The organism is Mesorhizobium sp. WSM4807 (genome assembly GCF_055811615.1).
The window spans coordinates 1-57,671 of sequence record NZ_JBVVQY010000018.1; the positions used below are offsets into that span (position 1 = coordinate 1).

The following is a 57,671-nucleotide window of genomic DNA, read 5'->3' on the forward strand; positions in this document are numbered from 1 at the left end:
TGCTTCCGGCTGGAGCATCTTGCCGGGTGGGACTTGCACCCACTGGAAAGCGCCGCCTTGTCACGGCGCACGCCATTTCTTGACATTCCCGGCGATACTCCGAAGCGGACCTTCACGTAAGGGCTCGAGTCGACCCGTGACGGAAGTCGAGGTAGCCGCTCGCCCGCATTGACAGCACTCAGTCGATCCCTCAGCCCAATGCTTCTGCGCAGGTCAGCTATTGTCCGGCAATCGCAAGCCGCCGCCCATCTCCACGCCGCGTTTCCGGCGTTCGAGAAGCGAGCACCATGCCGAGCACGATCGCCTTTGCCAGTATCAACATCGCCGTATTTTCGTCCCTCATCGTCGAGCTGTCCAAGTGGCTGATGGCGACGTAGGTTAGCTTTCGTTTTCTGGCCGATGCCTGGTCTGTATGAACGGTCCGGTTGGCAGTCCAACTTGCGTCAGCAGCGCCTGAAAACGCGGATGGTCGTAGACATTCTTGAAATCGCTGTCGATCAGCCAGCGAGCGGTTGCTTGGGGCGCGTTGACGGCCCAGCGCTGGAGCAAGTCGAGGGCCTGCTCGCTTTCGCCCAACAGCGAATAGTCGCATGCGGCGTTGAATTGCGTCAGCGGATCGTCCGGGGCGATGGTTAAGGCGCGAGACACCCATTCGAGCGCGCGCGCTCTCTCGCCGAGTCGGACCAGCGCACCGGCCCCAAGACTGGCCGCCAGCGGGATGTCGGGATGTGCGGCGAGCGCGCGTTCGGCTCGCTCAACGCCAATCAGTGCGGTCCGTCTGGCTTCTTCGTCACGCCCAAGGTCAGCATAAGTCTGCGAAAGGATGAGCCACTCCTTGTAATCATCGGGCGAGAGCGCAACACAGTGTTCGTCCATCCGTGCCGATGTCTCAAGGTCGCCCCGATCGCGCGCGGCAAAGCAGTAGAAATAGTAAGCTTCATAGAGGCTTGGGGCCAGTTCGATCGCCCGCTCGAATTCGGCGACGGCTTCGGGGTAGCGATCCTTGTAGTGGAGCGCCATCCCGTAGGAGGTGTGCGCTTCCGCCAGATTGGGATCCAGCTCAAGCGCCTTCAGGCTCGCCACGTGAATATCGTTCACAGTCGTGTCTTCATGCTGGTTGATATAGAGAAACCAGGCGCAATCGGCGAGGCCGGCATAGGCGCGCGCATAGCTCGGGTCCAGCTCCGCCGCCTTCCTGAACATGCGTTGTGCAAGCAACACATGCTGCTGTGTATGTAGATGATAGAGATGGCGACCCCGGAGATAGTAGTTATAGGCGTCGATGTTTTGCGTCTGTGCCGTCTCGATCGCCTTCTTTTCATGCGGCAGCAGGTTGACCTTCAGCTGCTTGACGATCTTCTTCGTGATCTCGTCCTGCATGGAGAAGATTTCCGTCAGGTCGCGGTCGTGGCGATCGGCCCAGAGGTGCGTGCCGTCCTTCGCGTCGATGAGCTGTGCATTGATGCGCACGCGCTGGCCAGCCTTTCGAACGCTGCCTTCGAGAATGTAGGCGACGTTGAAGCGCCTACCCACCTCCTGCACGTCGGCGTGCTTGCCCTTGTAGGTGAACACCGAGTTGCGCGCGATGACGGATAGCGCCGAGACCTTCGACAGATCGGTGATGATGTCCTCGGTGATGCCGTCGACAAAGTATTCCTGTTCAGGATCGCCGCTCATGTTGGCGAACGGAAGCACCGCGATCGAGAGCTTCGCCTTTGCGAAGGTCGCGGAACTCGAGGAGAGTGTGGCGATCCGCCTGCTGGTCGGTAGATCGAGCATTACGTCGAAGACACGAACCGGGGGATCGATGTTCTTCAGGGTCTGCTCGCCCCTATCCTCGAATGCGAGGTCGAGCTTGTTGCCGATGTGGTCACGGACAGTGCCCGAGACAGCAACGCCACCCGGCTTGGCAATGCCCTCGATACGCGCCGCAACGTTCACGCCGTCGCCGTAGATGTCGTTTTCCTCGACGATAATGTCACCGAGATTGACGCCGATGCGGAACTCGATCCGCTGGTCCTGTGGCACGTCGACGTTGCGCTCGCGCATCTTACGCTGGATGTCTGTCGCGCACGCGACCGCGTTCACCACGCTCGGGAATTCCACCAGGATGCCGTCGCCGGTCAGCTTGACGATGCGCCCTCGGTGCTCGGCAATCTTCGCTTCGACAAGCTCTTCCCGATGAGCCTTCAACGCCGTAAGTGTGCCGGCCTCATTGGCGCCCATGAGGCGGCTGTAGCCGACCACGTCCGCAGCGAGGATAGCAGCCAAACGGCGTTCCATGCTTCTCCGCCTTGAGGCTCAAACAGCACGCACCTTACCACGCGGCGGCCGCTTGTGGAGCAGCGACCTAGGGGAACGCACTCCATTTAGCTTGCGATCACGAACGTCCGAGTTGGGTCCACCAGCACTGGTTGCCGCGAATGTCGGCTATTGGGTAGCAAAATGGGTTGATGAAGGTCGGCTTGGGGTCACGCCACGACGATAGTCGAACCGACCTGAAGGTCCGCTATTAAAGATCTGAGGTCTGAAGCTGCCAGTCCGCTAACGGCCCCACACCGGTCATCCAGAGCGTGCGCCCGAATGACCGCTACTGGCCACACGGTCCGACCTCTACGACGACAAAGTCTGGCATACTCCATCACAGGTTAGGGTGATCGGCCGCAAAGCCTGTTGGTGCTGGCGTCTTGCCGGCGCCGGACCGGTCGCGGGGAGCGTCGGGGGAGCGGCCGCGCTTTTTTTCAGCGGCCATGCCCCCTCCCGGTCAAAAAAACCCGGGGTGGGGTCAGGGTGACCCCCTGGACGCGGCAATCGCGACGAGATGGATGCCAGTCCGCCCATCGGATGTCATGGCATTTTTCAGGCGAGGGCCAGCGCCTGGGTGATATCGGCAACAAGGTCGTCGGGGTGCTCGACGCCGATCGACAGCCTTATTGTCGACTCAAGAACGCCGATCCGTTCCCGGACCTCTTTCGGCACACCCGAATGGGTCATAGCGGCAGGATGGCTAGCCAGCGATTCCGTGCCGCCAAGGCTGACGGCAAGTTTCAATATCTGAAGGGCGTTGAGGAACGCGAACGCCGCGGCCTGACCGCCGCGAATGTCGAACGAGAACGTCGATCCGGCGCCCGTGCATTGCGTCTTGAATACGCCTGCGGCCGCAGTGTCGTCGCCGAGGAATGGCAGATAGGCCACCCTTTCGACCTTCGGGTGGTCAGCCATGAATTCGGCGACGATGCGGGCGTTGGCGTCGGCTTTCTCCATGCGAATGCTCAGCGTTTCCAGCGAGCGGCCGAGCATCCAGCACGAGTGCGGATCGAGCTGCGTGCCGATCGCCCCCCTAAGCGCCTTGATCGATTTGGTGACGGCCTTGCTGCCAAGTGCCGCGCCAGCGATCAGATCGGAATGACCACCGACATATTTGGTCAGGGAATAGACGGAAACGTCAACGCCGTGGTCAAGCGGACGCTGAAACACCGGTCCAAGCAAAGTATTGTCGCACACAACGACCGGGCGCTCGCCCTGTTTGGCGGCGATCTCGTCGGCGATGCGGCCGACAGCCATGAAATCGACCAGCGAGTTGGTCGGGTTGGAAGGCGTTTCGATGAAGATGACCGATACGCGTCCTTTCTTGCAACCTTCATCGGCCGCCGTGCGAATGGCTGACTCATCGACACCATCGGCGAAACCCACCGCGCCGACGCCAAAATTGGCCAAGGTCTTGGCTAACAAAGTTTCGGTGCCGCCATAAAGCGGTTGCGAATGCACGATGACGTCACCCGGACGGGCGAAGGCAAGCAGGGTGGTGGCGATGGCCGACATGCCGGACGAGAACAGGATGCAGGCCTCGGCCCCTTCGTAGATTGCCAGGCGATCCTCGACGATTTCGCTGTTGGGATGATTGAAACGGGAATAGACCAGCCCGGCTCCGGTTCCGCTCGGCGGTTCCTTGCGGCCGGATACGAAATCGAAGAAATCGCGCCCCTCTTCGGCAGATCGGAACACGAAGGTCGAGGTGAGGAACACCGGCGGCTTCACCGCACCTTCCGACAGCTGAGGGTCGAAGCCGTAGCTCAGCATCAACGTTTCCGGATGCAGCCGATGATTTCCGATATGCGTCTTGGACGGACGTGGGGCGGTCATGACGATCCTCCGATCAGGTTGTTCAGACCAAAATTAGAGGAAGAACCAACCCCAGTCTCTTGCTAATCCACACGGTTCCATTGGTCATCAGACGGATCGATCCGGCATGCGATGGTACGCTTGCGCCCGAGGATGCTGTCTTTTTTTTGACTCGAAAACGGTCCGGTCGGTCCGATCTCTTTCTAATTCTAAGCGCGAACAGCAGCCAAGGACCGATAGTGGCGCAGGTAGTAGGAGAATAGGAAACCGGACCGACCGGACCGAAATGGTTGAGCCGAGGGCCTGGGCGCCAAGCCGGAAGACGTAGTGCACGGTCCGCGAGGCGCGCAGTTGCTGCAACATCCGACACAGCAAGAGATCAGGAGGAATGAAGGCCGGCCTTCAGCGAGCTCACGCGGCGCGCGGAGGCCGGCCCGGGGCCGCGCATATAGTAGAGCTCTGGCCGGTAGCGCGGTGCAACGAATTCGCGAAAGGCTGATGCCAACCGAGTGATCAAAGCCCAACGTTCCATGACCCAATCTCTCCCTGGGCGCACTCTTAGCCGATTCCTATAACCGCAAGACTCCGCCGCGGGAGGCTGTTCGTTTCCGATTTTTGTCTGCGCTACGACGCCTTTTCCGCCGACCGCGGACGTACCGGCGGCGGCCGCATCTTTCAGGAATGCTATGCGCGACCACATCCACAGTCTCGCGGCCATCGAGGCGCTCCCTATGACCTTGTGACGGCCGGCGGACATGGAGGCAAAGTCCGCGACGCCGACGCCGATACGGTCTCGGGTGATGGACCACTTGAACAAAAGACCGAACCGGATTGGGACGCAGTCAGAAATTCCCATGAGGTCTCGGACGACAAGAGAGCCAGCCCTAGGGCCGCGGCCAAGAACACTGCGGGAAGGCCGAACAGAAGCTTACGCGACATCATTGTCCCAACATTGTCCCAACCTCACACACCGGTATCGATGTGGAACAGCGTCTTTGCGCCCGGCATGTCTGAAACTGTGGGAGCAAGAACCGTGCCACGCGATTCGCTAGGCCGGGCTTCCGGAATCAGCGGAGGCAAGAACAAGACGGTTCCGCGCCACTGCCGGCCTGGCCAGCATACTCCTGCAAGAGTTAGGTGAGCGACCGCAAAGCCTTGTGGCGCCGCCGCTGGTGGGGAGTGTCGTGGGCGTGCAGCATCCGATCGTTGCACTTGGCAATGCGGCAACCAGCGACGGCCGGCGCAGCCTTGCCCTTGACGGAAGCGAGCACGCCGGCAGTCTCATAGCGCTTCGGAGTGACGGTCCATGCGTCAGCCTGTTCGGCATCTCTAACTGCGGATCCGTCATGCACATTCAGAAAAACATAACGTTGGAACTTTCTGAGGAAAGCGAGGCTGGCATGAGCGCGGCCCTACTGATGCGCTAGCCGGTTTCCGAGCGTTGTTTCGGCCAACCTAGCCAGCGCTTGCTCGACTTTTTGAGCCGACGCGTCCGTGCGCTTGATGTGCCGCAGCATTTCCTGCCTCAGCAGCGCGAGCCTTGCGGCGCGATATACTTCGCCGTGTTTCGCAGTTTCAAGGTGAAGAGTCGCTAGCTTCATGGGCGACGATTCCAACTTGCAGTAGAATTCGCGGATCCGAATTTCGTTCCGATGTCCGACCTTACGCTTGTCGCAAAGGGGCGCGCTTCCTCCAAACAGAGGCACAGTTAGCAACATTTTTTCGTCCTGCCTGTTGGGCGCTATCGGCCTGTTTGACTGTCTAAACCGGCTATCGGCCGGGAGCGCAAGGCGAGAGACATCACCCCGACCTTGTCCCAATACCTTGCCGCTGTAGGTATTCCGCCTCGGTCTCGTGCTCGAAGAATGGTGACGCCAGCGGCGCGCCATAGCGACGCTCGCCAGCATAGGGCAGCGCATACTTCCACCAATTCGAACGACGCGTGCCGCCCGTGTTGGTCTTTCAGCCATCCGCGAAATGCGCGCTCACCATCCTGGCGCCAGAACTCCCGCAACTCTTCATCGCTAGGTCGGATCGTTCCGACGCTCCTTCGCGTTGGGTGAGAACCCACAAGGAGCAACGATCATGTCAGACGACAAACACGAACGCATTAGGCGCCGCGCTTATGAGATATGGGAACGAGAAGGCCAGACGCACGGCTTGCATGAGCGCCATTGGAATCAGGCAACCCTAGAGATCGAGACCGAAGACCGCTCGCTCGGTGCTCGTCCACCGGCAATAGCTGGTGCCGATGTACCAGGTCCCGCGCAGACCCCAAGCCGAGAGAAGAAAGGCAAGCGCGCTGCTGGTCAATCGGATGTTGAGGCGGCGGAAGCACTGGCGATGAGAACGGGCATCACCGGCGATCAAGCTCAAGAGCTTATCGACCGCCTCGGTGACGATCCGCCGGCGCTCGATGAGGCGGCGCGGAGCCTTAGGGCGTCCGAACGGTAACCGCCGGCTTTCTCAGGCAGCCCATCGCTGTAACTCGACAGATCGCCGCAGATTTTCAATCTCCGTCCCCCGCCAGCGGACCGCCGCATCGGCCGAACAAATGAAAGCCCGCGCCTCTGGCGGAGAGAGCGGGCCGCTCGGATCGCGGTCTGAGTTTCATGACGTTGGACCGAGATCGCGGTTTCGCCTTCGACGCTCGATGATGCGAGCGTTTCGACGAGCGACTCTGAGTTCGGTAAGCGTCGGCCGCCACCAGCCCCGGGCGTGCTCCATCGGTCCGGCCTCACGGCGAGCCGGCCATGTCCTGATGAGTTCCGTCAGCGTCGCCAAGCGCCACGTTCCCCACACGTAGTCGAAGTCCCCCCGCAATGCGTGTGGGTACAAAGCAGTCAATACTGACGGCTCGACAAGTTCACCTGACACATCGGTAAAGACGACAATGCCGTACTGCTCTGTTGCGACAGCGCGGCCCATCGGAGGCAAGTCTTCAGCAGGCAACGGATAGCGATGGCGGCGGCGTTCCGCATATCGCAACCGCGTGGTTCTTTGAGCTTCCGAGTCCCTCTCCGCCTCGCGTCGTCGCTTCCTTTCCTCGGGTTCGCTACGTCTGGCAGCCTCTTCGATTGTCGGCCATCGGCGCCGCAGTTCCTCATAGGATCGAAACGGCACGCGCCACGCCCGGAGCTCATCGTCCCAACTTGCCCAGGGAATTTCGTGTAGTTCCCGAAGGACGGTCTTCGAATAGGGTGTCCGAATGCGCAGGTCGTCGGCAACCTCGAGATAGGGACTGGAGATCGGATCGAAAGCGAACGCGTCGCGCCCCTTGCTGTCGGTGTGGATCGCCAGCAACTCGGCCTCACGCGCCAGCCAGCGGTCAACCCGGCGGGCCGCCGTCTTGCCTGGTACAAACCAGCTCCTGCGCTCATCGCTCCACCTCGCTCGCGGAAATGCCGCCCGAAATCGTTCGACAGTCATTCGGTCATAAGGAAAGTTCGCCAAGGCACCAGGCGTGCCTTGTTTCTCCAGCGCATGCTGATGCTTTGGTTCCTCCACGGTCATGCCGTCAATTGTGTTGGATTCGCAGAGAAACGTGCCGCCGGCCCTAATGGTTCACACGCGAACCAGAACGTGAGTGCCCTTCGCAAGGGACGCCGCCAATCACGACGGACGCCCCCGAGCGCGTCACGCTAGAGGCTGAGCATAACGCCTTTGAGGGATTGCCCGAGAAGAGAACGACGCTGCGCTCCTTTCAGCTCTGCTTGCAGCTCTAATGTGCAGTGTTCGCCATGCGCACCTTGCGGGGGCGAAGCTTGCGCGCCATGCTGATCGCATGAGGGGTCTTACAATTGCGCTGACGACTATGCTGGTCGGGATCGTACCGGCCAGCGCTGACGTCGCGTTTGATACCTGCGTCAAGCAACTCTGCACATCGACCAAACAGACCGATTGTTGGGTTCAGGCAGGTGCCGCGCTATGCGATCGCGATCAGATCCAGTGCAAGGAGCTTCCCGACCACGCGCCGGCGGCGGTGAAGGATAAAGTCGCTCGGCGGTGGGAAGTACGGACCGCCTACGGCAATGGCTGGGTGAGCGACCGAATGATAACGATCTACGGTTCAAAATGCGGGTATTGACGCGACCGCAGGCTGGGAAACTGGCCAGTCTGATCTTGCTGATTTCGACGGCTCCTGGCGTAGCTGCGGAATGCCGCTCCGTGGGCGGGCATCTGTTGGGTGAGCCGGTGACAGCTACACGCCGCCAACGCTGAGCGGAGATCGGCTGACGTTGACCGGGATGTTCGGGACGGTTCGCTCGCCGAAACGCGTCCTGCGATGCACGCCCCTTCACTCGGGCGTGTGGTGCGAAAGGGTGTTCGGCCCGCTCCTCATCACAGTGATGACAAACGGAAAGAAACTTACCGAGACGGTTACGGATCGTCAGACTGGCCGCGAGCAGGCCGGCATTGCGTATGTCTGTGATCGGGCCATCAAGTTCTGACGTTGGATTAGGCCCTGCGAGAAACCAGGTCCAATCTATTACTGCCTATCCGGCACCTGCCTGGGCGGCGATGTCGTCACCCGTCATGCTTTCCACCGGTGGGCTTGGCGAGGCTCAGACTTCCGTAGTCTCGAAGAGCAAAAGCTCCACTCCGCCGTCCGCAAAATTGCCAAGATCGGCCGCCGTGGCCTGACCCTCGGGAGATGAAAGGGCCGCTTGAATGTCCGCAACGGAATCGAAGTGGAGCGTAGCTACAAGATGGTAACCTGAGGCCCCGCCCGGCGAATGGACGCCGCCATCGCTAATTTCGTATTTCCTCAAGCCGGGAATCGTTTTGGCGAGCGGAATGTGGGTCGAAACATAGTAACGATCGAATGCGGTCAGGTCTTTCGGCGTCTTGTAGAGTGCGACAAGTCTGGCCATGCGCCCCCCCTTTTCAACCGACACTCACCGCCGGCTACTTGCGCAAAAGAATACTCCTCAGCAAGGGCGCTGGCAAATGAGGTGACCCTCCCTCCGCAGACCAAGATGAGCTGGAGATCAAAGCTCTTCGTGGTGACCTTATGGATATATTCGGAACAATGGTCGCCCCGCAAAGTGCGGCCTAAGCGCAATTTCGCTCTCCTTTGCCGGGTAGCACTTCGCCCAATTGCCGGGCCGAGCGAGCGCGACGATCAGGCTGGCAGCGGCTCGCGCGGATTTGCAATCCGATAGGCCCACGCCTCCTCGTCGTCGACGTTCGGCGTGTCGGGTCGAAAAACGATGAGGAATTCGGCCTTGCCGTCCTCGTCGTTGGCAACCTGATACCCGCCATCGAAATCGAGGCGGGCAATGTCGGCGGCGTCCGCCTTGCGATCAAGGCGGACGTGCGCGGCGAGCCACGCAGTGCCATCGGCGTGCAACTCTGCCTGCGTCACATACACGAACTTGCGCCGATCGCCTTTCAGGGTGACAGGGCCGGTCGGATAGCGCCTCGGCTCGCTGCGCAGAAACTCGACGAGTTTCCGCTGCCCGAATTGTTGAATGTCGTTCATGCTCCTTCTCCTATGTTGCCGGCCGCCTTGATTGACGCCGGGATTGGCTCGCCTGTTCCTTGTTGCGATCATGACGCACCGCCGCCGTCGTCGTCAGGGACGTCTTCATTATCAAGCGTTATATTGGCGTCACGTAACGCCGCCCGTTGACGTTCCCGAAATCGGCGCTGCCGCAATGCGTTCGGGGTGATTAATTGCTCGACGATCGGCGGCTCGCTTTCGCCGGCAAGTTCGCGGTAAGAGAGCGCCGGCATGAGGCTATCAATCGTGGGCAGGCTCGCGACGAAGGCAAGCGCCGCTTCCGAGGTCAGTCCGGCGACCGCAATCTGCGTCTGAGCTTCGACCGAGGCTTGTTCAATTTTCACAATCGCCTGCTGCTCAAGCGTAGCGACCTGTGCCTGTGCAGCCTTCCGAAGCTCGTTGCGGCGTTCGGCAAGGGCATTGCCGTAGCCTCGGTGATGCCAGATGAGGCTCAGGCCCGGCGCGAACTGTTTGGGAATTCCCATTTTCTGACAACGGACCGCAACTCGTTCTTGCGCCTTCTTGACTTCCACCTTGGCGGCCTTGGCGGCAGCGGCCCAAATCTCGTCATCGTCAAATCGATATTCCGCCGCCATCTGGCTTTCGAAGTCAGCGAGAAGCTCGATCGAGCGCGCCTTTGCGGCCGATTTCTGAACCTTCTCGCGCTGCCGGATCAGGCGATGCAGGTCCTCGCGTTCGCCCTTTGTCATGCTGTCAGTCATGGTCATTTTCCTCTTCTTTTTTGGAAGTTCGAAACCGCCGCAACGCATACGCACCTACGAAACGGGGTGAAACCTCCCCCGAAGGGGGGAGGTTTTCATCCCCTAAAGTTTCGGTTGATAGGTGCTGCGGCCGGTGCGTTGCGCCCGTGTCTTTCAGGAAAGGTTTCGGCGAGGTTTCGCGGGTTTCGTTCAATGCGGCAGCCATATCCATTCCTCCCACTGCCTGATCCAGCCGTTGGCGTTCAGATGGCTGAGTTCCTTGCTGATCAAGGCGCGCTGGCCGTCCGGATTGTCGGGATTGCCGACACCCCGCGACATGGCGTTTTGCCTGACGTACTTGCGGTTCACGCCCTTGCCGCGCGGTAGGTCATCGCAGATGGGCATAATCTCGCCATTGGTGCCGAGCGCATCATGGACGGCATCCAAAACCAGCTTCCTGACACCGCTCGGCTGGCGTCGCGCCGCTTCGGCTTCGACAGGTTTCGGCGAGGTTTCGGCAACGACGACGCAGGTGGAACGGCGGCGTTTTCCGGAGTTTCCCGAAACCTGCCGCTTTTCGAGCCGGAACGACCATGCCAGGCCGTCCTCCCCATCCTTCATCTTATGCAACATAACGGTGCGGATGCCCTCACCCGATATCTGCCACTCGCAGTCGGTCGCGCCGTTCAGGTTCGACGATCCGCGCATACCGCGCTCGGCATCCTTACCGCTATGGTGGACGACCACGACAACGCAATTGAAGGCGACTGCGATGGCGGCAGCGTTGTCGACGAAGGCGCCCATGTCGGCGGCGGAATTCTCGTCGCCGCTCCTCAACGTCCGCGCTAGCGTGTCAACGACGACGAGCCGGATCGGCGCAACGTAGGGCCATTGCGCCTTGATATCGGCGATCAGCGCGGCGGCCTCGCTTTTCTTTGGGCCAAGATTGGGTGCCAGCGCGATCATGGCGAACGGCGCTGCTTCCGGTATCGCCTTTTCGGCGCGGGCGGCAATGACGCGCTTTCTCAGCCCGGCGCCGGCCTCGGCGGCGATGTAGACGACGCCGCCCTGGCTCACTGCCTTGCCGAAGAACGGCAGGCCGCCGGCGACGCATAGGGCGAGATCGAGGGCGAGAAATGTCTTGGCTGATCCGGGCGGACCATAGATCGTCGCCAGTCCGCGCAACGGCAGAAGATCCTCGACCAGAAATTCCGGGTCGGCGTCGTCGACAATGATCTCGGAAAGCAGGGTGAGCGGGAATTTCGACCGCTTGCGCTGTTGCTCCCGATCATAATCCTCCTCGGGTGTTGTTTCGAATGCGGGAGCCGCGCCGCTCATGCCGTCGCCTCCCGTCGCTGGCGCAGCACGAAAAGCTTAGGCAGGCGCGGCGGCTGCAATTGAAGCTTCAGTTTTGGCAGCAGGCGTTCGGCGACGGCGATACGCGGGGCATCCTGTAGCCGCGACCAGCAACGCGACCAGTCGATAATCACGCAGCCGTCACGGGCAGCCCGTAGCCAATCCAGCGGGTTCTCAAAGAGGTTGAGATTGCCGTCGAAGGCATAGGTGCCGGGGTTGACGATTGCATCCTCGCCGAGCGCGAAGGCGCGGCCGTTCCATCTCGCCAACTCGCCCGATTTCGGCTGCCAGAAAACGCAATCCTCGGCCTCAGGGAAAACCAGCCAGGCCGGCCCTGACGCATCCTCATCGAAGATGTTGTCGGTCGCCCTCACCCACGCGCAAGCCGCACAGGCTCGGGTCGGATTAACGCCATCAGCGGCACACCAGCGCCGAGCAGCCAATCAAGATGTGCTTGCGTCGGGCTGCCGAAGGCATCGATATTGGGATAGGGCATGATCATGGCGGCGATCCATCATGGACGCCGCGCGGCAACTTGTGCGATCAGGTCGTGAAAGATATGCTTGCCTCGCCCACAGACAGAAATCTTTGCACCCCGGCCTGATCGCGCGCCACCACGCGGTCGGGCCGTTTATTCTGCGGCTACCGTTTCCGTTTCGATGCCAAGAGCATGGAGAACACGCGGCACTTCGGTTTCCGGAATTCTCTTAACGCCGCCCAAGGTCACGGAGGCAATTTCCCCCGCCGAGACGGCCCGCTCGACACGCCGATAAGGCAGGCCGGTCGCCCGCGCGAACGCCGCAATCGAAAATCCAGGGCCTATCCGCTTCAGTTGCTTCTGTTGGGCACGGATCATGAAAACCTCCTATTTTCTCAGCGCGCCTAGCCCCTTTGCCGCAACACCTTTCGTTGTTTCGTCAAAATATGCCAAAGAGGCATCATAAGCGCAATAAGTATCTTTCCTGCGCCAAATTTCATTGCTATACGTTGCGATATGCCGCGCAATGAAGCGAAGCGAGGACATGAAATGGCGCTCGGAGAACTAATCTGGACTGGCCGCGCATGGCCTGCGGCGGAGATCGTTGGCCGAACCGGCGACGACGTCGCCTTCAAGGCCAGCGGCAAAGGTCGACCTGTCGAACTCGTAGGACCAGCCGCTTGGTGGCGCAATTTCTCAGAGATCGATCTCGACGATCCTGATGCGGTCCTATCGATCGTGCGCCGCCGCGGCGATCCGTTCGGCCAATTGTCACAGGCGACGCAAGGAAACACGGCCGGGTGGGCATATGTCCTGAGCTTGCTGAAACTCGCCGCTTCATGTTGGACGCGAGACAGGACGCGGGCGAGCCTCTGCTCCGTTTGGGACAACGGCTATGTCATAGACGCGCTGCTCGCCTCGCCGCTGTTTGTCGAGTCCGTTGCCTTCGTGCCGCATGTTGGCGAGGTCGGGAAAGGGGCGACCGCGCGTCGTGGCCTGACAATGCGCATCATCCCTAAAAACCTCGCGGCCTATATGATGACGAGCGCAATCCTTCATCTTGAGAGCCATGACGACATGGCGCTTTGCCAGCACTGCGGCGACTGGTTCGTCGAGCGTCGGCGCGGCACACAATTCTGCTCGGCTTCATGCCGGGCGGCATCCAGCACATCAAAAAAGGAGAGAAAGTGATGGCCTCAGTTCGGCGGCAGGTAAGCACGACCGGCAAAGTCTTTTTTCAGGCGACGTGGAGTCTCTACGACAAGAGTGGCGAGCGCCGACGGCAGACCAAATCATTTGATCGGCAAAGCGACGCTAAAAGCCCATGCGGCGAGAATGGAGGCCGAATGCGAAAAGCGCGGGATCGGCGATGCCGAAAAGCAGACCTTCGCCGCATTCACAGAACGGCTCCTCGCCCACTGGCAAACGCGCGGCGAATTGGCCGAAACCAGCCTGATCGGTTATAGACGCAACCTCGGCCTGCTATCGCGCGAGATCGGCCACATCCAGCTTGGCAAGCTTTCGCCTTTGCATCTCGATGAAGCGCTCGCCGCGCTCAAGGCGAACGGCGGCGCGGCCCGAAAGCCGGCGAAAGAAGGTCAGCCGCGAGGGACGAGGCCGCTCGCCGACCGGACGCTTTTGCACCTTTATCGGATAGGCTCGACGGCTATGGAGCAGGCGCGGCGCTGGAAGCTGGTCGCGGCCAATCCGTTCAAGGACGTGAAGGCGCCCTCGCCCGGCAAGTCGAGAATCAAGATCATGAGCGAGGCGCAAGCCGTTCGCGTCTATCAGGCAGCGGTGCGCGCCGACGATAGCGGCAAGCATCCCGGCATGGCGCTGCTGGTTGCATTGCTGATGGTCTGCGGCATGCGCCGCTCGGAAATCGTCGGCCTTGCCTTCGACGCCATCGACCTCGACGCGGGGACGATCAGCATTTTCCGCACCGTGGTTGCGGGCGAAAAAGGCGAGCCGATCCTGCGCGATGAGCGGGCAAAGTCGGAAACCTCGATCAGGACGATCAACATCCCGCCCGAGTTCCTGTCTCTGATCCGAAAGCATCGCACCGTAATCAACGAAATGATCCTTGCATGGGGCAAGGGCTATCAGCGCGAGCCGCTGCTGCTCTTTCCGACGTTCGGCGGCGCGCCATTGCCGCCGGGCGTTCTGACGACCCGGTTGAGACAATTGCACAGGCAGGCAGGCGTCCAAGGCGTCGCGCCGACGCACGGATTTAGGCATGGCATGGCGTCCGAAATGATCGCCAATGGCATCGATATCAAGACCGTTAGCGAAAGGCTCGGGCACGCGACAACGGCATTCACATTGGCCACGTACGTCCACGCCGTTGATGGCCGTGACAAGGCCGCTGCGGATGCGCTTGGCGCGCGATTTTCAGCGCGGAAGAGCAACGCCGAAAAGGCGTAATCTTTGCGCCAATTTTGCGCCCGGCCCGTTTGAAAATGGCACAAAGCGCCGCAGAACGACGAAACATCACGTCGACAAACGCGGAAACTTGCTGATAAATATCAAAGCGTTACGCCAAGAAACGCAACGAAAGGCGAAACGACGAAAGGCCGGTTCCCTATCTTGAAAACCGGCGTGGGTGCAAGCCCACCGTGGGTTCGAATCCCACTCCCTCCGCCAGATATTAAGCTATGTGTCTGATTTAAGTTACCTTTTCCATTTTTATCAAGGCTAGTTCCTAACTCCGTTCCTGACGTCCACAAACGATGAAGGCCCAAATCAACACCGTGCTTGGCCTTTGATGGTCCGCATTGTCGCAATTTGCGCTGCACCGCCACTGATCATTCGGCCCTCTGAATGACCCGCCTGTCTTTTGCGGGAGAGCTTGAAAGCGCCGCCGACCGCAACGCAGCTATGTCGCGGGCGGATCTGCAGATCATTCTGCGCCGTGCCGCATTGATGCTCAGAAACGTTGCCGGCGTGCCGCTGGAGCCCGCGACGGAGGCGCTCTAAACTCCATCGCGGCTGAAATGAAAATTGGCCGGTCGGACCTCATTCAGATCATGCCGCGCGAGTGGCTGGAAACCAACGCCTATCTGCCAGTCCGAACGATCGATGAGGAAAGCGAGACGGCAGCGCGTAGGCTGGGACGCGACCTCTATGCAGAAGACCCGCCGCTACATTTGCGAAGCGACGGGCCTCCGCCCCATTTCCCCCATACCTGACCAAGCAACTGCCGTGCCAGACTTATTGACCCATTGCGGGGCACCTTATGGCTTCTGCGCAGCGGAATTACCGACACGTACTTCGTTCGCATGTTTCGATTGCATTAGCTTTAACTCACGTATTCACCAGCCACGTGAGCACGCCCCCCGAAGGCTCGCTGGTCAGGCCCAGCGGCCTCCCCCCGCAACCAAAGCCGCTGGGCCGCCCCCGCTCCGCTAGTCTAGACTAGAGGTTCCCTTTGAACCGATCTCCATCCATGGGGCTGGGCAGCTACATCATAGGCGAACGAATCCTATAAGCGGTAGATGATCGGAGGCGACCCGCGAAAGCGGCGTGTCATGGGCTTCGACGGTTGAGATCATTCCGTGTCGATTTGCCATGATCCGGTCAAGCGACAGCAGCGGCAGACTCGACGGAAAGGTGGGGACCGCCGGCGGCGCGGGACCGAAAGTCGTGTGCAGCGTGTTCAGCGCGGAACGGTTTCCGAGTCGCCATTCGTTCAAATCGCCGAGCAGCAGTGTTGGTTTTTCGTCCGGTCTGTTCATGATTTCGAGCACGACACGGGCCTGTTCGGAACGCGATCGGCGCAGCAAGCCGAGATGGGCTGCGATAATGCGCAGAGTTCGTTTCTCGTCCAGATCGATTTCGGCAACCAGGGCTCCGCGCGGCTCCAGCCCCGGGAGCTTTATCTGATGGACATTGCGAACGATGCCCCGTTTGAAAAGCAGAACGTTGCCGTGCCAGCCGTGCCCTTTGCCGTTTCCGGACACCGGCACCGGCACCAGGCCCGTTTCCAATTCGAGACGCAGCAGATCCAGAAGGCCGGCACGATCTCCAAAGCGATTGTCCGCTTCCTGCAACGCAATGACATCCGGGGCGATTTCCCGGATGACGCGACCGATTCGTTCGGGATCGAACTTTCTGTCGACGCCCACGCATTTGTGAACGTTGTAAGATGCGACCAGAGTCCCCGCGGGGCGTGTCCCTTCGGACGGCGCAGCCATCGCCTTCTGCTTTTTTCTGTCGCGAATGGATTTGAGCACACTTGCAGGAAAGCTATGTCCAGTTCTTTGCATGAGTCTGCTGCTCGTCCTCACTACCTTCAAGACTTAGCTTTGTCTCACTCATATAGGATCTGCAATCGCTGCTTCCCTGCCCTGACGAGATGCGGCTCCTAAAAGGAGTGATGGCTGCGTCACCCGAATTCCCCCCGGCAGAACGAGAAAGCCTCTAAAGGTAGGGCGATCCCAGCCACAACACTCGGTCGAACAGGCGGACGATAAATGGCCGGGCTCTCAAGGTTTCGATCGTTACAGACGCGGCGGAGGCGATTGCCGATCCGATCCGCGCTTCAATCTCCGCGGCAAAGCCTGCATCAAGAACCTCTATATCAATCTCAAAATTCAGCCGCAGAGACCGGGCATCAAGATTGGAGGATCCTATATAAGCCCAAACTCCATCGACCGACAGCAGCTTCGAATGATCGAACGAGCCCTCCGTGCGCCATACGCGGCAATAGTGCTTCAGGACCTGATCGAATTGCGCCGTCATCGCCCGGTCGACAAGGAAGAGATTGTTCACCGCCGGTACCACGATATCGATCTCGACGCCTCGCCTGGCCGCGGTCGTCAGCGCGCTGATCAGTTCCCGATCCGGCAGGAAATAGGGCGACATGATGCGGATCGATTTGCGGGCGACGGAAAATGCCCCGATCAGCAAGTTGTGGTTCGTTTCGATGCTGGCATCCGGCCCGGATGCAACCGCACGCGCCAGCATCGGTTGACCGGGAGCCGCGGGAAGCGTGGCCACTTGCCAGGTGTCGCCTTTCAGGAGCTCGCCGCTCACGAAGCGCCAATCTTCGGCGGCAACCGAAAGAAGGTCGGCTACGACCGGCCCGGTGACCTGAAAATGCGTGTCCCTCGCGCTGGAGGAGCCGGCGAACTCGGCTGAGAATCCCTTTCGGATGTTCATCCCTCCGGTGAACGCAATCGTGCCATCGACGACCAGGATCTTCCGGTGCGTTCTGAGGTTGGCGTAGGGAAGACGCAGGCCCATGACAATGTTGCCGTTGAAGAGGTCTGCTGTGATTCCTGCCTCTCGCAGACGCCCAAGAATGCTGGGGACGGAGTAACGCGCCCCGACGGCATCGATCAGCACGCGAACGCTGACACCCCGCTGGACGGCTCTGGAGAGAGATTCCACGAAAAGCCGCCCGACATCGTCATTGTCGAAGATGTAGGTCTCGAGAAGGATAGTGCGTTGAGCGCCATCAATCGCTCGGCACATTGCGGCATAGGCCCCGTCACCTGTCTCCAATATCGCAATCGCGTTTCCCGAGGTCAGGGCACGCCGGGCCACCCTGTCGCCCAATGTCTTCAGGCCGGTGAAGCGTTGGCCGTACCGCTCGGCAATCAATTCCTCGGCGGCAATGTTGCGCTCATGTTTTGCGGAAGCTGCCTCGCTGGAAAGGGGCCGCATGGCGCTGATCGTTGCACGCCGGATGCGGTTGATGCCGGCAACGGCGTAGATGATCGCGCCAAGGAATGGCGACAGGAACATCACGCCGACCCAACCTGTGGCGGCGCGGACGTCTTCCTTCGTCATTATGGCGTGGACGATGCCGATGGCCGCCATCACCACGGGAATGATCGCGAGGATCTGGGGCCAATGAGTCATAAAGGTCTGCAACATCGCCAGGACTATCCAGCGAGCGGTTGCAGAACGCAATGCAGCTCATTCCCGGCGTTGATACTCAACAGACCCAGAGCGAAGAGCGCTGTCTCGCATACTAGCACCTCTTGACTAAGTTTTGGCCGTATTCGCCGCTGTGCGGTTGATAGCGATGCCAGGCGCGAGTTCAGTCGAACAGAAATCGGATCGCGTAAGGCCCGCGGTAAAGCCCGAGCAAGCTGCACTCTGGCCCGCAATGGTAGCATTCTCTATTTCGGGAGAAGGGGCGTGGGCAAAGGCCACCGATATCAGGGAGCCGATCAGGCTAACCGGTGGCGAAGGCGCGCCGCCATTAGAATGCCGTCACGGCGGCTGCCGCGACCGCTCTTGGGGCTGATCTCCCTCGGCGTCGCCACGCTTGCCGCCGCAGTTACCCAATTCGTAATACAGAGCACCGCAAGCGTCCACACCACGGTAACAAACTGGACAGAGCCGCTGCCTGGCTCGATGGAACGGCCCCCCGTCGCTGGAGACCAAGAGCCACGAGCGGGCACTACAGGCCCAACTTCTCCCGGAGTGCATCAATGCGTTTAGAGGCTTCCGCCTTGCTGAGGCCGTCAGCATAGGCGTCAGGGTCGTCGGCCTGTTCGGCCAAAGTTTTCAAATAGGAGGCTTGTGCGGGGGTCATGGGGTCATCTCCGCTGATCCAATCTTCCGGGTCCTTTTTGACATTTGCCGGTGCCTCGATTTTTGGGTTGTGCCGGTCGCCCATGATCAATCTCCCTTGATGATCGCCATAATGAGAATGAATCATGATTTGTTCCGCCAGATTGTGTCGCGTCCGCCCCCCAGGCCGGTTACGCGCAAGCGGAGCGAATCTCTTCTTGGCTATTTCATAGCGTGGATACCTATGGTTGTAATCTTGCACGATCCTCAAATCGGTGAGGACGCCCCTTGAGCAGCGATCAGGGCCATTGGAGCCGTACCTGGCTCAACTCGGGAGGCGGCTTCTTCGAATTATTTGGCCTTCAGCCATGTGTTCGATAGTCCGCTCCTGTAGCGGCTGTCGGCGCGCTTCGAGATAATTCCATTGAGCCCGATCTTCTCGACGGTGCGGAAGAGCGCCAGCGCACTGCCCTCGAAGTGCTCACTGTATTGGATCTTGCCGAGGCCAGGCTCAACCAGTTGCCATAGCGCCTGCTTGCGCTGCAGCAGCGGCAAGGAGCCTAGATCGCGGCCGTCGAGATGGAGGATATCGAAAGTGACGAACACCAGCCGGCTCGGCTCGTTCCAGATCGCGGCTTCCAGCGCAGGGCAATCGGAAGCGCCCTGCTCGCCGGGAACAATGACCTCGCCGTCGAGAATGGCAGTCTGGCATCGCAGATCGACGGCTAGTGCGATGGGCCAGTATTTCGTGGTCCAGTCACGGCCGTTTTTGCTGTAAAGACGCACGCCGCCATTATCGATGATGATCTGGGTTCGATAGCCGTCGAGATTGGCCTCGTGGACCCAGCCCTCATCTTCAGGCGGCCGCTCGACCCGAGTCGGGATCTGCGGCGGAAGAAACTCCAGCCGGCCGCCATTGACCTTGGCACGCTTACTCAATGACGCCACCTTTGACCGCGCAGCGGCGGCTAAACGGCACAGGCAGCACGACATCACCCCAACAGGATGCCTGCCACCTGTGCCGAGCCCCCGCCAAGCCATTGCAAGCATCTACGCACGAGGCCGATCTGTCGTTAGCTTTGCATCCTAATACTTATCCTGGCGTACATATCTTGCTCGGCGCGGCGCTCTTGCACCGTTCCCGACCGGCTTATTGCTGTCCGGGATTGCCGCCAGCCTACGCAGCCCTTGGCTAGAGCGGTTCGTCATTTCACGGAACCGCAGAACCGCTCTATCTCTTTATTTTTTGACTGCAATTCCGGACGGAAAACCGTTCGCACTTTTTCCTGGAATTGCTCCGATTGCGGACTACCTTGGTCAGTCCATCAAAAGCACCACAGCGGGATGCAGCTTCTTCAGATTCGGCAATGATTTCGACTGCCAGGGTATGTCGGGCGTTCCACGCACGACGAGTCGAACATCGGGATGCTTGCGCACCTCAATGGTAAATTTCGCCAGCAGGTTGATGCCGGAAGAGTTGAGAAAGTGAAGGTCCTTCAGATTGAGCGTAATGGAAGCGGGATTCGAGGCAAGAACACGGGTCGCCAACGCCGTGATAGGCGCACCGTCGTCGGAACTGGCAAGCCGCATTGCACCGTCGAAGAAAATTTCGCTTCCTTCAGTCCACACGCGGTAATCGTCTGTCTTGATTTCCATAGCCTGGCTTCGTTTTATCTAGTTGTGAATTTGCGAGATCGGAATGGAGGCATATGTCTCCACGCAAATCCGATCGCTTTCGTCTGCGGCGCTGAATATCCAAGCCAGGCGTGCGCCGTAGTCGCTCATCAACGTCAGCAATCCAAGTCCGGAGCCTCCTACGCCGGCGTTGGCGGCATTGGCTTCAATTCGCTGTATCAGCAGGTCCATGGGGTCGCCAACCGTGATGTCCGCCAGGAGACTTTGGAACTCAGACGCATCTTCACCATCGACTTCATTCGACACTTTGAGCTTGAAGCACTCCGAATCCATCGACGCCTCGATCACGATCTCACCCGGTGCGCGAAACTTGACGGCATTTTCGATGAGTTCGTTGACCAGATATCCGATGCTGTGCCGCACTTCCATGTAGTCATTGCGGGACGACCGGAAGCGCAACGCGAAAAGATCGGCGATGAAGTCCGAGGTGGTGGCACAATGACGCCAACTCAAGTCGAGAGGTCCGTCGAACAGCCGCACGCGACTGACGCTCTCCTTCATCCCGATCGCAATATCAGGGGTACCGAACAGCGTTGTCATTGCTATGTGTGCCTTATGATCACGAGGGTGATGTCATCGTGGATCTTCTGGATCCCGATATGGGCCATCAGATCGTCGATGATCCCAGTCTTGATGTCCTCGGCGCTGCTGCCGTGACGTCTTTGTACGCTCTGGCTGAGGCGCTCGAACCCGAACAACTTTCTTTCGTGGTTTTCCGCCTCGGTCACACCGTCGGTGTGCAGCACGATCACGTCGCCGCTTCCGAACAGGATGTCACGCGTGGCAATGAACTTCGAGATGTCATTCTCCAGGCCAACCGGCAGGCCCAGATCAATCGTATCGATACGTTCGACTTCCCCATCCGCACGCACGACAAGAACGTCCTCATGCTGGCCGGATAGCGTTACCCGCTCATCTTCGAAGTCAAGAAAGGCCAGCGAGAGATGCTTGTCGGCGTTCGTCCGCTCGATGTTCTTGTAGATCGCTCTGTTCAGCCGATCAAGAAACTGGTGCGGATTCGCTTCGTCGGTCTCCTGCAGCGCGCGTGCAACGGATTGGACCATCAGCATCAGCACGCCGCTCTCAAGACCATGACCGGTCACGTCGCCGATGCCGATCTTGACCCGTGATCCGTTCTGCAGGACGTCATAGTAGTCGCCGCCAACCTCGTCAGCCGGACGCATGTAGGCTGCGATCTCCAGCCCAGGAATCGCTTCGAGTTCGAATTGTTTCGGCAGGACCATCATCTGGATCTGCCTGGCAACCGCGAGCTCGGCACCGAGGCGGACGTTCTCGTCTCGCAGCTTTTCGTTGAGTGCCGAAATCTCCTGGTTGGCGTCCCCGAGCTCCCTGGTTCGTTCGTCGACGAGCTGCTCGAGGTTTTCCGTGTGAAAGCTGATCTGCTCAGCCATCCGGTTGAAAGCGACCCCCACCGCTCCAACCTCGTCGCGCGTCGGAATGCTTACCCGGACTGAATAGTCTTTCGCCTGCAACCGCTTGGCGGCCCCGGCAAGCGCACTGAGGCCTGCAGTGATCCGCTTTGAAATTCCGAAGACAGCCGCAAAGACGATCAGGAGCGAAACGATAACTGCGATGACCTGGGTTATCAGGATCCGGTTGGTTGCGCTGGAAATGCTCTGCTGCGCTGCAAGGAGGGAAGCATAAATTTCCTGTTCGGGGACGACGAAGCCAAGCATCAGGGTTTCGGCCGTGATGGACCCAGTACTATTCCAGAGATTGACTGGGTTTAGTCGGCGAAGTGCGACGATGTACGGTTGGGCTTTACCGTTTTCCTCAATCGAAATATGCTTAATGACTGTCTTGTCGTCGGCGGGAAGTTCGAGCGCTGCGACGGTCGCGTGCGTGCTCTTTTTGAGCGAGCGATCGAGGCCGGTAACGCCTTGACCTGCCGCACCACTTGCGATCTTGAGCCCGAGCATTTTCTCGCCTTCAGGCTTGATCGCGAGCACATTGCCGTTCGACATGGTGAGAAAACCGAAGCCCGTATCGGCGACCTTCACGCTTTCGACGATGTCAGCGAGTTGATCGAGCGTAACGTCGGCAGCGACCATGCCGGCGACATTACTGCGGTCTTTCGTCCAGAGTGGGTGGAAGAAGCTCACTATGAGCTTGCCGGTAATCGCGTCGATATAAGGAGCAGTCGCAGTGATGTCATCGCCCTTTACGGGGCGCGAATCGGGCTCCCTGATCCAGCCTTCCCAGCCTTCATAGACGCCAGGAAAGAAGAAATCCCAGAAATTCGCTTTGTCGTGGCCTGGATAAAGCTTGTCGAAGGTCTGCGCCTGATCGGAATAAGGAATCGTGCGCATGATCGGCCCTGCCTTCGGCCCTACGTAGTAGACCTGCAGCTTCTTGGCGCCAGTTGACATCTGGCTTGTGCCAAAAATATCGAAGATCGCACTCTCCTGAATGTCGCGGAGAATTTCGGGCTTCGGTTGGTGATCAGCGGAGAGGAGATATCCCCAGACACTCATGACCGAAGGTGACCCTTGCCGGGTCTGTACCCAGTTTCCCGTGGCGTCATATGCAAGCGGCGCATTAAAATAGGGGTTCTTCGCCAACGCCTTGCCGATCGCATCTTTTGCTTCCGGATAATCTATTAATCTCTGCATGGAGGCTGCAAGTGCGGTCACCTCGGAGTGCATGCGGCCGAACAGGAGATCGGCGCGCAGCGCCGTCGTCTCGATATAGTTCTGGAGGTATTCCTGGCTTGCCTTGGTGAGGCCGCTCTCGATCTGGTGCGTCGCGTCCCGGGAAAGCCGGTTCACATTCCACAGCGCGACGCCGCCGCCGACGAGGAGGTCGAACAGCACCGCCCCACCCACAACGATCAAGAATTTAGCGCGGAAGCTGTTAAGCCGGAGGACAGGCCAGGGTCTGGGCGGTGTTGCATCCAAATCGGTCATAGCGGCTTGCGTCCCGATGCAACCCAGATCGGCCAGCCGGCATAGCCCTTGGAGTGGAGCGCAGCGAAGATGTGGTCCTGGAAGCCCTGTCGGAACCGCCTGATAAACGCCGGTGTGTCACCTCGCTTGGTAGCCATCTCGCCTGCATAAACATTCTCCCATGCCGCTATGACGTCCGCGAAGTCCTGTGGATCGCCGTCGTGGTTGGTGACCATGAAGGACTCGACCCGAATGTCTTCGAGCCCCGCTTCGGTCAGGTAGCGTTTGCTCTTCGGGCCGAGCTCAATATCCATCTGGAAGTGCGCCCACAGCTTGGCGACCTCGTTATAGGTCCACTGGATGCTGTCGGCGCGTGGTTCGCCCAGGCAGTGCGAATTTTTTTCATTGGTGATGTAGACACGTCCGCCCGGCTTGCAGATGCGAAACAGTTCCCTGAGGATCAGTTCGGGCTTGTTGAACACCTGCAGCGAATGGCGGCACGTGACGAGGTCGAACTGATTTTCCTCGAGCAGCATTTCTGATGCATCGCCATAAGTGTACTCGATGCCCTTGATATCGAACTCCGCAGCCACGTTTCGCGCATAGGCGAGGCTCGACCTGGAGTGGTCGAGGGCGATGATCCGCGATGGCTGGAACTCCTTCTGCACGAGCACGGCGAAATCACCTATGCCGCAACAGATGTCGGCCATCACGATCCCGGGCCTCATGCCGTGTCGGGGCAAGATTGCGCGCTCGTGGCGCCAGGTCATCTTTGTTTGTGTGCGCAGGATCGGCACGAACCCGCCTTCCTCAAGGAAGCCCTGCCCCGGATAGAATTCGCTGTCATACTCCTCGACCGTGATGTTCGGTTCGATTCCGCTCAAGCGACCGAACTTTCGTGACGTCCATCCGACGACGCTTGACGTGATGACGATGAATTTGAGATCGGGTCGAGCCCGACAAGCGTCGAGAATGATCCTCGAAAAGGCGTGAAACGCAGCGTTGTTCATCTGAGTCAGACGTCTGACATTGACGTAGAGAACGCCGCGCACACGGCCGATCGCATCGCGAAGCAATGCTATGCTGGGTCCAAGTTCATCGATTGCCTGAGGCCGGACCACCCCCGATATGGAGAACTCCTGATTGTTGGCGTCGTATTGCGCCTTGAAACGCGGGAGAAGGTCGTAAGGGTTCAATTTTGCAGGCCCTCGAGCGGGAGATCCACGACAAGCTTGATCGCATCACCGTCGGCTTCCTCGACCCTGAGTGTCGCGTTGTAGTCGATGGCCAGTTCCAAAAGAACCACCTCCCGGCTCGGGGCGAGATCCCCGGATACCGAATTGAGATATCGCTCCCGGACCTCGGATCCTGCGACCAGCGACACGGCTTGTTCGTAGAATTGACGCTCCTCTGGCACGCAAGGGAATGTCAACTCGATCCTGTCCGTCGCGCCATGGCGAGACACGCTGCATGCCAATTCGCCGTCGGCATGGCGCGTACGAAAGGCGACTTCCAGCAATTCGTTAAAGGCGGAAGAAAAGAGATTTGAATGCCGAACCGAGTCTGACCTGTTTCGGCTGATCATCCGGGCCATGTATGTCGAGACATAGTCGCAATGTTTCCAGGCGGAGACGAAAGCTTTGATTTCCATGTCGATCTGGATCATCGGTTCAAAAGTCGGCTCGCCAGCCAGGTGATGATGAACAGTTCCCATCGGCATCCTCACTTTTCCATCGTATTGAGCCCTCGCGGGGTGATGACCTCGACAAAAAATGTCACCGCGTCCTGATGGGTCAGTCTCGCACCGACTCGAAAAATTGCGCGGTATCTGCCTTGATCGTTCTACAAATCTCCACTTCACGGTTAACAAAGGGTGCACGGTGCTAGAGCGCCCGATTTGATTCCTCCATCGCTCGTACCACCCTCAGCGGGGACCGCCTTATGAAATCGCCGATCGCCTCGACTCCAAGCGGCCGCCCCAGGAAATTGCCTTGCAGGCAATCGCAGTTTTCCTTGATCAGCCACCGTGCCTGTGCCGACGTCTCGACCCCCTCGGCAGTGACATTTATTCCCAGGCCGTGTGCCAGGTTCATGATCGATCGCACGATCGTTTGGCTTTTGAGATCGGTCTCCAGGTCCGCAATAAAGTACTGATCGATCTTCAAAGTATCGAAGGGAAAGTTCTTAAGGTAGCTCAACGACGAGTAGTATGTTCCAAAATCGTCAAGAGAAATTCGTATTCCCAAGACGTTCAGAGTGTTCAACGTGTCGATATTGTCGATCGTCTTTTCAAGCAGGACCGTCTCGGTTATCTCAAGTTCAAGTCTGTCGGCTTCGATTCCAACTGCATCGATGATCTGAGCGACGGTGTCCGTCAGCGAACCGCTAAGGAACTGAGCTGGTGACAGGTTTACTGCGACTGTCAGCGAGGAGGGCCACGTCAATGCCTGGCGACAGGCTTCCTCGAGTACCCATCGTCCAATCTCTTCCATCAGACCGTCGGCTTCGGCGATCGGTATGAACACGTTGGGTGGAATGGTTCCGACCTCGGGGTGCCGCCACCGCAGCAGCGCTTCGAAACCGATCACCGACGCGGGAGGCCGAATGAGCGGCTGATATTCCAGATAAAGTTCGCCGCGCTCCAGCGCGGTTCGAAGGCTGCGTCTCAGATTCTCGCGTTGCTCGAGCAAGAGCAGCATCGAACGGTTGAATGTTCGAGCGCAACCGCGTCCATCTGTCTTGGCCGCGTAAAGGGCAATATCAGCGGCTTTCATCAACTGTTCGCCATCGGTCCCGTGCTCCGGCCCGAAAGCAATTCCGATGCTCGAGCCTACGAAGACGGGAATGCCGTTGATGACGAACGGGTTCTTGAACGCGTCGACCAGCGATCCGGCGAGGCGCTCAGCCTCTGCTGGCTGCTCCTTTCCCAATTGGATGACAGCGAACTCATCGCCGGCATACCGGTATGCGGATTCGCCGTCCTGCAGCGCGTCGCGGATACGGCCCGCCGCGAGTTGAAGAAGAGTGTCGCCTGCTCCATGGCCGAGCGTGTCGTTGACCGCTTTGAAATCGTCAAGGTCGATTTGCAGAAGGGCTGCTTTCGGCTTTGATCCGCCGAGGGCGGCCATTGCCTGCTGCAGCCGCTCGCCGAATCGCCGCCGATTCTGCAGTCCGGTCAGCACGTCGTGCGTCGCCTGATGGAGCAGAATTACATGCTCTTGCTCCTCCACGACGCTTCGCCCATCGCGCCCCCTTGATTCGATGATTCCCACACCATTCGCAGTGGCGAAAACGAAAGCGGACCGTGGCGCTTCACCCGGTGATCGCGGCAAATCAATGCTTGCCGGTGAGCCGCCGTGGAACACACGAAGAAATTCGTCACGATACCTCGCATCGAGGAAGCTCGGGTAGATCTCCCAAACGGCGGCACCCGGCACCACCGCGCCTCCGTACACGCCTTTGAGTTTGGCTGCGTAGTGCGTCAGACAGAAATCGCGATCATAGAACGACAAAAATTCGGTCGTGTACGCCAAAAGGTCAGCGAGCAGCGCTTCGCCGGGACGTGGTGCATCGCTTGAGGCAGGCCCCTCGCTCTCCGTGCCGACCCCTGATGCCTCCGGGTGCAATAGCCACCTCCATGGGCAGTGAGAATCCACGTCCCCCAGCCCAGAAATAGCATAACTGTCTAGCTTGGCAAACATACAACTCGCAGTCTCAACAAGTGTCTCATGCTGCGTAGTTGCAATGTATGCTCCGCTGTGATTGGCAGCGACATCGATGAACAGTTGGTTGATAAATCGGGAATTGGCTATAATTGATGGCGCGGTGGACGCGACACGAAATATTCTGGTCCATGAGGCGGCTGATCTTCCCCGCCCTGTTTTAAGCCTGCCCCACTTCAACCATCCCCGATCCTGTACTCAGCTTCCGAGCGCTTTGAGCCAATGTTCAAAGGAAGAGGCCTCCTCGTGTCCGGCATGCGAAACAGAGTGGGCGGGGCGCGGCAACACCACGGAACTTCGGACTTCGCGGGGGCTGTAACCGAATTCCTTGCTAAATGCTCGGCTGAAATTCGCCGCTGAACTAAACCCGACGGCTTCGGCAATATTAACAATGCGCCGGCTGTCCGCCGGATCGCTAAGCGCAACATGGGCTGCCAGAAGTCGGCGACTTTGTATGTAGTGGAGAACACCACCGCTCGGTTCGAACAACTGATAAAGACGAGAGCGCGAGACGCCGAGCGCCCGGCACATTGAATCCGGCGTCAGATGAGCCGCATCCAGATTGTTGTGGACGTATCGACGGGCTCGCTCCATCAGCGCGACACTCACCAATTGTTCGGTGGCCGCGGCATGTTCTGCCGGTGGCGAGAGGCAGGCAATGATCATGCTGCGTGTTGCGTGCACGATGCGGGGCAGATCGTCAGCCGTGAGACTGCGCAGTCTTGCTTCAATGCTGTTGAGGTAGTCGAGCAAAAGGTTGGCAAAGTTGCCGGACAGAATTGAATTATTCTTTCCGTCCAGGGTTGCCGCCGCATCGGCGAACAAATCACGCGGCAAATAGAGAAAGAGACTTTGGGATTCCGTTGCCCTCCCGCGAAACGGGTAGCCAAGCGATCTAATCTCCAATTTGCCCGGCTGGTTTTCCGCTACGCGGCGATCGACCTCCGTCCACGACCGGCCAGTATGCGGCAAAGCGATATACCAGTGATCGATCGAGCTGGACCGAAGCTTCGCAGCAGAACGCATATAGCTATGTGCCGGTGCGCGCTGTTGAACGATCAGCATGCCGCCGAGGTTCCAAGCCGTGTGGTCGGCGGGAAAGCCATCGTCGAGCGATTTGTCATCCGGCAACTTGATCTCGACAAGCGGAGCCATATGCGCCTGCCAGGCGACAAATTGATCCTCTGGCGCCAGTTCGAGCGTCGAAAAGGGCAAAGGTTCGAGCGCCGGCGCAAGTGACGGGGCAGCCTCATTGTAAGGTTGAGCTTCGCGCGGCCAACGACGTCGATCGCGCTCAAGCGCCTGCCTCGCAAGCGCCTTGTCCTGCCTCTTAGCGTCCATCGCGTAGTGCCGTATCCGATTCCGGTATGCCCATCTCCACCTCAATCATGTGGTGTATCACAGGCATCTGGCAAGACTAGCGGAACGCGAGTCCACAGGAGTGCCATCACGCTGGGTTACAGCAAGAAATGCATTCCGAGATAAGTTTCTGGATGCGACGATAACGACACTCTTCAACCTGGCGCGTATAGAGTCTTGCACGGTGAAAGCGTAGTTGAGGAGACAACGAAATGAACGCAAAGCTCAAAGCAGAAGCTCGTCGCAAGATAATTCTTGATGGATATTTTAATAACGAACCTTTGAAAGATATAGCAGCCAAGGTCGGATGCTCACTGGCGAGTTTGAAAGTCACTGCTAGTAAACTCGGTTGCACTCGAACTCCGAAAGAGGCGGCGGAATTTCGGCGAGGATTTCATGTCCCAGAACAAAAACTGCGAGATTACCGACAACTTATGATTGCTGGACAGTATAGAGCTCGCGAATGCGCGCTGATTTTGGGACTATTGAAAGACCAATTATCAGTCAGCGAGTAAACTTATTCCAATACACGCCTCAGCGGTTCATCGGCAAAAAAAGGCCCGCCGCAAACACGGGCAACGGGCCCTGAAAGGTTCGCACAGATGCTGCGTCGGCGTTTCAATCGCACCTGCCTCAGCCCTCATGATCTGGCTATTTGCGAACGCGTGTTCGATCAGGTTTGCGCAGATGAACACATTGACTCTTCAAGCCGGGATGCCGAGGCCTTAGCGGTGGCGATTGTCGCAATCTTCCGAAACATTACTACCAAGGAGCGCGAACTGCTGGATGAAGTTAGGTCTCTTCGTCTTTCAAAGGGCGCAGAGAAGGCGCACTAGCTTGGCGCCGTTCCGAGGCGAATTGTTCTAGTCCCGCGTTGGCACAGCCGGATTGGCATCTGCATTGCCCCATTGAGTCCCGCCAGAGTGTAGCCACAGCGCTTGCGAAGGGGACGGAAATGGGCTTAGCCGAAGACTTGTCTGATGTTGCGCTCACATTCGAATGTCCGGATTGCTCGCATCCGGCGGTAAGGAAGGGCTCTGCGCTAAGAACGATCGCGCACTTCAGATGCGACGGGTGCAACGCCAACGTACGGATCACCTATCCGCAGAAGCTGGCGATCTTCGAAAAGTACAGGCTATTAGCCGCCCAAGGGGCATTGCGATAAGACGATCCGGAAGCGCGTCGCCAATGGCCGTCACGTGGACCAGATGCAAGAGGTCGATGCCCTGGTGGGCCTCGCTAAAGAAATGGCCGACCGGCAACTGGCCGGGTTAGAAAGCCCGGCAGATAAAAACGATGGCTCTGTGCAAGACGGTGACGATGCAAAGGACTGGGCGTCGTCGACCGCCTCCTCACATTCCGCGATCACGGAATTACTCGAATCGCCAAGTTTGGTACTATCCAACGGCGGACCCCAATCCGCCAGGCCGGCGCCCTACAGGCATTCTACCCCAACGCCCCCCAAGCGGCGCCGGCCTTCCCCTTGTATGGCGTTGCCAATCAGCAATCTTCGGTGGTCTTCTTCATTTGCCCGGGGGCGGCGGTCTTGGCGTCCGTGTCCTGCTGACCAGGGGCGGCCTCCTGCGCGCTGCCGGCCTGCTGGCCAGGCGCGCAATCCTTGGCCGAGTTCGGGTTCGTGCCGCTGGTGGTGGTGGTGTCAGTCCCCTGATCGGTCCTAGGCGTGGTCGTGGTTGTGGTCGTGGAGGTTCCGCCCGAAGTTCCGCTCGTCGTCTGGGCAAAGGAAAGCCCGGCGGAAAGCGCCTACACGGCCGAGGCCAAAAGGATTCGTTTCATATTCTTTCTCCTGTCTTAACACGACGCGCGCAGTATCGTGTGCCGGCTACGTCAACCGATTTGCGACTTCTCCCAAATTTCTCGTGAAGCGTTGGGGATAACCGCACTGACTCCATTTGCGGCGGAATCGGTGTCCATTACCGTTCCATTAACAAATGGACGATTAGATCTTGGTGGGGGTCACCGCGAAAATGTTGCGAGAACGAGGAGCCCATCAATGGCTGCGATTGCCCTTCCTGGCGATTGGACCGGACAGTACAAGGGATCGGAGCTGAACCTCTCCGGTTTCAAGCTCTCCTTTTCCGACGAGTTCAATACGCTTGATGTGGTGCCGAACAACGGCACCGGCAAGTGGTTCGCGCCTGTTCACGCCCCCGCTGGGGCCGCAAAGTACATGCCGCCGGTCGGAGAAACCAACCCGTTCTCCGTCTCTGACGGGCTTCTGACGATAACCATGAAGCAGGTGGACGGCGCCTGGCAGTCGGGAACGATGCAAACGGTTAACAGCGCCGGCGAGGGTTTCGCGCAAGAGTACGGGTACTTCGAGATGCGCGCCGCCTTTCACGGCGGGGCGGGAGCCTGGCCGGCCTTCTGGATGCTTTCGCCCGATCAGACTGTGCCACGCGTCGAGGTCGACATCGTTGAAGCGTATGGCGGCGATCCCGATGGTCATCACCAGGCGGTGCACTTGAGCAATAAGGAAAGCCACGCTTGGGAAAGCAACTATACGGGCCTCGCCGGTTCGCTGTTCGACGGGGCGTTTCACACGTACGGCGCGAGGATAACGACCGACTGGATCACCATATATTATGACGGCAAAGAGCTGAGCCGCTTTCCAATGAGCGACTTTTTCCGCACGCCGCTCTATATGCTGGTCACGCTAAGCATGTATTCCTCCGAGCAGGCTTCCGGCACGTACGACATGGTCGTCGACTACGTGCGCGCCTATGCTGCGTCGGACGTGATGGAGCAGCACCTGATCGGGACGGATGCGGCGGATATCCTGAACGGCGGCAGCTTTGATGACGTTCTGGACGGCGGAGCTGGTGCTGACAAAATGTCCGGCGGTTTGGGCAACGATACCTACCGCGTCGACAACGCATTCGACGTAGTCATCGAGGCTGACGGCGCCGGCATCGATGTGGTCATCACCTCGATGACGTATTCGCTGTCCGGCCAGCAAATAGAGCAGCTCACACTCACCGGCGTTGCCGACATCGACGCGATGGGTAACGAACTCGACAACACGCTGGTCGGCAACGCTGGCAGCAACCTGCTCGACGGCGGGGTCGGAATCGACAAGATGGAGGGCGGCGCAGGCAACGATACCTACTATGTCGACAATGCGCTCGACCGCGTGGTCGAGGGCGATGCGGCGGGCAACGATTGGGTGTTCAGCTCGAGCACCTATTCACTGCCACCCTATGTCGAAAATCTGACTCTCATCGGCCTTGGCGCTATCAATGGTCGCGGCAATTCTTCCGACAATGAGCTGACCGGGAACAATGGGAACAACACGCTGGACGGCCTTGCCGGCAACGACACCATAAGGGGCGGGGCGGGTAGCGACCGGTTAGCGGGCTATGATGGCACCGACCTTCTCGATGGCGGGACCGGGGCCGACCTGATGAATGGCGGTGCCGGCAACGATACCTATTATGTGGACACTGTACTGGACAACGTCATCGACGAAGCGGGCCTCGACCAGATTTTCAGCTTGGTCACGTACTCACTGGCGGCCGATCGCAGGCTGGTAGAAAATCTGCGTCTGACCGGAAACGCCAACGTCGGAGCCACGGGAAATTCCCTCGACAACGTGCTCGACGGCAACGACAGCGACAACAAACTAGACGGCGGCCGAGGCAGTGATTCCGTGTTTGGGTGGGGTGGCAACGATACACTAAAGGGCGGCCTGGGCATTGACCAGCTTACTGGTGGCGCCGGCAACGATTCCTTCGTTTTCAGCGCGCCGCTCTCAGTGGCCAACCGCGACATCATCACGGATTTCAACCATACGGCCGATACATTCATGCTTCAGAATTCGGTAATGCAGGGGCTTGGAGCCACCGGAGCCCTCGAGCCAAGGTACTTCTTCGCTGGGACTAGCGCGCATGACGCCGACGACCACATCGTCTATGACAACGTTACAGGTGCGTTGTTTTACGATTCCAACGGAAACGTCGCAGGCGGCGTGACACAGCTCGCGACGCTGACGAACAGGCCGACGCTGCTGGCCGACGATTTTTTCGTGATCTGATCCGGCGCCTTCAGCGGTGCGCGTGAAAAAGAGATCGAGCGCACCGCTGTGACTTCTTGTTTGCGCATCGCTTTGTTCGAAAAACCGGTGACCTCTTTTTCGAGCGATGCTCCAAATTAGTTCTACTGCGTCATAAACTGTGTTGGGTGTCACCCCGGCATTCGTCACAGTCCGCAGTTGGCCGGGCGCCGAAGGATACGCTTCGCGGGACACTTTCTTTTCCGACGCGCTCTCCGGCCGCAGAAGTCTCAACCTTGCCAAAGGTGAACCTCTGAGCCTGAGCGGTTATCGCGGAGCGCATTCCGGGCCACAACCGACTTCGCGACATCCCCTTCACTGATTCACGGCCCGTCTAGCGCGAGAATGCGAAATCCGCTGTGACGGTGCGGGCTTAGCAACAACCGCTCAAGGTCGATCCGTCGTTGCAGGGCTGACGTGTTTTCATCGAGCCAAGACTGACGCTAGTACCGTGCCGGGAATGAGCTATAATTCAGATACTTCAGATACTAATGACTGCCGGGCGCTGGCACAATGGCTGGACTGGGTGAACAGATTGCGCGTCAGCAGCGAACCATGGGACCGCTCCTGGTGGCGGCAGTGGTCATCGGCCTTATAGGTCTGCCCGTCGCAGCCTGGCTCGACCTGCGAGACCTATCGGAACGGATGCTGCGCACGCAAGCCAGCGAAATCAGCCGGATCATCGACGAAATGCGCGGATTCTACGGCAGCGACGTTGTGGGACGCGTGCTGCAAGCAGACGACGCCGTGACCGCGACGCACAACTACCGGGATGTGCCAGGTGCGATCCCTATTCCAGCAACCCTCTCGATCGAACTCGGCAAGCGCATCAGCGCTCACGACGGATCCGTCAAATATCGGTTCGTCTCGGATCTACCTTTCAAAGGTCGCGACCCCCACCAACTCGATGTATTCGAGCGGAATGCAATCCTTGCTTTGCGCGCCAACCCGAGGGAGCCGATCATCGAAGTCTCGGGTTCGCTGTTTGACCGGCACGTCCGCGCCGCGGCCCCTGTTGTAATGGGACAAGTCTGCGTGACCTGCCATAACTCACACCCGGACAGCCCCAAGACGGACTGGAAGGTAGGGGATGTCCGAGGGATCCAGGAGATATCAGTCAATCAGCCGATCGCTGCGAACGTCCTCACCTTCAAGTATCTGCTCCTATATTTCGGCTTCGCGGCAGCGGCGGGCCTGACGTTCATTCTCCTGCAACGTCGGCAGTCCGCCTTGGTTCAGGGCATCAATAAGGAGCTTTCCGAGGCAAACGACTTCCTGGCCGCGATTTCATTGAAGATCGCCAAATATCTTTCGCCTCAAATTTACAAAAGCATCTTCAGCGGCCAGAAGGACGTCACCATCGCGACCGAGCGCAAGAAGCTCACGATCTTTTTCTCCGACGTCAAGGATTTCACCGCGATCGTGGAACGGCTCCAGCCCGAGGACTTGACGCTTCTCCTCAACGAGTACTTCACCGAGATGTCGACAATCGCGCTCAAATACGGCGGCACCATCGACAAGTTCATCGGCGACGCGCTTCTTGTGTTCTTCGGAGACCCCGAGACGCAAGGCGTCGAGGAAGACGCGAGAGCCTGCTTGCGCATGGCTGTCGACATGCAGCGTCGGCTGGAGCAGTTGAACAGGGTGTGGCATGACCGCGGAGTTGAACGGCCCTTCCGAGTTCGCATGGGCATCAACACGGGCTATTGCAATGTTGGGAACTTCGGTTCCGATGATCGGATGGACTACACGATCATTGGGGCCGAAGCGAACTTGGCGGCCCGTCTGCAGTCGATTGCCGAGCCCGGCGGCATCTGCCTCAGCTATGAGACTTACGCGCTCGTCCGCGACCTTGTCAGGGCGCGTCCGTTAGCACCGATTGCCATGAAGGGGATCAGCCGGGAGGTTGTCCCCTACGAAGTCGAGGGCCTCCTGGGTGAACTGGCCCAGCGCCCTCAGGTCATCAGCGAGCACGCGACTGGCCTCGACTTGTTCCTCGATGTCGAGGCAATCGACGAGAACGGGGTCGAGCGGGCGAAGAAACGACTTTCGGAGGCGCTCCTGGCCTTAACCATCCGAAGCAAGCCCGCCGCTTTTTAGGTTCTTGAACGTCTGATTCTGGACCGCATTTGAGACTTCAACGATCTCCATGCCGTGTGGATTTACAGAGCACATGGCAAGCGCCACTACAGTGCAAGCTACTCTAAGTAGGCCGCCTCTAGAAACTGTCCCACTGTCAGGGCATGGGGACAGCGGGTCAGCAATCTGGACCGTGGCCAGCCACATAAATTTGAAGCGGCGGGACCGGCGCAGGACGCCCTGTTGCATGGGCCGATCGAAGTTCTTCGCAAACAATCGTTCTCCCACGAAGAACAGCAGAGATTACAGACACATAGCGGCCCTGCTATAATTGAGACTTGAAGCAGGCGGACGTACTTGGCCGATGAGCCTGCACGGAAAGGAACTCCGATGCAGGTGGAGCACGGCGATGAAGCCCTTATCGTTTTCGCGCCTGTGGCGGATGGGGCTGCTATCTCTCCGCCTGCTGTCGGTCAAATCGGCGGCGTCGAGAATGCTCCTCCTCGCCTCGCAGTGGAGTACCGTCCTGCCGCGGCTCTGATCCCTTACGAGAAGAACGCCCGCACCCACTCCGATGCCCAGGTGGCGCAGATCGCCGCCTCGATCCGGGAATTCGGCCGGACGAACCCGGTCCTGGTCGACGGCGCGAACGGTATCATAGCTGGCCACGGCCGCCTCCTGGCAGCGAGAAAGCTCGGCCTGCAGCAAGTACCCGTTATCGAACTCCTTGGCCTGAGCGAGGCGCAGAAAAGAGTCTTGGTCATAGCCGACAACAAGCTGGCGCTCAATGCCGGCTGGGACACCGAGTTGCTGGGTCTCGAACTGGCCGACCTGGGCGAGCTTGGCTTCGATCTGTCCCTCACCGGCTTCGACGATTTGGAAATTGCCACCTGACCAACATTGGTAAATCTGGCCTTACCGATCCAGATGACGTGCCTGACCCGCCGGAGCAGCCAACCACCCTCCCCGGCGATGTCTGGACGCTCGGCAAGCATCGGCTGATTTGAGGCGATAGCACCAATGCGAAGGATGGCCCCTGAGTGTCTTTAGTCGCTTTGCGAAGTTGTAGGCATCGAGGAAGGAGTCTGGCGCTCGGCGCTCTCGGCTGATCGATGAGCATCGGCGCCGGCAAGGCGACCCCTGTAGCAGGCGGCGGTTTGTGTGAGCCAATCATGAAGGCCTACCGCCAGGAAGCACTGGTGCCTGAGCGCGCAAATCGGACTTGAAATATGAAGGCGCGCGGCGCACGATGGCGCAGAAATGCACCGAGAGGGAGACGGGGCGGAGGGCTGGAGCGTAGCAGCGCTTGGAGGAAGCCATGAACGTCAAAGCGATTCTCGAGGACAAGGGTCGAGCCGTCGAGACGATCGGCCCGAACGAGACGCTCGCCGTGGCGATCAACAGGCTCGCCGAACACAGGATCGGCGCACTGGTCGTTACCAATGGTGATCGCAAGGTGGTCGGCATCGTGTCCGAGCGCGACATCGTCTGCGCCATGGACAAGTATGGGGCTGCGGCCCTGCAGCAGAGTGTCCGTCACGCAATGACCGCCAAGGTCAACCTCTGCACCGAGAACCACACGATCAACCAGGTCATGGAGATCATGACCACAGGCCGCTTCCGCCACCTGCCCGTGGTAAAGAACGGCCAACTCGACGGCATCGTCTCGATCGGCGACGTGGTGAAGAAGCGCATCGAGGAGGTCGAGCGCGAGGCCGAAGAGATTATTCACTACATCTGGGCGGGGTAAGCTCGCCAAAGGCCCGCCGTCTGGCCGCGACGTCCTTTTTTCAGGGCTTCTGATCCCGTGCCGAACCTCCTTCGGCAGCCTGAACAACGGATAGGCAGGCTGCGGGATCGCACACCGTATCAGATGCTGAGACTTGGGCATTGCGTAGCGCCAAACCATGTAATCTTGAGAAAAATTCGATACTAGGGCACAATTTGTAGACGCATCTGAAGTGCGCAGCTATCTCAAACCCGGCCGTCTTGCGCCGAGCGACAGATCGCGGCGGAGGGTCGGCGTCGATGGATCAGGCGTTCTTTCTTCTGTTCGCTGCGGCGTCCGTGATCACGGCACTGACCGTGGTCCTGGCGCGGAATCCGGTTCACAGCGCATTGGCGCTGATGGCGTGTTTCCTGCAGATATCGGCAATCTTCGTCTTGCTCGAGGCGCCGTTGCTCGCGGTCATCCAGATATTTGTCTATGTCGGCGCGATCATGGTCCTGTTCCTGTTCGTGATCATGATGATCGATGTGCGCGAAGCGGTGTTGCAGCGCTTCGTGCCGGGCGGCAACCTGCCGGCCATGGTGCTGCTCGTCCTGCTTGGGGTCGAGATGCTTGTGCTGGTGCTCTGGAGCGACCGCTTTTCGGTCACGGAGCCCGTCGTTGTGCGCGGCGGCGATCAGATCAGGCAACTCAGCACGACACTTTTCGCCGACTATCTCCTGCCGTTTGAAGCCGCCTCGGTCATCCTGCTGGCCGCCCTGGTCGGCGCCATCGTGCTGGCGCGGAAGGAGCAGGGGTGATGGTTCCGCTCTCGTGGTATATTTTGCTCGGAGTGGTCCTGTTCGTGATCGGAGCAGCAGGCGTACTGCTCAGGCGCAATATCCTGGTCGTGCTGATGTCGCTGGAGCTCCTGCTCAACTCGGTCAACATCAATTTCATCGCTTTCGGGCATTACGACGACGATTTCCGCGGGCAGATATTCGCGATCTTCGTCATCGCAATCACCGCGGCGGAGGTTGCCGTCGCCCTCGGCATCTTGGTTGCCCTCGTAAGGAACAAGTCCACTCTCAAGGTCGACGACGTGACCATGATGAAAGGATAGCGGCTTGGAACCGGTGATATCGATCCGGCCGCTGCTTGCCGTCGGCGTTGCGGGCCTGGCGGCCCTGGCCGTTCTCCTTCTGAACAACCGCGAGAAACTCCGCGATGTCGTCTCGCCGTTGGCCGCGATCGCCATGTTCGCAATTGTCGCCTCGATGGCGCCCACGGTGCTGGCGGGCGGGACGGTCGATTTGCGCCTGTTCGAGATTCTGCCGGGGATTGACTTCGCTTTCCGGGTCGATGCGCTCGGCATGGTGTTTGCCACCGTCTCGTCGCTCTTGTGGATCGTGGCGGCGATCTATTCCATCGGCTACATGCGCCACTTGAACGAGCACGCGCAGACCCGGTTCTTCGCCTGCTTTGCCGCCAGTCTCGCGGCGGCCGTCGGAGGCGCCTTCGCCGCCAATCTGTTCACGCTGGTGATCTTCTACGAGGTGCTCAGCCTCGTCACCTATCCGCTCGTCTATCACCACGAGGACGAAGAGGGATGGACGGGCAGCCGGAAGTACCTCGTCTATCTGATGGGCGCGTCGAAGAGCGTCCTGCTCGCAGCGCTGGCGCTGACCTACCATCTGGCGGGGTCGCTCGACTTCGTGCCAGGTGGGTTGCTAGCCGGGGTCGATGCCTCGCCGGCGCTGCTGACCGTGGTCTACTTCTGCTATCTGTTCGGCTTCGCCAAGGCCGCGGTGATGCCGATGCACGCCTGGCTGCCTGCCGCGATGGTGGCGCCAACGCCGGTCAGCGCGCTCCTGCATGCAGTGGCCGTGGTCAAGATGGGCGTGTTCTGCGTGCTGCGGGTGGTTTTCCATGTCTTCGGCACAGGGCTGGTCGGGGAGTTGGGCCTTGGCGTAGCCACGGCCTATCTGGTTTCGTTCACGATCCTGATGGCGTCGGTCTACGCCCTGACGCGGGACGACCTGAAGGCTCGGCTCGCCTATTCGACGGTCAGTCAGCTCTCCTACATCGTGCTGGGCGCGGTTCTGCTCTCGCCGGTCGCGATGGTCGGCGGGATCATTCACATCGCGGCGCACGCCTTCTCCAAGATCACGCTCTTCTTCTGCGCCGGATCGATCTATTGCGCGTCTGGCAAGCGGAACATCAGCGACATGGCCGGCATCGGCCGCAGGCTGCCCTGGACGATGGGGGCGTTCTTCGTGGCCTCGCTCAGCATGATCGGGGTGCCGCCGACCGCGGGCTTCGTCAGCAAGTGGTATCTGGCGCTGGGCTCGGTGGAGGCGGGGGAGATTGCGTTCCTGGTCGTGCTCTTGGTGAGTTCGGTCCTGAACGCCGCCTACTTCCTGCCGGTCAGCTATGTCGCTTTTTTCGGGACGGAGACACAGGAAAGTCCGGCGACGGTCCGTGAAATTCCGATGGTGACGATCCCGCTGGTCGCGACCGCGATCCTGTCGGTGTCGATGGGTATTTTCCCCGGCTATTTTCTCACCCTGGCGGAAGGAGTGGTCAGATGATCAGGCGTGTCGTCGATTTCTTTGGTGAGGCGAGATACGCGGAGCAACGCCGCCGGCTGTTTTATCTGGCGCTCGTTCTGATCGTCATCGCCGATTTTCTGGTCCCCCGCGAACACGCTGAATACCTGTGGGACCGCTTGCCGGGCTGGTCGGCCGTCTATGGCTTCTTGTCCTGCGTCCTGCTGATCTTCGTCTCCAAGTTCCTCGGCCATCAGGGCGGGTTGATGCGGCGCGAGGACTATTATGATTGACTTCGTCCATCCCGCCCTGCTGTTCATTCTTGGCGCCCTGCCGATCCCTTTCCTGAAAGGATCAATCCGCAAGGCCTATCTGCTGCTGATCCCGGCGCTGGCGATCCTCGCCGTGCTCACCGTGCAGCCGGGCAGCTACGGCGTGGCGGAGTTCATCGGGCAGGAAATCCTGATTGCGAAGGTCGACAAGCTGAGCATCGTCTTCGCCACCGTTTTCACCATCATGGCGCTGATCGGCATGGTCTATGCGCTGCACCTGACGGGCGCCGGAGAGCATGTGGCGGCGTTCGTCTATGCTGGCAGCGCGCTCGGCGTGGTGTTTGCTGGCGACTACCTGACCCTGTTCTTGTTCTGGGAAGCCATGGCGTTTGCCTCTGCCTATCTGGTTTTCGTCCAGGGAGGCGAGCAGGCGATCCGCGCCGCGTTCCGCTACCTCATGGTCCATATCACTGGCGGCGTCGCCCTGCTCGGCGGCGTCATTCTCCACGGGCTCGCCACCGGCTCTTTCCTCTTCGGCCCGATCGAGGGGGGGATGGACGTCGCCGCCTACCTGATCCTTGCCGGGTTTATGCTCAACGCCGCGGTGCCGCCGCTCAACGCCTGGCTGACTGACGCCTACCCGGAGGCGACCGTCACCGGGGCGGTGTTCATGAGCGCCTTCACCACCAAGACCGCCGTCTACGTGCTGGCGCGGGCGTTTCCGGGCACCGAACTTCTGGTCTGGCTCGGCACCATCATGGCGCTTTACGGCGTCATCTACGCGGTGCTGGAGAACGACTGCCGGCGGCTCCTGGCCTATCACATCGTCAGCCAGGTAGGCTACATGGTGGCGGGCGTCGGCATCGGTACCGAGATGGCGGTGAACGGGGCTTCCAGCCATGCCTTCGCGCATATCCTCTACAAGGCGCTCCTGTTCATGGGCGCGGGGGCGGTGATCTACGTCACCGGGCGGCGCAAGCTCACCGAGCTCGGCGGGCTCTACAGGACCATGCCGCTGACCGTGGGGCTCTACATGGTCGGCGCCTTCGCGATCTCGGCATTTCCGTTCTTCTCGGGCTTCGTCACCAAGTCGATGGTGGTCGCCGCCGCCGGACAGGATCACCGCGCCGTGGTGGTGCTGGCGCTGACAATGGCGTCGTCGGGAACCTTCCTGCACACCGGGCTGAAGCTGCCCTACTACATGTTCTTCGGCACCGACCGGGGGCTTCAGGCGCGCGAGCCGCCTCGCAACATGCTCGTTGCGATGGGCATGGCGGCGGTGCTCTGTATTGCGATCGGGGTTTTCCCCCAGCCGCTTTACGCGCTTCTGCCCTATCGGGTCGACTTCGAACCCTACACCGGCGTCCATGTCACCGAGAGCCTCGGTGTGCTGATGTTCACCGCACTGGGCTTCGTGCTGTTCCTCAGGGCGCTCGACCCCGAGAACACGATGAGCCTCGACACCGACTGGTTCTACCGCAAAGGCGCGCGGCATTTCATGTGGCTCGCCGAAAAACCGTTGGCGCGCTACGAGCAGGCGGTGAGCGACATCTCCGAGACCGCGGTGCTGCCCTTCCTGCACGGAACCGCACGGGCTGGACTGCGGATCGATCTCAACGGTGTGGACGCCGTCGTCAACGGCGTCGCCCGTTCGATCCTGCGCGGTGGCGGCGCGCTGCGACAGTTGCAGACCGGCGTCGTGACCCATTACGCGCTGGCCATGATCGTCGGTGTGATCGCAGCCATCGCCGTCTTCGCCGTGGTGTGGCGGTAGGGGTGCGATGGCGTTCCCGCTGCTTAGCCTCATCGTGTTCGTGCCCGCCGCCGGGGCAGCGGTTGTGATGTTTCTCCGCAACGACGATGCGGTGCGGTGGACGGCGCTGGGCGTCACCGTCCTCGACTTTGCTCTCTGCATCGTGATGCTGGCCGGCTTTGACACCACTACCCACGAGATGCAGTTCACCGAGACGCGCCCGTGGGTGCCCGCGCTCGGAATCACTTACGCGCTTGGTATCGACGGAATCAGCGCGCTCTTTGTATTCCTGACTGCGCTGTTGGGCTGGATCTGCGTGCTCGCCTCGTGGGTCGCGATCGACCGCAAGGTGAAGGAGTTCATGGTCAGCCTGCTGGCCATGCAGGCGCTGATGCTGGGGGTGTTCTGCGCGCTCGACCTGTTCCTGTTCTACGTCTTCTGGGAGGCGATGCTGATCCCGATGTACGTGATCATCGGCGTCTGGGGCGGCGACGGCCGGGTCTATGCGGCGTTCAAATTCTTCCTCTACACGCTGGCGGGCAGCCTTCTGTTCCTGATCGGGGTCATCGTGCTCTATCTCCACGGCGGCGAGACCTTCGACATCCTCGCCCTGACGGCGCAGGATTTGCCGTTCCGGGTTCAGTCCTGGCTGTTCTTTGCTTTCCTGATCGCTTTCGCAGTCAAGGTGCCGATGGTCCCGGTCCATACATGGCTGCCGGACGCCCATGTGCAAGCGCCGACGGCGGGCAGCATCATCCTCGCCGGAGTGCTCCTGAAGATGGGCGCCTACGGGTTCCTGCGGTTCTCGCTGCCGATGCTGCCGGAGGCGTCGGTACATTATTCGACGCTGATGCTGGCCCTGTCGGCGCTTGCGATCGTCTATGGCGGGTTGCTTGCCTTGGCGCAGGATGACCTCAAGAAGCTGGTGGCCTATTCCAGCATCAGCCACATGGGCTTCGTGACGCTGGGGATTTTCACGTTGAACCTCCGCGGGCTCGAGGGCGGCATCCTGCAAATGTTCAATCATGGCGTAACGACGGGCGCGTTGTTCCTGTTCGTCGGCCTGATCTACGAGCGGACCCATACCCGCAGCATCGCGGATTATGGCGGGCTGATGAAGGCGGCGCCGGTCTATACCGCGTTTCTTGCGCTGTTCACCCTGTCGTCGATGGCGCTGCCGGGAACGAATTCGTTCGTGGGCGAGTTGCTGGTGCTGTCAGGCGCGTTTGCGGCCAATCTGGCTGTCGGCGCCGCCGCCGTTCTGGGGGCTCTGCTGGGCGCGGCCTACCTGCTTGGCATGTATAGGAAAGTCGCGCTCGGTCCGGCCAGCGTCGGCGCGCGGTTCAAGATACGCGACGTGAACGCCCGCGAACTGGTGGCGATCGTGCCACTGGCCGTCTTCGTGCTGTGGGTCGGGCTATATCCGAAACCCTTTCTCGACATCATCGACGCTTCGATGAGGCATCTGCTGGCGCAGGTGCACGGTGACGGGGGCGCTCAATGACCGCCACCGCGCTTTTCCAGTCGATCCTCGCGAGCCTGCCCGAGATCGTGGTGGTCGCTGGGGCCTGCATATTGCTGATCCTGGGACAGCTTGTGCGGAAGGGGCAGGGACATTTCCTTGTCTGGGCTTCCGTCGCGGTCGTGTTGATAGCCGGCTTGGCGACACTCATGCTGGCGGGAGAGGTGCGGCCGGCCTACACGGGCATGTTCATCGCCGACCCCTTCGCGGTCTTCTTCAAGGTCCTGTTCTACTTAGCCACCGTTCTGACATTCCTCCTTTCGCGAAAATATACAGAGATCGAAAAGATCGGGAGCAGCGAATACTATGTACTGCTGCTCTTCGCGCTTTCGGGAATGATGATCTTGGCCTCGGCGACCGACCTCCTGTCGATCTATGTGGGCCTCGAACTGATGGCGCTCTCCACCTATGTGCTGACCGGCTTCCTGCGGCAGCAGCGGCGGTCGAACGAGGCGGCGCTGAAATACGTGGTTCTCGGCGGGGTCTCGACGGGAATCTTCCTCTACGGCGTCTCGCTGATCTACGGGATCACCGGCACGACGCAGCTGGACGGGATGGCTGCGGCGGTGACCGGCGACCCGCTCGATCCCGGATTGCTTCTGGCGGTGGTCTTCATCGTCGCGGGGCTGGTCTTCAAGGTCGGCGCCGTGCCGTTCCACATGTGGGTGCCGGACGTCTATGAAGGCGCGCCGACGACAATCACGGCCTTCATGTCGGTCGCCCCCAAGGCGGCGGGGTTCGCGGTGATCCTGCGCGTGTTCCTCAACCCGCTGGTCGCCGCTTCCGACGCCTGGATCATCGTCGCGGTGATCGCGGTGGTGACGATGGCGCTCGGCAGCTTCGTGGCGCTGGTGCAGGACAATTTCAAGCGCCTGCTCGCCTACTCCAGCATCGCCCATGCGGGCTTCGCGCTCTTCGGCGTGGTGGCGGGTGGCGCCGACGGGATTGCCGGCGTGATGCTCTACCTGCTGATCTACGCCTTCATGAATCTCGGTATCTTCGGCATCGTCATCATGATGCGGAATGGCGATTTCTCCGGCGAGGTCATCGAGGACTACGCCGGCTTCGCCAAATCGCATCGCGGGTTGGCGCTTCTGATGCTGCTCTACCTGTTCTCGCTCGCCGGCATTCCGCCGACAGCCGGGTTCTTCGCCAAGTTCTACGTGCTGGTGGCGCTCGTCGAGCGGGGTTTCGTCACGCTGGCGGTGATCGCGGTGCTGCTGAGCGCCGTCGCCGCCTACTTCTACATCCGCATCGTCATGGTGATCTACATGCGCGAGCCGGAGCGCGCGTTCGAGCCTGCCCTGACGCCGTCCGTCCGCGCCACGCTCGCCTTGACCGCCGCCGGCACCATCGGCATCGGACTGTTTCCGGCGTGGTTTCTGAGGCTTGCCCAGAGTTCCGTGTTCGGCGGTTGACCACGATTGGATTTGCAATGAACCGGCCAACCGAATACTCTTGGCGCTACGAAAGGATGCCCTAGTCGCTGCACGAGGGCCGCACCGCCGGCCAGAAGATTGGTCGGTCGCAGCTTGAGCAGGCCCTCGGTGGGTGACCCGGGGCAGCGCGACATGACTGGAATGGAATTCCTGCCGGTTCTCTTCATGGTCGCCGGAATTGTCCTGGTGGCCGTGGCGACGCTGTTCGTCTCCTCGCTCCTGCGCCCGTCCAACCCCTATCCCGCGAAGAACATGCCCTATGAGTGCGGTATGGACCCGGCCGGCGAGGCCGCCGGGGGCCGCTTTAGGGTGCAGTTCTTCATCCTGGCAATCCTGCTGGTGGTGTTCGACGTCGAGGCGATGTTCCTGTTTCCCTGGGCGGTCGTGCTGAAGGAGATCGGGCTCGTCGGCTATGTCGAGATGTTTGTCTTCATGCTGCTGCTTATCGTGGGCTTCGCCTACGCCTGGCTGAAAGGAGCGCTGGAATGGGAGGAGTAGGCGAAACGATTCGCGACAGCGTGCTGTTCACCACCGCCGACAGCGTCATCAGCTGGAGCCGGCGGTCGGCGCTCTGGCCCGAGACCTTCGGGATTGCCTGCTGCGCCATCGAGATGATTTCGGCCGGCTGCGCCCGCTACGACCTCGACCGCTTCGGCGTGGTGTTTCGGCCTTCGCCGCGCCAGTCCGACGTGATGATCATCGCCGGCACGGTGACGCGGAAGTTCGCTCCGGTCGTGCGCCGGCTCTTCGACCAGATGCCGGAGCCACGCTGGGTCATCGCCATGGGCACCTGCGCGATCTCGGGCGGGGTCTACAACACTTACGCCGTGGTGCAGGGGGCGGAGACTTTCGTGCCGGTGGACGTGCATGTGCCCGGCTGCCCGCCGCGGCCCGAGGCACTGATGCATGGCATCCTTCTGCTCCAAGAGAAGATCAAGAGGTCCCGCGCGCTGGCCGGGACGCCTCTGGATCGGGTTGCAGCCTCATGAGCGTGGAGACGTCCCTCATCCGCACCCTGATCGCGGAACGTTTCGGGGGGGAAATCGAGGAGCTTGGCTTCTCGCATGGGGTTCACGCTTTCGCCTCACCGCCTGACATGATCGTCGAGCTTTGCCAATTCCTGAAGGGCCATCCGACGCTGCGGTTCGATTTCCTGTCCGACATCTGCGGGGTCGACCATTATCCCGAAACGCTGCGCTACGAGGCGGTGTACCACCTCTATTCGCTGCCGAACAAATGGCGCGTTCGGATCAAATGCCGCCTCGGCGATCCGCCGCGGGTCCCGTCGGTGACGGGGGTCTGGCGGACCGCCAACTGGCACGAGCGCGAGGCCTGGGACATGTATGGCATCCGGTTCGAGGGCCATCCCGACCTGCGCCGGATCTACATGTGGGAAGGCTTCGAGGGCTTTCCGCAGCGCAAGGACTTTCCGCTCCGGGGCTACAAGGACACGCTGAACCCGTTTGGCGCGGAAGGCCCGCCGCCGACGCAGCCCGATCTCGCCACCAAGGACATTCCATAAGGGAGGCCGTTCGACGCCGGGAAGTGAGATGACCGAAGTCACGGAACTGAGCAGGCAGGCAGGTGAAGCGCTCGACACAAAGGAGGTGCTTCTCAACCTCGGCCCGCAGCATCCCAGCACGCATGGGGTGCTGCGGCTCGTCCTTGAGCTGGATGGCGAGTATGTCGCGCGCGTGGACCCACACATCGGCTACCTCCACCGCGGCACCGAAAAGCTGGCCGAGAGCTTCACTTACACCCAGATTTTTCCGCTAACCGACCGGCTCGACTACCTCTGCCCGCCCTCGAACAACCTCGCTTTCGCGCTAGCGGTGGAGAAGCTCCTGGGCATCGAAGCGCCGATCCGCGCGCAATATATCCGCGTGCTGATGGCCGAACTCGCGCGGATCTCCGGTCACCTCCTGATCACCGGCGCGTTGCCGATGGACCTGGGCGCCATGACCGCGTTGGTTTACGCCATGCGCGAGCGTGAAATGATCATGGACCTGTTGGAGATGATCAGCGGGGCGCGTATGCACACCTCTTTCTGCAGGGTCGGCGGCGTGCGCGAGGATCTGCCTGACGGATTCTTCCCCAAGATCAGGGAGTTCTGCGACATCTTCCCGAACCGGATCCGCGACTATGAACGGCTGGTCGAGAACAACCGGGTGTTCCTGAAGCGCACGCAGGGGATCGGCGTGATCTCCGCCGAGGACGGCATCGATCTTGGCCTGAGCGGCCCGAACCTGCGGGCCTCGGGCGTCGACTGGGACATCCGCCGCGACGAGCCCTATGAGATCTACGACCGGTTGGCTTTCAACGTCATTACCCGCGATGAGGGTGATTGCTACGCGCGCTGGCGATGCCGCGTCGAGGAGATGCGCGAGAGCGTCCGGATCATCGAACAATGCCTCGACCAGATGCCCGAGGGGCCGTTCCAGATCGATATGCCGACAATCGCTTTCCCGGTGAACAAGGACAAAGTACACTGCTCGATGGAGGCGCTGATCCAGCATTTCGACCTCTCGGCCTATGGCTTCAAGGTACCGAAGGGCGAGGTCTATTCGGCGATCGAGGCGCCAAAGGGCGAGCTCGGGTTCTACATCATCAGCGACGGGTCGCAAAAACCGTTCCGGATGAAAGTGCGGGCACCGTCATTCGTCAACCTTCAGGGACTGTTCGGGGTCGGCAATGCCCGCTACCTGGCGGACATGATCGCCGTGCTGGGCAGCCTCGACCCTGTGATGGCCGAGGTGGACAAGTAGCAGGAGATTTTGGACGCGATGAACATGCGTGAACAGATCGAGGCGGCGGCGGCGCGGTATCCCGACCAGCGCTCGGCGATCATGCCCGCGCTTCTGATCGCGCAGAAGGAACATGGCCACCTGCCCGGCCCGGTGTTGGAAGAGGTCTCCGACATCCTCGGTGTCGAGCGGGTCTGGGTCTACGAATTGGCGACCTTCTACACCCTTTTCCACACCGAGCCGGTGGGTCTGTTCCACCTGCAACTCTGCGACAACCTCTCCTGCATGCTGCGCCGATCCGAGGACCTGCTGAGGCATCTGGAGACTGTGCTGGGGATCGAAAAGGGCGGCACGACCCCGGACGGGCTGTTCACGCTTTCGACCGTCGAATGCCTCGGCGCTTGCGAGATGGCCCCGGTGATGCAGGTCGGCGACGACTATCACGGCGACCTCGACATTGCGCGGATCGACGCGCTCTTGGACAGGCTGCGCGCGGCGGCAGGGCAAGCGACTGGCGCCGAACTCGCCGCCGCAGGACCGCCGGGTGAATAGCCGCCATGTTCGAACCGGTCCTTCTCAGAAACATGGACGTGCCGGATGGCCATCTGCTTTCGAGCTATGAGGCGGGCGGCGGCTACCAGGCGCTGGCGAAGGCGCTGCGCGAGCACACGCCCGACGAGATCATCGACCTCGTCAAGCAATCGAACCTGCGCGGTCGCGGCGGCGCCGGATTCCCGACCGGGTTGAAATGGAGCTTCGTGCCGAAACGAGCCGACAAGCCGAAATACCTGTGCTGCAACGCCGATGAGGGCGAGCCCGGCACGTTCAAGGACCGGATCATCATGGAGCGTGATCCGCACCAGCTAATCGAGGGCATGGCGATCAGCGCCTACGCGATCGGGGCGGAAACCGCCTATGTCTACATCCGCGGGGAATACGTGCTGGCGATCCACCGGCTGGAGCAGGCGATCGCCGAGGCCCATGCGAAGGGTTATCTGGGAACACGGATTCTGGGCTTGGATTTCAATTTCGTCGTGCACATCCATTGCGGCGCCGGCGCATATATCTGCGGCGAGGAGACGGCGATGCTCGACTCGCTCGAAGGCAAGCGGGCGCAGCCCCGTCTGAAACCGCCATTTCCGGCGGTCGCGGGGCTCTACGCCAGCCCGACCGTGATCAACAATGTCGAGACTCTGGTCTGCGTGCCGCATATTGTGGCGCGGGGGCCGGACTGGTTTCGCGGCATCGGCCCTGACAAGAGCCCCGGTCCGAAGCTTTATTGCCTCAGCGGGCACGTGCGGAAACCGGGCCTTTACGAACTGCCGATGGGCATATCGCTTCGTGAACTGGTCGAGGACCGCGCCGGCGGGCCGCCGCCGGGGCGCAGGATCAAGGCGGTGATCCCCGGCGGGGTCTCGGCGCCGCTGATCCCGGAGCGCGGGCTGGATGTCGGGATGGACTTCGACTCGCTGGCTGCGGTCGGCTCGATGCTTGGCTCGGCCGGGGTGATCGTGATCGACGACTCGACCTGCATGGTCAAGGTCGCCACCCGGATCATCGAGTTCTTCCACCACGAGTCCTGCGGCAAGTGCACGCCGTGCCGCGAAGGGCTCAACTGGGTTGTGAAAGTGCTGCGCCGGGTCGAGGCAGGACAGGGCGTGCCGGACGATCTGGAACAGCTGGAGGCGCTCTGCAAGGGCATTTTCGGCAACACGTTCTGCGCTCTGGGCGATGGCGCGGCTATGGGGCTGCGGGCGGCACTGGCGCATTTCGAGCATGAATTCGTCGCCCATATCGAGGAGGGCAGGTGCTCGTTTCACTAAGGAGCGCGCAGGGAGAAGGCCGCAAGAAGTCATGGTTAGCGTCACGATCGATGAACAAACGCTGGAAGTGGAGGCAGGCTCTACGGTGCTGCAGGCTGCCGAGCGTTTGGGCATCGAAATCCCGACCTTCTGCTATCTGAAGCGGCTGCCGGCGCTGGCCTCCTGCCGCATGTGCCTGGTGGAGATCGAAGGCCAGCGGCGGCTGCAGCCTTCCTGCGCCACCGCGGTCACCGACGGCATGGTGGTGCGGACTAACACGCCGCTGATCGACGAAACGCGCTCTTCCATGCTCGACATGCTGCTTGCCAACCACCCCCTCGACTGCCCGATCTGTGACAAGGGCGGCGAGTGCGAGCTTCAGGACATGGTGATGGCATACGGGCCCCGGGAAAGCCGATTCCGCGATGCCAAACGTGTGTTCCACTCCGAGGACATTCGTCTCAGCCCCGTCATCATCATGAACGTCAACCGCTGCATCCAGTGCCAGCGCTGCGTCCGGATGTGCGAGGACGTGGTCGGAGCGGTCGCCTTGGGCACCATCGAAAAAGGCATGGATACCGCCGTCACCGGCTTCGAGGGCAGTCTCGCGAGTTGCGACCAGTGCGGCAATTGCGTCGAGGTCTGCCCGGTCGGCGCGCTGATGAGCTTCCCCTATCGCTACAAGGCACGGCCCTGGGATCTGGTCGAGACCGACACGGTCTGCCCGCATTGCGGCACCGGCTGCCAGCTCACCGTCGGCGCGCGCAAGGGCGAGTTCATGCGGGTCCGCTCGAAGTGGGAACATGGCGTCAATCGCGAAACGCTCTGCGTGCGGGGGCGCTTCGGCCTCGACTTCGTCGGGAGCCGGGACCGGATCAAGCGGCCGATGATCCGTCGTGACGGCGCACTGGTTCCGGTTTCCTGGGACGAAGCCGGGGACTACCTGCGCCGGCGCCTGTCGGCCGTCGAGAGCAAGGCTGCGGGCGGGCTGGCCTCGCCGCGCCTGCCCAACGAGGTGCTTTATCAGTTCCAGAAGCTGATGCGGACGGTATTCCGGACCAACAACATCGACTGCTCGTCGCGCTGGTCCACGCCCTTCGAGACGCTCGACCCGTTGCTGGCGGGCTTCCACACCCGCGCGCCGCTGGAGGAGGTGATCGGCAACGACTGCGTGCTTGTCGTCGGTGGCAACGTGACCGACGAGAACCCGGTCACTGAATACCTGCTGCGAGACAGCGCCCGGCGGCGGCAGACCGGGTTGCTCATGCTCTCGGCGCGGCCATCCCGTCTGGACGCCGATGCCCGGGTGGTCGTTCGCGTTCGGCCGGGCGGTGAGGCAGCGAGCCTTGCCGCGGTAGTGGCCGGGCTGGTGGCGGCGGCCGGCCAAGCCTTGCCGAGCGAGGTTCTTGCGGGCGTCGGCGCGGCAACCGGCTGGGCAGCAGCGACCACCGGCAGCGACGGGCCGGACCGTCTAGCCGCTGCGCTGCTGGACGGCGGGAGCGTCGCTGTGCTTGTCAGCGCCGACCTCCTGAGGCTTTCCGAAGCGCGCGCAACGCTGCAGCAGCTCACCAACCTGTTGCGGGTTCTCCGCGTGCTCGGCAAGGGCCCGGCGATGCAATTCCTCTTCGACCGAGCCAACCAGCTGGGCGCCTGGGACATGGGGGTTCTGCCGGCGGCCCTGCCGGGGCTGCGCCCGGTCGGCGATCACACGGCGCGCACAGCTCTCATACGGGCCTGGGGCGCCGAAATTCCGCCTGAGCCGGGCGCGGATCTCGACGCAATGCTGGCGCTTTGTGACAAGGGGCGGGTAGGCGCGCTTTATATCGTCGGAAGCGACCCCCTGATGACCTATCCCGACCGGGGATTCGTCAAGCGGGCGCTTGATGCCACCGATCTCCTGATCGTGCAGGACACCTTCCTCACCGATACCGTGGGTCTGGCCGATGTCGTCCTGCCTGCGGCGGGTTATGGAGAGGAATCCGGCACCTTCACCAACAACGAGGGCCGGATCCAGGCGGTCCGCAAGTTCCGCGAACCCGCCTTCGAGGCGCGGGGCAATCTGGCGATCTTGGACTTCGTCGCAGCGCTCCGCAACCAGGCATTGCAACCGTCGATGCAAGGCGAAATCTTCCGCGAGATTGCCCGGCTGGTTCCGGCCTACCAAGGGCTGACGGAGGGGCTTGGAGCCGACGGAGCATTCACCACGGCGGACCCGACGCCGCCGGCTGGCGAGATCTTCGCCCCTCCGCCTAACCCGAATGCGGCCGACCGGCTCATGTTGGTCACCGGCAACTGCCTGTTCCACAATGGATATCTTTCCGAACGCTCGGAGATCCTAAATACGGTGGCGGATGACCCATATGTTGAGATGAGCGCGTGGGACGCCGCGCAGCTTGGCCTTTCGGATCGCGATCAGGTGATCGTACGATCCACCCAGGGCGAACTGAGGGCGCAGCTCAAGGTCAATAGGCATTTTCCCGGGGGGCTCGTGTTCGTGCCGGAAAACTATAGAGACCTGCGTCTCAACAGCCTTATGCGGCGGGGCGAATACCCTTGTCCGGTGGAGGTTCAAAAGGCGCACGCTGCCTTCGCCACCGGAGTCGAGGCGCGCCCTGAAAGTCGCGGCCGAGGCATTGCCGAGCTTCCGGGCAGTTCACCCTAATCGGCTCCCCCGGGTATCCTCAGTGATAAGGGGTCCCGGCAATGTAATCGCTCAACGCTTGCTCGGTACGGAGCAATTCGTCGAGCCGGTGCTTGACCACGTCGCCGATGCTCACCACGCCGACAGAAGCGTCGCCCTCCATGACCAACACATGGCGCGTGCGTCGGTCGGTCATGAGCGACATCACAAAGGGCAGCAAATCCTGTGTCGAACAGGTCACCACACTGCGGTTCATGATGTCGGCGACCCGCATTGTGGGCGCCTCGATTCCGTATTCAGCCACCGCATAGCAGCAGTCCCGCTCCGACAGCGTGCCCAGGCATTCCCCGGGCGAACGGCTGACGACCACGAATCCGATGTTGCTGTCCCGAAACAGCCGCAGGACTTCTACGACCGTCTGATCTGGTGTGACCGAGATGAGCTCGGGAGATTTGGTCTTCAAGATTTGGCAGACAAGCATCTGAGCCTCCTGTGCTCCGGCTTGACGGCTACCGCGCGTTCACGTTCGGCGGATATTCCGCCACCAGTTGTATCCCTGCGGCTCACTCGTCTCGACCAGCACGTCCTGTTCGGTGTTCAGGCGCGCCGCGACCACACCGCCGCCGGTCGTCGCCTTGCCCGGTTTGCCGAGCAGATCGTCACGTCCGACCACCAGGTCACGCGAGGAAAAACTCGAGAATTCGTACTCTTGGCCAAGCGCGATCGCGTCGGCCGGGCAGGCGTCCTCGCACAGCCCGCAGAACAGGCAGCGGGCCATGTCGATCTCGAATTTTGCTGGATGCCGGTTGCCCTTCTCGTCCTCGTAGGGAATGACTTCGATACAGTCGCAGGGACAAATCCGCGCGCAGAGCTCGCAGGCCACGCACTTGATCTCGCCCTCTTCGTCGCGCGTCAGGAAGTGATGCCCGCGGTAACGCGAATAGGGCAACCATTTTTCCTTGTCAGGATACTGCATGGTCACGGATCTGGAGAACATGTAGCCGAAGGTCAGCGCCAAGGCGCCCGCCAGATCGGCGAAGAACGCCCAGCCGATCCATGCTCCACTTCTGTCCAGTGCGCGCGACATAGCGCCTCGCTACGAGCCGCTGCTATCCCTAAAGGAAAGCAACACCAGTTATAATTATGTTCCCCAGTGACAGTGGAAGCAAGACTTTCCAACCGATCGCCATCAGTTGGTCGTATCGATAGCGCGGGAAGGTGAAGCGGAACCACATAAACACATAGAGGAAGAACGCGACCTTGAGCGCGAACCAGAGGAGCGGCGGCAACGGGATCAGCACGCCGTTCCAGCCGCCGAAGAACAGGATGACCGACAGGACCGACACCAGCAGCATGACGGCGTATTCGCTGACCATGAAGAACGCAAAGCGGATGCCGCTGTATTCGGTATGGAACCCGGCCCCCAGATCGCCTTCCGCCTCCGCTAAGTCAAAAGGTATGCGCTGCGCTTCGGCCAGCCCGGCGACGAAGAATACGAAAAACCCGACCGGTTGGTAGACGATGTTCCAGACATCGGCCTGCGCCCGTACGATCTCGAGCAGGCTCATGGATTGCGCCAGCATTACCACGCCGATGACCGCGAACCCCATCGGGATCTCGTAGCTGATCATCTGCGCGCAAGTCCTGAGGCTGCCCAGGACCGCGTATTTGCTGTTCGCGGCCCAGCCGCCGAAGATGACGCCATAGACCTCGATCCCGATCACCGCGAAGACGAAAAGGAGCGCCACGTTCATGTTGGAGACGTAGAGCGTGATCTCGGCGCCGAGGACCGAGACGCTTTCGCCGAAGGGGATCGCGACGAACACCACGAAGGGCGGGGCGAGCGCCAGGATCGGCGCCAGTTTGAACAGGAAGCGGTCGGCTTCGGCCGGGATGTGGTCCTCTTTGGTCAAGAGCTTGATGCCGTCCGCCACCGGCTGCAGCAGCCCGTGCCACCCCACGCGCATCGGCCCCATCCGCTGCTGGATGTGCCCGGCGATCTTGCGTTCGAGCCACGTCAGCGGCAAGGGCAGCAGCAGCAGGATCGCAATCAGCAACGCGACCTTGAAGGCGATCAGGCCAAGGGCGAAGACAAGTTCCATAATCCGTAGCTACTTGTTCAACGGGTTGAGACTTACGACACTGAGCACTTGCGCTTGTCCGGCTTCGCGGGAACGGCAGTCTGCCGGCGGCGACGCAACTTGTGCAATGGTATCACAGTCTTACCGTTGCTGACCACGGTGTGTGTCGCTTGGGACCCAAACGGGCTCTATCGCGTCGCGAGAAGTGGTTAGCTGACGGCGTGGGTCGCCACGCTCTCTGGCGAAGCCGAAATGATCCGCGCGCCACGGCTGGCAGGGGGATGAAGAAATTCGCTCCAAGGGCGACGGTTTCGGCGATGCGGTGTGCTGGCGCGCCGAGTGGAAGTGCTACCGCCCGCCGGTTTTGCCGGCGCACGGAGAATGTTGGATTGCAGTTCCCTCCCCTCCGCCATTTGCACCCTGCACAGGTTTTGGGACATGCCCGTCGGGTCAGGCCCGGAAAAGCGGATGAGGTAAACTTGCGTTACCTCCGATCAAATTCAACCTCAGGTGGTTTGAATTTTGACGCAACCGCCTAAAGGAATGGAGGAGGACCGTCTGGCGAACGCGGTCTTAAAGTCCAGGACCGGAGCACGAAAGCCACCCCGACGCGATGACCACCGGCCGCTGGTGTTAACCGCGCGGTTGCTTGCCCAGTGCTGGCCGCAGCTGTTGCTTGTCGGCTGCCTCGGTATGATCGCTCATGATCTGCTGCTTCAGGGCGCCGTGAGGAACGGCCTCCAATTCCCGTTAGGCGGGATGGTCATACTGTCGCTGGTGGTTCTCGCTAAGCTGACGGTATTGGTCATGATGTTCGTGGTGCTCCGGCCGCACATGCCGGCGGTGGCGGCACTGAGACAAAAAGCGAAAAAGCAAGCGGACGAAACAAAACGCGAGCCGGTCCTGGCGATTACCGCGGCCGCGATCCTGCCGTTCTTCGCCTACTATGCCGCCTGGGGTTTCCTTGGCGATACGGTTCGCGAATATTCGCGCATGGCGCTGGCCCAGGCCGATCTCGGCAAAAGCGTCGATATCTTCGCCATTCTTCAGTCAAGCGGCGTGGTACTGTCGATCGTCATATGCTGGCTGGTGCGTTTTGCCGCCAAGCGACTCAATGCGCGCGCCTCGCACCCCTACTGGCGGCTGCTGATCGTAGCGACGGACGCAACTTGGATCTTCATCGGTCTCTACGCGCTCGGCGTATGGAAAGACCAGCTCATCCGCTGGCTCGGCGCAGGCGCCGCGCTGCAACAGCTCAGCCTCGATTTGCTTGCGCCGGTAAGCCAGGCGGCTGCGGCCGGCCAGTTCGTTCCCGTGGAATTCCGGCCGCTTTCCTTCGGCGAGCAGCTTCAGAATCTTTTCTTTTTCGCGTTGCTGCCGATTGTCTGGCTGGTGATGGCGGCGATCATCAACGGCTATGAACTTTCCGCGCCGGCCGCTCCCGGTCCTGCGCCCTCGCGCGCGACCTCCTGGCAGAAGTGGCTCAAGGATTTCACGGCTCACTTCGTTGGCGGCTACCGCAGCCGCTACTCGCCGGTCTGGACTTGCCTCAAGCTGACGCTCAGTGCCGGCCTTGCCACGCTTGTCACCTTCGTCATCGCCTATCAGGCCATCTCCTGGGCCGGCGCCTGGATATGGTATGGCCTGACAAGGCTGATCGGAGCGCATGATCTCGGGACCTGGCAGATCTTCGCCGATACCATCAGCCTGTTCATCGGTAGCCCAAGCGAACTCGACGGAGGAATCCTGCTCGACGCGGGCCGGGTCGCGCTGCTTGCAGCCGTGCTCGAGACTACAGTCGCCATGGCTGGCGAGGCGCGTGGCGTCAGGTCCGCGGCTCGCTGACGCTGAGATAATTCGGCAGTGCCGAGTAGAGGGCAATCGATAGCGTGAGGCTGCTCGCCGCATGTGGGATCGAAAAGCTGGCGGCCATCCGTGCCGGTTTGCCGGGTTCCGTCGCCGCGAATGCCATGCCGCCACACAGAGACCGTTGCTCGGCCTCCGGAAATTGCGTCCTGACCACCGGATCGGCAAACAGGGTTGGCCGCCATTCGCGACCGCTCCCATCGGAAAGCCGCACCTCGCAGGGAACGGCGCCGAGCGCTTTCGGGTCAGCAGCGAGAGCTTCGAACTCGGCAAGGACGATGGCGCTTCCGTCGCTGCCTGCCAGTCTGGTGAGGCGCGTCACGGTCCAGCTTGCGCCGGCATAATCGATCGGTTGCCCCAACGTCCCAGATAGCGGCTGGCGCAAATTGGGAGCGCCAGTCCTTGATGCTTCCCCACGTCTGCGCAGCTAGCGCGGCAGGCAGTGCGACCACCAGCGCCATCATGCTCAGCCAGTAGACTCGCCGCGTTGACGTCACCTTTGCGGGAGAACTGTCCATGGCGGCCTCTCTTCGTTGCGGCGGATGGTGATCGCGGGCTCGATGTCTTTGCCGGAAACATCCGCGGTGATGCGGATCTCATCGTCGAGCGGCAGCAATTTTGTGCGTGCGACCACCACGGTCCCGCCGGCGACGGCATCCTCCGGCACTTCGAACACCAGAAGGACGCGGCGTGGGAGGCCGGGCTGGTAGGCATTGCCCGGCATCATTTCGATCGTCGCCGGCACCCGGTCGGTTAGGACATAACGGACGCCGCTGCGGCTCAGCCACTCGCCCGACGTGAGACCCAAGGTCTGGAATTTCGCCTCGGCCTCGCCTTCGGCCACAATCCATACGCCGGAACTCATGTAGGTCTTTGACTTCCCGAAGGACTCGACGTTGAGAGCACGCGCCACCCTGGCGCTGTCCAGCGAAAGCGCGAAGGCGCTGGCCTCCACACGCTTGTTCATGCCGCCCGAAGTGACGATCGGCGATGTAATGTCGCTGTACAGCGGACGCGTATGCTGCATGCCGTAGAGCACGGCGGCAGCGAACAGTATCGCAAGCGCCGAACGCACTATGCGCATCATGGCGCCTTCTCCACCGGTAGATCGACCGTTGCAACGGGATCACGGTCGTACCACCCGCTTGCGCCGTAAAGATTGTCGCGCAGCTTGTAGATCTGGCCGGTGACAGTGACCGTCACCTTGTCCGGCACGGACACACCGGCCAGCCACTCCCAAGCCATCGTCAGGCGTTCCGGCATGTTGGGATTGAAGTATCCCGCCAGATACTTGTCGCGATCGAGATAAACCGTTGGCATCGGCAGCTCTTGCGCCGGCGCACTGAGCGTGACGACGCGGTAGAGCACGTTGTTCGGTGTGGCGGAACGGTTCACCACATCCAGATCCACCATCATAAGCTGTACGGGTTGCGATGGGGGAACGCCTGTCGGCGGCACTGTTCCGACACGCGCCGTTCGCAAGGTCACAAACCAGCGACCGGTATCGATCTGCTGGCCCGCTTGCGCAACCGGCACCTTTGGCGGATGGGCAGCTTCGTAGAGCGTCATCGAAAACGAGATTGCCGATGCGGCCAGCCCGCCCAGGCCTGCAATCAAAAAAGCATACAGCCTTTGCCGTACTGTCGTTCGTGTCTGTCCAGTCATGCGCGGTGCGGTATGCGATGGTCCTCAAGTCAGCCTTATACGATGCGAGCTACGCCATCGGACAATAATTGTTACATCGTTTAAACAGCAGCGCTGTCATCTTAAGGGGGGTTCAGTGCAGGGACAACCAGCCGCGCAATCGGACCTTGGTGGCTCGCCGAGTCAGTGTTCAATATTCGCTGCTGGCGCTAGGAGCGGCATTAGTCCCGATGGCCCGCCCAACCATTCGAAAGAGGCACCGGGCTCGGCTCGGCGCCCCCTCACCTTCTTCACTTATCCGACCACACCGCCAGCTCGTAGCCGTCCGGATCGGAAAAGTGGAAGCGGCGGCCGCCCGGGAAGGAATAGGCGGGCTTGACGATCTTCCCGCCGGCCTCCTCGATGCGGCGCTGGGTCTCGTCGAGCTTGTCGGCATAGAGGATCACCAGCGGCCCGCCTGCCGCCTTGCTCTGGCCACCGAGAGCGAAGCCGCCGGTCAGGCGGCCGTCGTTGAACTCGCAATAGCTCGGCCCATAGTCCTTGAAGGACCAGCCGAAGGCCTTGCCGTAGAAGCCGCGCGAACGCGCGATGTCGCCGACGGAAAACTCGACATAGTCGATGCGCTTGTCGTTGCTGGATTTGGCCATGATCTTCTCCTTTCGGGGTCTTTGGAAGGTCAGCGTTCGAGCATTGCCTTCAGGGTGTTGAGGTCGCGCTGCACCGCTTCGGCGTCGGCAGCAAATGTCTCCTCCGTCATGTCCGGCGTCCTCAAGAGCACGAACATGACCTCCGAGCCGGTCCCATTGGGAACCACGCGCACCGCATTGCGGGTTTCCTTGCCCTCGGCGAAGACGATGTGATCGAGGACACCGAGTTCGTTGGGCCGGGAGAAACGGATGCGGATGAGCCGGCCGTCGGGGTCCTCCGCAGTCCATTCTTCGCCCGATCTTTCGAAGCGCCTGCCGAGGCCTGCCGCCCAGCGCTGGAAATTCTCAGGGATGGAGGCGAAGTCATAGACTTCGCGCCAGTCCCGGTCGATGGACACGGTGATGATGCGGGATTTGTAGGTCGTCATATCTGCCTCCTTTCAACGAAGGCAGACTAGGCGGAGTTGGCGGTGGCGTATTGAACG

The 57,671-nt window shown here is 60.6% G+C and carries 53 protein-coding genes and 1 pseudogene; 24 read left to right on the top strand and 30 right to left on the bottom strand.

The features are described 5' to 3' along the window. Positions 1-378 precede the first annotated feature (378 nt). Positions 379-2,283: a TPR end-of-group domain-containing protein gene (locus AC0L3N_RS21990; RefSeq protein ID WP_473549498.1), complete on the bottom strand. Its 1,905-nt coding sequence runs from the start codon at positions 2,281-2,283 to the stop codon at positions 379-381. Positions 2,284-2,859: 576 nt separating this feature from the next. Continuing rightward, a complete protein-coding gene (locus AC0L3N_RS21995) occupies positions 2,860-4,143 on the bottom strand; it encodes a cystathionine gamma-synthase family protein (protein ID WP_473549499.1) in 1,284 nt (427 codons plus the stop codon). Positions 4,144-6,207: 2,064 nt separating this feature from the next. Here AC0L3N_RS21995 and AC0L3N_RS22000 point away from each other — a divergent pair. Further along, entirely contained in the window at positions 6,208-6,576 is a 369-nt protein-coding gene (locus AC0L3N_RS22000) for a DUF2934 domain-containing protein (protein ID WP_473549500.1), read from the top strand. 156 nt (positions 6,577-6,732) lie between these two features. On the opposite strand, the gene AC0L3N_RS22005 is transcribed toward AC0L3N_RS22000, so the two are convergent. From AC0L3N_RS22005 to AC0L3N_RS22045, 9 genes are all read right to left on the bottom strand, one after another. Then, the gene (locus tag AC0L3N_RS22005) at positions 6,733-7,635 is read right to left on the bottom strand and encodes a hypothetical protein (protein WP_473549501.1); all 903 of its coding nucleotides are present in this window, start codon (positions 7,633-7,635) and stop codon (positions 6,733-6,735) included. Positions 7,636-8,687: 1,052 nt separating this feature from the next. After that, positions 8,688-8,996 (bottom strand): EthD family reductase, encoded by a 309-nt coding sequence (locus AC0L3N_RS22010; RefSeq protein ID WP_473549502.1) that lies wholly within the window; start codon positions 8,994-8,996, stop codon positions 8,688-8,690. 251 nt (positions 8,997-9,247) lie between these two features. Further along, complete coding sequence (locus AC0L3N_RS22015; RefSeq protein WP_473549503.1) at positions 9,248-9,607, bottom strand: hypothetical protein; 360 nt, start codon at positions 9,605-9,607, stop codon at positions 9,248-9,250. Positions 9,608-9,675: 68 nt separating this feature from the next. Then, positions 9,676-10,356: a hypothetical protein gene (locus tag AC0L3N_RS22020; protein ID WP_473549504.1), complete on the bottom strand. Its 681-nt coding sequence runs from the start codon at positions 10,354-10,356 to the stop codon at positions 9,676-9,678. Next, on the bottom strand, positions 10,343-10,555 hold the full coding sequence (locus AC0L3N_RS22025) for a hypothetical protein (RefSeq protein WP_473549505.1): 213 nt from the start codon (positions 10,553-10,555) through the stop codon (positions 10,343-10,345). The genes AC0L3N_RS22020 and AC0L3N_RS22025 overlap by 14 nt, the downstream gene beginning before the upstream one ends. After that, entirely contained in the window at positions 10,540-11,667 is a 1,128-nt protein-coding gene (locus AC0L3N_RS22030; RefSeq protein ID WP_473549506.1) for a helicase RepA family protein, read from the bottom strand. Before AC0L3N_RS22030 ends, AC0L3N_RS22025 begins: the two co-directional genes overlap by 16 nt. Continuing rightward, entirely contained in the window at positions 11,664-12,059 is a 396-nt protein-coding gene (locus AC0L3N_RS22035) for a hypothetical protein (protein WP_473549507.1), read from the bottom strand. The genes AC0L3N_RS22030 and AC0L3N_RS22035 overlap by 4 nt, the downstream gene beginning before the upstream one ends. Next, on the bottom strand, positions 12,056-12,187 hold the full coding sequence (locus AC0L3N_RS22040) for a hypothetical protein (RefSeq protein ID WP_473549508.1): 132 nt from the start codon (positions 12,185-12,187) through the stop codon (positions 12,056-12,058). Before AC0L3N_RS22040 ends, AC0L3N_RS22035 begins: the two co-directional genes overlap by 4 nt. Positions 12,188-12,316: 129 nt before the next feature. After that, positions 12,317-12,541 carry a hypothetical protein gene (locus AC0L3N_RS22045; protein WP_473549509.1) on the bottom strand — a complete coding sequence of 75 codons (225 nt, stop codon included), beginning with the start codon at positions 12,539-12,541 and terminating at the stop codon, positions 12,317-12,319. Between the two features lie 171 nt (positions 12,542-12,712). Here AC0L3N_RS22045 and AC0L3N_RS22050 point away from each other — a divergent pair, with 171 nt between their 5' ends. From AC0L3N_RS22050 to AC0L3N_RS22060, 3 genes and pseudogenes are all read left to right on the top strand, one after another. Further along, positions 12,713-13,354, top strand: coding sequence for a hypothetical protein (locus AC0L3N_RS22050; protein ID WP_473549510.1), 642 nt, complete (start codon positions 12,713-12,715; stop codon positions 13,352-13,354). 105 nt (positions 13,355-13,459) lie between these two features. Beyond that, a complete protein-coding gene (locus AC0L3N_RS22055; RefSeq protein ID WP_473549511.1) occupies positions 13,460-14,587 on the top strand; it encodes a tyrosine-type recombinase/integrase in 1,128 nt (375 codons plus the stop codon). 396 nt (positions 14,588-14,983) lie between these two features. Continuing rightward, positions 14,984-15,255 (top strand): annotated as a pseudogene (locus AC0L3N_RS22060) (hypothetical protein); the annotation flags it as partial. Between the two features lie 372 nt (positions 15,256-15,627). Here AC0L3N_RS22060 and AC0L3N_RS22065 read toward each other — a convergent pair. The 11 genes from AC0L3N_RS22065 to AC0L3N_RS22115 all read right to left on the bottom strand — a co-directional run bounded on the left by AC0L3N_RS22065 (position 15,628) and on the right by AC0L3N_RS22115 (position 28,352). Further along, entirely contained in the window at positions 15,628-16,428 is an 801-nt protein-coding gene (locus AC0L3N_RS22065) for an endonuclease/exonuclease/phosphatase family protein (protein WP_123151436.1), read from the bottom strand. A 154-nt stretch (positions 16,429-16,582) separates the two neighbouring features. Continuing rightward, on the bottom strand, positions 16,583-18,043 hold the full coding sequence (locus AC0L3N_RS22070; RefSeq protein WP_473549512.1) for a phospholipase D-like domain-containing protein: 1,461 nt from the start codon (positions 18,041-18,043) through the stop codon (positions 16,583-16,585). A gap of 532 nt (positions 18,044-18,575) precedes the next feature. Beyond that, positions 18,576-18,836: a DUF3072 domain-containing protein gene (locus AC0L3N_RS22075; RefSeq protein WP_473549513.1), complete on the bottom strand. Its 261-nt coding sequence runs from the start codon at positions 18,834-18,836 to the stop codon at positions 18,576-18,578. Positions 18,837-19,039: 203 nt separating this feature from the next. Then, entirely contained in the window at positions 19,040-19,636 is a 597-nt protein-coding gene (locus tag AC0L3N_RS22080) for an ATP-dependent DNA ligase (protein ID WP_473549514.1), read from the bottom strand. Between the two features lie 369 nt (positions 19,637-20,005). After that, entirely contained in the window at positions 20,006-20,344 is a 339-nt protein-coding gene (locus AC0L3N_RS22085; RefSeq protein ID WP_473487320.1) for a slr1659 superfamily regulator, read from the bottom strand. A gap of 18 nt (positions 20,345-20,362) precedes the next feature. Next, positions 20,363-20,923 (bottom strand): slr1658 superfamily regulator, encoded by a 561-nt coding sequence (locus tag AC0L3N_RS22090; protein WP_473487321.1) that lies wholly within the window; start codon positions 20,921-20,923, stop codon positions 20,363-20,365. Between the two features lie 2 nt (positions 20,924-20,925). Further along, positions 20,926-23,310, bottom strand: coding sequence for a SpoIIE family protein phosphatase (locus tag AC0L3N_RS22095; protein ID WP_473549515.1), 2,385 nt, complete (start codon positions 23,308-23,310; stop codon positions 20,926-20,928). Next, on the bottom strand, positions 23,307-24,485 hold the full coding sequence (locus AC0L3N_RS22100) for a methyltransferase domain-containing protein (protein ID WP_473549516.1): 1,179 nt from the start codon (positions 24,483-24,485) through the stop codon (positions 23,307-23,309). Before AC0L3N_RS22100 ends, AC0L3N_RS22095 begins: the two co-directional genes overlap by 4 nt. Continuing rightward, positions 24,482-25,003: a ubiquinone biosynthesis methyltransferase UbiE gene (locus tag AC0L3N_RS22105; protein ID WP_473549592.1), complete on the bottom strand. Its 522-nt coding sequence runs from the start codon at positions 25,001-25,003 to the stop codon at positions 24,482-24,484. Before AC0L3N_RS22105 ends, AC0L3N_RS22100 begins: the two co-directional genes overlap by 4 nt. A gap of 169 nt (positions 25,004-25,172) precedes the next feature. After that, positions 25,173-26,915 carry a putative bifunctional diguanylate cyclase/phosphodiesterase gene (locus AC0L3N_RS22110; protein WP_473549517.1) on the bottom strand — a complete coding sequence of 581 codons (1,743 nt, stop codon included), beginning with the start codon at positions 26,913-26,915 and terminating at the stop codon, positions 25,173-25,175. 294 nt (positions 26,916-27,209) lie between these two features. Further along, positions 27,210-28,352, bottom strand: coding sequence for a helix-turn-helix domain-containing protein (locus AC0L3N_RS22115; protein ID WP_473549518.1), 1,143 nt, complete (start codon positions 28,350-28,352; stop codon positions 27,210-27,212). Positions 28,353-28,582: 230 nt separating this feature from the next. On the opposite strand from AC0L3N_RS22115, the gene AC0L3N_RS22120 reads away from it, so the two are divergent. From AC0L3N_RS22120 to nuoG, 19 genes are all read left to right on the top strand, one after another. Next, a complete protein-coding gene (locus AC0L3N_RS22120) occupies positions 28,583-28,885 on the top strand; it encodes a hypothetical protein (RefSeq protein ID WP_258117201.1) in 303 nt (100 codons plus the stop codon). Positions 28,886-30,381: 1,496 nt separating this feature from the next. Then, entirely contained in the window at positions 30,382-32,421 is a 2,040-nt protein-coding gene (locus AC0L3N_RS22125; protein WP_473549520.1) for a family 16 glycosylhydrolase, read from the top strand. A 531-nt stretch (positions 32,422-32,952) separates the two neighbouring features. Further along, positions 32,953-34,539 carry an adenylate/guanylate cyclase domain-containing protein gene (locus tag AC0L3N_RS22130; protein WP_473549521.1) on the top strand — a complete coding sequence of 529 codons (1,587 nt, stop codon included), beginning with the start codon at positions 32,953-32,955 and terminating at the stop codon, positions 34,537-34,539. Positions 34,540-34,908: 369 nt separating this feature from the next. Next, on the top strand, positions 34,909-35,412 hold the full coding sequence (locus tag AC0L3N_RS22135; protein ID WP_473549522.1) for a ParB/Srx family N-terminal domain-containing protein: 504 nt from the start codon (positions 34,909-34,911) through the stop codon (positions 35,410-35,412). 424 nt (positions 35,413-35,836) lie between these two features. Continuing rightward, positions 35,837-36,268, top strand: a complete 432-nt coding sequence (locus tag AC0L3N_RS22140) for a CBS domain-containing protein (RefSeq protein ID WP_123151424.1) — start codon at positions 35,837-35,839, stop codon at positions 36,266-36,268. A gap of 278 nt (positions 36,269-36,546) precedes the next feature. Further along, positions 36,547-37,047: an NADH-quinone oxidoreductase subunit J family protein gene (locus AC0L3N_RS22145; protein WP_473527961.1), complete on the top strand. Its 501-nt coding sequence runs from the start codon at positions 36,547-36,549 to the stop codon at positions 37,045-37,047. Then, the gene (gene nuoK, locus AC0L3N_RS22150) at positions 37,047-37,349 is read left to right on the top strand and encodes an NADH-quinone oxidoreductase subunit NuoK (RefSeq protein WP_123151419.1); all 303 of its coding nucleotides are present in this window, start codon (positions 37,047-37,049) and stop codon (positions 37,347-37,349) included. The genes AC0L3N_RS22145 and nuoK overlap by 1 nt, the downstream gene beginning before the upstream one ends. Positions 37,350-37,353: 4 nt before the next feature. Further along, positions 37,354-38,817: a monovalent cation/H+ antiporter subunit D family protein gene (locus tag AC0L3N_RS22155; RefSeq protein WP_473527962.1), complete on the top strand. Its 1,464-nt coding sequence runs from the start codon at positions 37,354-37,356 to the stop codon at positions 38,815-38,817. Continuing rightward, the gene (locus tag AC0L3N_RS22160) at positions 38,814-39,068 is read left to right on the top strand and encodes a hypothetical protein (RefSeq protein WP_254022066.1); all 255 of its coding nucleotides are present in this window, start codon (positions 38,814-38,816) and stop codon (positions 39,066-39,068) included. Before AC0L3N_RS22155 ends, AC0L3N_RS22160 begins: the two co-directional genes overlap by 4 nt. Beyond that, the gene (locus AC0L3N_RS22165) at positions 39,061-40,821 is read left to right on the top strand and encodes a Na(+)/H(+) antiporter subunit D (RefSeq protein WP_473549523.1); all 1,761 of its coding nucleotides are present in this window, start codon (positions 39,061-39,063) and stop codon (positions 40,819-40,821) included. Before AC0L3N_RS22160 ends, AC0L3N_RS22165 begins: the two co-directional genes overlap by 8 nt. Positions 40,822-40,828: 7 nt before the next feature. Further along, entirely contained in the window at positions 40,829-42,304 is a 1,476-nt protein-coding gene (locus tag AC0L3N_RS22170) for an NADH-quinone oxidoreductase subunit M (protein ID WP_473549524.1), read from the top strand. After that, positions 42,301-43,740 (top strand): NADH-quinone oxidoreductase subunit N, encoded by a 1,440-nt coding sequence (locus AC0L3N_RS22175; protein ID WP_473549525.1) that lies wholly within the window; start codon positions 42,301-42,303, stop codon positions 43,738-43,740. Before AC0L3N_RS22170 ends, AC0L3N_RS22175 begins: the two co-directional genes overlap by 4 nt. A gap of 153 nt (positions 43,741-43,893) precedes the next feature. Further along, positions 43,894-44,259 (top strand): NADH-quinone oxidoreductase subunit A, encoded by a 366-nt coding sequence (locus AC0L3N_RS22180; protein ID WP_023800384.1) that lies wholly within the window; start codon positions 43,894-43,896, stop codon positions 44,257-44,259. Then, a complete protein-coding gene (locus AC0L3N_RS22185; protein ID WP_027152448.1) occupies positions 44,247-44,750 on the top strand; it encodes a NuoB/complex I 20 kDa subunit family protein in 504 nt (167 codons plus the stop codon). Before AC0L3N_RS22180 ends, AC0L3N_RS22185 begins: the two co-directional genes overlap by 13 nt. Then, positions 44,747-45,283, top strand: coding sequence for an NADH-quinone oxidoreductase subunit C (locus AC0L3N_RS22190; protein ID WP_128179632.1), 537 nt, complete (start codon positions 44,747-44,749; stop codon positions 45,281-45,283). The genes AC0L3N_RS22185 and AC0L3N_RS22190 overlap by 4 nt, the downstream gene beginning before the upstream one ends. A gap of 28 nt (positions 45,284-45,311) precedes the next feature. After that, a complete protein-coding gene (gene nuoD, locus AC0L3N_RS22195; RefSeq protein ID WP_473527967.1) occupies positions 45,312-46,526 on the top strand; it encodes an NADH dehydrogenase (quinone) subunit D in 1,215 nt (404 codons plus the stop codon). Positions 46,527-46,544: 18 nt separating this feature from the next. Next, the gene (locus AC0L3N_RS22200) at positions 46,545-47,057 is read left to right on the top strand and encodes an NADH-quinone oxidoreductase subunit NuoE (protein WP_065007026.1); all 513 of its coding nucleotides are present in this window, start codon (positions 46,545-46,547) and stop codon (positions 47,055-47,057) included. 5 nt (positions 47,058-47,062) lie between these two features. Beyond that, the gene (nuoF, locus tag AC0L3N_RS22205) at positions 47,063-48,328 is read left to right on the top strand and encodes an NADH-quinone oxidoreductase subunit NuoF (protein WP_128245415.1); all 1,266 of its coding nucleotides are present in this window, start codon (positions 47,063-47,065) and stop codon (positions 48,326-48,328) included. A gap of 31 nt (positions 48,329-48,359) precedes the next feature. Next, complete coding sequence (gene nuoG / locus AC0L3N_RS22210) at positions 48,360-50,969, top strand: NADH-quinone oxidoreductase subunit NuoG (protein WP_473549526.1); 2,610 nt, start codon at positions 48,360-48,362, stop codon at positions 50,967-50,969. A 19-nt stretch (positions 50,970-50,988) separates the two neighbouring features. Here nuoG and AC0L3N_RS22215 read toward each other — a convergent pair whose 3' ends face one another. From AC0L3N_RS22215 to nuoH, 3 genes are read right to left on the bottom strand one after another with little or no spacing between them, the layout of a single operon-like run. Further along, positions 50,989-51,429 (bottom strand): CBS domain-containing protein, encoded by a 441-nt coding sequence (locus AC0L3N_RS22215; protein WP_473549527.1) that lies wholly within the window; start codon positions 51,427-51,429, stop codon positions 50,989-50,991. Positions 51,430-51,468: 39 nt separating this feature from the next. Further along, positions 51,469-52,035, bottom strand: coding sequence for an NADH-quinone oxidoreductase subunit I (locus AC0L3N_RS22220; protein WP_292396800.1), 567 nt, complete (start codon positions 52,033-52,035; stop codon positions 51,469-51,471). Between the two features lie 28 nt (positions 52,036-52,063). Next, positions 52,064-53,050, bottom strand: a complete 987-nt coding sequence (gene nuoH, locus AC0L3N_RS22225) for an NADH-quinone oxidoreductase subunit NuoH (protein WP_123151391.1) — start codon at positions 53,048-53,050, stop codon at positions 52,064-52,066. 672 nt (positions 53,051-53,722) lie between these two features. On the opposite strand from nuoH, the gene AC0L3N_RS22230 reads away from it, so the two are divergent. Beyond that, the gene (locus tag AC0L3N_RS22230) at positions 53,723-54,874 is read left to right on the top strand and encodes a hypothetical protein (RefSeq protein ID WP_473549528.1); all 1,152 of its coding nucleotides are present in this window, start codon (positions 53,723-53,725) and stop codon (positions 54,872-54,874) included. Here AC0L3N_RS22230 and AC0L3N_RS22235 read toward each other — a convergent pair. From AC0L3N_RS22235 to AC0L3N_RS22255, 5 genes are all read right to left on the bottom strand, one after another. Continuing rightward, positions 54,855-55,217 (bottom strand): hypothetical protein, encoded by a 363-nt coding sequence (locus tag AC0L3N_RS22235; RefSeq protein ID WP_473549530.1) that lies wholly within the window; start codon positions 55,215-55,217, stop codon positions 54,855-54,857. The genes AC0L3N_RS22230 and AC0L3N_RS22235 overlap by 20 nt on opposite strands. Positions 55,218-55,388: 171 nt before the next feature. Then, positions 55,389-55,982, bottom strand: a complete 594-nt coding sequence (locus tag AC0L3N_RS22240; protein ID WP_473549531.1) for a hypothetical protein — start codon at positions 55,980-55,982, stop codon at positions 55,389-55,391. Next, entirely contained in the window at positions 55,979-56,560 is a 582-nt protein-coding gene (locus AC0L3N_RS22245) for a hypothetical protein (RefSeq protein WP_473549532.1), read from the bottom strand. The genes AC0L3N_RS22240 and AC0L3N_RS22245 overlap by 4 nt, the downstream gene beginning before the upstream one ends. 269 nt (positions 56,561-56,829) lie before the next feature. Beyond that, entirely contained in the window at positions 56,830-57,186 is a 357-nt protein-coding gene (locus AC0L3N_RS22250; RefSeq protein ID WP_473549533.1) for a VOC family protein, read from the bottom strand. 29 nt (positions 57,187-57,215) lie between these two features. Then, complete coding sequence (locus tag AC0L3N_RS22255) at positions 57,216-57,614, bottom strand: SRPBCC family protein (protein WP_473549534.1); 399 nt, start codon at positions 57,612-57,614, stop codon at positions 57,216-57,218. Positions 57,615-57,671 lie beyond the last annotated feature (57 nt).

Bases quoted from the DNA above. Each gene is read 5' to 3' on its own strand.
- AC0L3N_RS22090 (WP_473487321.1), bottom strand. From the start codon at position 20,923: ATGACAACGCTGTTCGGTACCCCTGATATTGCGATCGGGATGAAGGAG.
- AC0L3N_RS22025 (WP_473549505.1), bottom strand. From the start codon at position 10,555: ATGGCTGCCGCATTGAACGAAACCCGCGAAACCTCGCCGAAACCTTTC.
- AC0L3N_RS22135 (WP_473549522.1), top strand. From the start codon at position 34,909: ATGCAGGTGGAGCACGGCGATGAAGCCCTTATCGTTTTCGCGCCTGTG.
- AC0L3N_RS22050 (WP_473549510.1), top strand. From the start codon at position 12,713: ATGGCGCTCGGAGAACTAATCTGGACTGGCCGCGCATGGCCTGCGGCG.
- AC0L3N_RS22105 (WP_473549592.1), bottom strand. From the start codon at position 25,003: ATGGGAACTGTTCATCATCACCTGGCTGGCGAGCCGACTTTTGAACCG.
- AC0L3N_RS22065 (WP_123151436.1), bottom strand. From the start codon at position 16,428: ATGCAAAGAACTGGACATAGCTTTCCTGCAAGTGTGCTCAAATCCATT.
- nuoF (WP_128245415.1), top strand. From the start codon at position 47,063: ATGTTCGAACCGGTCCTTCTCAGAAACATGGACGTGCCGGATGGCCAT.
- AC0L3N_RS22175 (WP_473549525.1), top strand. From the start codon at position 42,301: ATGACCGCCACCGCGCTTTTCCAGTCGATCCTCGCGAGCCTGCCCGAG.
- AC0L3N_RS22190 (WP_128179632.1), top strand. From the start codon at position 44,747: ATGAGCGTGGAGACGTCCCTCATCCGCACCCTGATCGCGGAACGTTTC.
- AC0L3N_RS22010 (WP_473549502.1), bottom strand. From the start codon at position 8,996: ATGGCCAGACTTGTCGCACTCTACAAGACGCCGAAAGACCTGACCGCA.
- AC0L3N_RS22140 (WP_123151424.1), top strand. From the start codon at position 35,837: ATGAACGTCAAAGCGATTCTCGAGGACAAGGGTCGAGCCGTCGAGACG.
- AC0L3N_RS22240 (WP_473549531.1), bottom strand. From the start codon at position 55,982: ATGATGCGCATAGTGCGTTCGGCGCTTGCGATACTGTTCGCTGCCGCC.
- AC0L3N_RS21995 (WP_473549499.1), bottom strand. From the start codon at position 4,143: ATGACCGCCCCACGTCCGTCCAAGACGCATATCGGAAATCATCGGCTG.
- AC0L3N_RS22120 (WP_258117201.1), top strand. From the start codon at position 28,583: ATGAACGCAAAGCTCAAAGCAGAAGCTCGTCGCAAGATAATTCTTGAT.
- AC0L3N_RS22115 (WP_473549518.1), bottom strand. From the start codon at position 28,352: ATGGACGCTAAGAGGCAGGACAAGGCGCTTGCGAGGCAGGCGCTTGAG.
- AC0L3N_RS22095 (WP_473549515.1), bottom strand. From the start codon at position 23,310: ATGACCGATTTGGATGCAACACCGCCCAGACCCTGGCCTGTCCTCCGG.
- AC0L3N_RS22230 (WP_473549528.1), top strand. From the start codon at position 53,723: ATGATCGCTCATGATCTGCTGCTTCAGGGCGCCGTGAGGAACGGCCTC.
- AC0L3N_RS22005 (WP_473549501.1), bottom strand. From the start codon at position 7,635: ATGACCGTGGAGGAACCAAAGCATCAGCATGCGCTGGAGAAACAAGGC.
- nuoG (WP_473549526.1), top strand. From the start codon at position 48,360: ATGGTTAGCGTCACGATCGATGAACAAACGCTGGAAGTGGAGGCAGGC.
- AC0L3N_RS22130 (WP_473549521.1), top strand. From the start codon at position 32,953: ATGGCTGGACTGGGTGAACAGATTGCGCGTCAGCAGCGAACCATGGGA.
- AC0L3N_RS22020 (WP_473549504.1), bottom strand. From the start codon at position 10,356: ATGACCATGACTGACAGCATGACAAAGGGCGAACGCGAGGACCTGCAT.
- nuoD (WP_473527967.1), top strand. From the start codon at position 45,312: ATGACCGAAGTCACGGAACTGAGCAGGCAGGCAGGTGAAGCGCTCGAC.
- AC0L3N_RS22015 (WP_473549503.1), bottom strand. From the start codon at position 9,607: ATGAACGACATTCAACAATTCGGGCAGCGGAAACTCGTCGAGTTTCTG.
- AC0L3N_RS22145 (WP_473527961.1), top strand. From the start codon at position 36,547: ATGGATCAGGCGTTCTTTCTTCTGTTCGCTGCGGCGTCCGTGATCACG.
- AC0L3N_RS22075 (WP_473549513.1), bottom strand. From the start codon at position 18,836: ATGATTCATTCTCATTATGGCGATCATCAAGGGAGATTGATCATGGGC.
- AC0L3N_RS22255 (WP_473549534.1), bottom strand. From the start codon at position 57,614: ATGACGACCTACAAATCCCGCATCATCACCGTGTCCATCGACCGGGAC.
- AC0L3N_RS22160 (WP_254022066.1), top strand. From the start codon at position 38,814: ATGATCAGGCGTGTCGTCGATTTCTTTGGTGAGGCGAGATACGCGGAG.
- AC0L3N_RS22070 (WP_473549512.1), bottom strand. From the start codon at position 18,043: ATGTTGCAGACCTTTATGACTCATTGGCCCCAGATCCTCGCGATCATT.
- AC0L3N_RS22180 (WP_023800384.1), top strand. From the start codon at position 43,894: ATGACTGGAATGGAATTCCTGCCGGTTCTCTTCATGGTCGCCGGAATT.
- nuoK (WP_123151419.1), top strand. From the start codon at position 37,047: ATGGTTCCGCTCTCGTGGTATATTTTGCTCGGAGTGGTCCTGTTCGTG.
- AC0L3N_RS22250 (WP_473549533.1), bottom strand. From the start codon at position 57,186: ATGGCCAAATCCAGCAACGACAAGCGCATCGACTATGTCGAGTTTTCC.
- AC0L3N_RS22000 (WP_473549500.1), top strand. From the start codon at position 6,208: ATGTCAGACGACAAACACGAACGCATTAGGCGCCGCGCTTATGAGATA.
- AC0L3N_RS22125 (WP_473549520.1), top strand. From the start codon at position 30,382: ATGGCTGCGATTGCCCTTCCTGGCGATTGGACCGGACAGTACAAGGGA.
- AC0L3N_RS22030 (WP_473549506.1), bottom strand. From the start codon at position 11,667: ATGAGCGGCGCGGCTCCCGCATTCGAAACAACACCCGAGGAGGATTAT.
- AC0L3N_RS22200 (WP_065007026.1), top strand. From the start codon at position 46,545: ATGAACATGCGTGAACAGATCGAGGCGGCGGCGGCGCGGTATCCCGAC.
- AC0L3N_RS22045 (WP_473549509.1), bottom strand. From the start codon at position 12,541: ATGATCCGTGCCCAACAGAAGCAACTGAAGCGGATAGGCCCTGGATTT.
- AC0L3N_RS22165 (WP_473549523.1), top strand. From the start codon at position 39,061: ATGATTGACTTCGTCCATCCCGCCCTGCTGTTCATTCTTGGCGCCCTG.
- AC0L3N_RS22185 (WP_027152448.1), top strand. From the start codon at position 44,247: ATGGGAGGAGTAGGCGAAACGATTCGCGACAGCGTGCTGTTCACCACC.
- AC0L3N_RS22040 (WP_473549508.1), bottom strand. From the start codon at position 12,187: ATGATCATGCCCTATCCCAATATCGATGCCTTCGGCAGCCCGACGCAA.
- nuoH (WP_123151391.1), bottom strand. From the start codon at position 53,050: ATGGAACTTGTCTTCGCCCTTGGCCTGATCGCCTTCAAGGTCGCGTTG.
- AC0L3N_RS22085 (WP_473487320.1), bottom strand. From the start codon at position 20,344: ATGGAAATCAAGACAGACGATTACCGCGTGTGGACTGAAGGAAGCGAA.
- AC0L3N_RS22245 (WP_473549532.1), bottom strand. From the start codon at position 56,560: ATGACTGGACAGACACGAACGACAGTACGGCAAAGGCTGTATGCTTTT.
- AC0L3N_RS22220 (WP_292396800.1), bottom strand. From the start codon at position 52,035: ATGTCGCGCGCACTGGACAGAAGTGGAGCATGGATCGGCTGGGCGTTC.
- AC0L3N_RS22170 (WP_473549524.1), top strand. From the start codon at position 40,829: ATGGCGTTCCCGCTGCTTAGCCTCATCGTGTTCGTGCCCGCCGCCGGG.
- AC0L3N_RS21990 (WP_473549498.1), bottom strand. From the start codon at position 2,283: ATGGAACGCCGTTTGGCTGCTATCCTCGCTGCGGACGTGGTCGGCTAC.
- AC0L3N_RS22215 (WP_473549527.1), bottom strand. From the start codon at position 51,429: ATGCTTGTCTGCCAAATCTTGAAGACCAAATCTCCCGAGCTCATCTCG.